Origin of the sequence: Staphylococcus succinus (genome assembly GCF_029024945.1) — a bacterium.
Taxonomy (GTDB): domain Bacteria; phylum Bacillota; class Bacilli; order Staphylococcales; family Staphylococcaceae; genus Staphylococcus; species Staphylococcus succinus.
Window position 1 is genome coordinate 1,094,318 of the sequence record NZ_CP118976.1, and the last position, 57,671, is coordinate 1,151,988.

Here is a 57,671-nt window from a genome sequence, read left to right on the forward strand (position 1 = left end):
TTTAATGTATGAAGAACGTGTAGATTTGAGAGGGATGCTTAAGCGTATGGTGGGCCATCCAAAAAAACAAAGCGAGGCTTACCAACAACGAGATGCTATATCTAAAATCACAAAATCTAGTCCGCCCATACTTATCGTTCATGGCGGAAAAGATCATCAAGTGGGTATCCACCAAGCATATTATTTAGCAGAGCAATTAGATAAAATTGGCGCGACTTATCGCACATTCTATCAAATGGAGGAAGGACATGTACCTAAGCCATTTGCATTAGATAAGGCGCTTAATACTGTAAAACAATGGATGACGGATGTTGAACAACAAAGTATTAAAAACGATTATAATTTAAATAATAAAATATAAAAAACATGTACTACCCAAAATGAGTAGTACATGTTTTTTATGATTAGACTTATTTGAAGCCGCCTTTGATAGCCAGATCTTCTACGTCTTCTCCAAATTTTTCGAAATTATAATTGAAACGGTCAATTAAGTCTTGTGCCTGTGCTCTATATGCTTCTGGTTTATTCCAAGCATTAATTGGATTGAGTAATGTTTGCGGTACATCTTCTACAGAGACTGGGATATTTAGTCCGAACATATCATCTTTAATATATTCTGCCTCTTTTAATTCACCTGTAATTGCTTGATTGACCATCTGTCTTGTGTAACTTAAGCTAATACGACGGCCGACACCATATTTACCACCGGTCCATCCAGTGTTAACTAAGTATACGTCTACGTCATGTTTATCTATAAGGTCACCTAACAAATCTGCATAAACCTTAGCATTAAGCGGTAGGAAAGGTGAACCAAAACAAGTTGAAAATGAAGGTTCAGGTTCAGTGACACCGCGTTCTGTACCCGCTAGTTTGGCAGTGAAACCACTTAAGAAATGATACATCGCTTGATCTTTAGTTAATTTAGAAATCGGAGGTAATACACCAAAAGCATCGGCGGTTAAGAAAATAATTGTGTTAGGATGTGCCGCTTTAGAGGGTGTAACAATATTATCAATATGGTTAATAGGATAAGCAGCTCTTGTGTTTTCAGTATAGTAGTTATCGTCGAAATCAACATCGCCTTCTTCGTCGACCACTACATTTTCTAAAATTGTCCCATACTTAATGGCATCATATATTTGTGGTTCTTTTTTATATGAAAGATTAATGGCTTTAGCATAGCATCCACCTTCGATATTAAAGATACCGTTATCATTCCATCCATGTTCATCATCGCCAATAAGTTTACGATTAGCATCAGCAGAAAGTGTTGTCTTTCCAGTTCCAGATAAACCAAAGAATAATGCGACATCACCTTTGTCACCAACGTTAGCTGAACAATGCATGCTCATGATGTCGTCTTTAGGAAGTAAGTAGTTCATTACTGAGAAGATGCCTTTTTTCATTTCGCCAGCATATTCCGTACCGCCGATTAAAATAACTTTATGTTTAAACGAAGTTATAATGAACGTTTCAGAATGCGTACCGTCAATGGTTGGATCAGCTTTAAAGTGCGGTGCTGAAACGATTGTGAAATTCGCTTTAATATCTAATGCTTCTTCGTATGAATTAGGTCGAATAAACATATTCTGCGCGAATAGGTTATGCCAAGCTAACTCATTAATGACAGTGAGTTTTAATTGCGAATCTACATCGCTACCTGCGTATCCATTGAATACATATAATTCATCTTTTTTATCAAGATAAGCTAAAACTTTATCGTATAATTTTAAAAATGTTTCTTCTTCAATTGGTTGATTAATGTCTCCCCAATCAATTGCATCTCTATAAGACGGTTCAGTAACGATGAATTTATCTTTAGGGGAGCGTCCTGTATATTTCCCAGTTTTGGCATTTATGGCACCTAACTCAGTGAGTTCGCCTTCATTATTATTCAAAATTTTGTTATATAACTGAGTCGTCGACAATTGAAATAATGATGAACTTTTCCCTAAAATGCTGTCAATTTTATTTGTATAAGTGTATGTATCTACCGCCATACTGAATCCCTCCATAGTTAATTTTAAATGTAAGCCTTTACAATTAAAAAGTATAACACATATGCATTATTAGTCCACACCATTTTAGAAGGAATTTTAATAAATGTTAAATTGACAATATATCAGAGATTCTGTACTATAGGGATTAACGGATTCTCTTATCCTGAGTGGCGGAGGGACATGGACCCAATGAAGCCCAGCAACCTCTTCTTAATACGAAGAAAGGTGCCAAACCGTTTGCAGACAAATAGCGTCTGAACGATAAGAGCGAATGGACGTATAAGGGCCTTCTCTCTATTTAATATAGTGATGAAGGCCTTTTTTATTTAGCTCAACAGAGAGAGAATTTTCGTAATTTAAAACTAAAGGAGCAAATTATGACTTACAATAAAAGATTATTCACTTCAGAATCTGTAACAGAGGGGCATCCAGATAAAATTGCTGACCAAGTATCAGATGCAATATTAGATGAAATACTTAAGGATGATCCTAATGCGCGTGTAGCTTGTGAAACAACAGTAACTACAGGTATGGCATTAATTTCAGGGGAAATATCAACTTCAACTTATGTAGATATTCCCAAAGTCGTAAGAGAAACGATTAAAGAAATTGGTTATACACGTGCAAAATATGGCTATGATAGTCAAACAATGGCAGTATTAACAGCAATTGATGAACAATCTGCAGATATTGCACAAGGCGTTGATACAGCTTTAGAATATCGCAATGATGTTTCAGAAGAAGAAATTGAAGCAACAGGTGCCGGAGATCAGGGCTTGATGTTTGGTTACGCTACAAATGAAACGGATACTTATATGCCGTTACCAATCTTCTTATCACATCAGTTAGCTAAACGATTATCTGATGTTCGCAAAGATGAAACATTAAATTATTTACGTCCAGATGGTAAAGTGCAAGTAACTGTAGAATATGATGAACATGATGAACCGCGTCGTATTGATACCATAGTAGTGTCTACTCAACACGCTGAAGATATTGAGTTAGAACAAATTCAAGCTGATATTAAAGCACATGTTATTTATCCAACTGTATCACAAGACTTATTAGATGAAGCAACGAAATTCTATATAAATCCTACAGGTAGATTTGTGATTGGCGGCCCTCAAGGTGACGCAGGACTTACTGGTCGTAAGATTATTGTGGATACGTATGGTGGTTATGCGCGTCATGGCGGCGGTTGTTTCAGTGGTAAGGATCCAACAAAAGTGGACCGTTCTGCTGCGTATGCTGCCCGCTATGTAGCTAAAAATATTGTTGCTGCTGACTTGGCTAAAAAATGTGAAGTTCAACTTGCTTATGCAATTGGAGTGGCTGAGCCTGTATCGATCTCTATTGACACATTTGGTACTGGGAAAGTTAGCGAAGATAGTTTAGTAGAGGCTGTCAGAAGCCATTTTGATCTCAGACCAGCAGGTATTATAAAAATGTTAGACTTGAAACATCCAATCTATAAACAAACGGCTGCTTACGGTCATTTTGGTCGTACAGATGTATTATTACCATGGGAAAAATTAGATAAAGTAAATTTACTGAAAGATTCTGTTAATGCATAATAAAAGTAATAGAATACTTTTTTATCGTATGAAGAGCGATTATCGATTATAATAAAGTTACTGAACATATAAAGGAGCGCTATTGTTATGAATTCATTTGGACCGTTAGAAATTGGTTTGATCGTGGCAATCATCGTGGCTATTATTTGTTTAATATTATTTTTTGTTGCTTTAAAAAGTAAAAAGAAAGCGCAGAAAAAAGTAGAAGACCAATATAAAGCGAGAGAGAAAAAATTAAGCGATGAACATGAAGAAGAATTAGAAAAAGAAAGAATTGAAAATAAAAAAACGGTAACTAAACAAAAAGAAGAATATACCGCAACTGTAAGCTCTAAAAATAGAGAAATTGATGCGCTAAAATTATTTTCTAAAAACCATAGTGAATATGTAACAGATATGAGATTGATTGGCATTCGTGAACGTCTTGTAAATGAAAAGAGAATTCGTCCTGAAGATATGCATATCATGGCAAATATTTTCTTACCTAAAAATGAGTTTAGTGATGTACAACGAATCAGTCATTTAGTACTTACGCGTACAGGACTATATATAATCGATTCTCAATTACTAAAAGGGCATGTTTATAATGGCATTAGTGCTGGACAATTTAAAGAACAGCCTATGATGGAACAAGTATTTGACACACTTGACCTTGATAAACAATCACCACAAACGCTTGTATTAGATCAAAACGAAGATAAAAATTCATTATCATTTGTTAATTATTCTGATCACTTAAATGAAATAGAAAAACTTGCTGGTGATATTCAAACAGAATTGAATTTAAAATTTGCGCCTACCACTATTTTGTACTTTAATCCGAAGAATGAAGGTGCAGTCACAATTTCTAATTATGCACAAAGCTCAAGCTCAAAAGTACTAGTTGGGCCTGAACAGCTTGATGAATTCTTTAATAAGTTTGTATTCCACGGTCGTATTCAATATACAGTGGAAGATTTACAACGTATTATGGATGAAATAGAATCATTTAATTAGAATAGAAAAACCCTTATGACAAAAGTCATAAGGGTTTTTTAGAAAGTAAATTTTTTTGAGTGTTATTTATAGTAAAAAGAGGGATTTTAAATAAATAAGCATTTTAATTTATATGATAGGGTATTTTAATTAATATAGTATTTAATTGATGAAAAAGGGGATTTTTTAATGGAGAATATAACGTTTTATAATGGCAATGAAATGCCGATTGTAGGATTAGGAACATTTCGTGTAGAAAATAGTGAGCAGTGTAAAGCGGCAGTAAAGCATGCAATTGAAAGTGGCTATAGACATATTGATACTGCAATGATTTATGATAATGAAGAGAAAGTCGGGGAAGGCATCGCTGAGGCTTTGGCAACGACAGGATTAGATAGAAGTGATTTATTTATTACATCTAAATTATGGTTAGCTGATTATGGAAGAACTAATGTTGCTACTGCTTATGAAACAAGTTTGAAAAAATTAGGCTTAGATTATTTAGATTTATACTTAATGCATTGGCCGGGCACAGATGAGGCTTTAATGATTGATACATGGCAAGGTATGGAAGATTTATATAAAGAAGATAAAGTGAAGAACATTGGAGTGAGTAACTTTAATGTAGAACACTTTGAAGCTTTGTTAGCACAAGTTTCAATCAAACCTGTAATTAATCAAGTTGAATTCCATCCATACTTGTTACAAGAATCATTGAGAAGGTATTTAGAAGTTCAAAATATTCATGCTGAATCTTGGTCGCCACTTATGAACGCTCAAATATTAGATGATGAAACTGTAAAAGCTGTGGCTAGTGAAACAGGTAAATCACCTGCACAAGTAATCATTCGTTGGAATATTGAACATGGTGTTGTAGTTATACCTAAATCAGTAACACCTTCAAGAATCGAAGAAAATTTAGATGTCTTTAATTTCTCGTTAACGACTGAACAGGTAGAACAATTAGATCGCTTAAATGAAGACCGAAGAATTGGACCAGACCCAATCGGTTACAATGGTCATTAAGCTTTAAGTTTGTAAAGTATGTTATTTCGAAAGATAACTACACAAGTGCCTTATTTTATGTTAAGTACATGAATACGTCATAGAAAATATAATGGTCAAGCAAATTTCTAAAAATCGGCTTGACCATTTTTCGTATTTAAAATAGTGTATATCCTACAAAACATGCCAAAAATGAAGCGCCGTATTGTATTACGGAATAAATAATAAAGCTTATGATTTTTTTATCATCAATCAATAACTTAACTAATTCAGAAGATAAAGTTGAAAAAGTGGTTAATCCACCAAGTATCCCGATAACTACAAAGGATTGAATCCAGTCTACATTTAGCATCATGCCCATTATTAATCCTATGAGAAAGCTACCCGAAATATTAACAATAGGCGTTGCAATAGGCAGATCGCTATTAAAACGTTGAGTACATAGATTAGTAATAAAGCCCCTTATTACTGCACCAATACCGCCACCTAACATGATTAATAAAAGCTGTGTCATGATAAACGTGCCCCCATTTTCACACCGATATAACAAACAATGATTCCTAAAACATAACTACTTAATGCATAAATAAATAATGTAAGATAAGCTTGTTGTTCTAACAAATGAATAAGTTCAAATTGAAAGGTTGAAAATGTTGTGAGAGCGCCAAGGCAACCTGTAGTGATACCTTTTTTAAGCAATGGGTTATTTTTGAAATACTTTATTGTTAAAGTGCCCAAAAATCCCATTAAAAATGCACCTAAAATATTAGCGATAAAAGTACCAAAAGGGAAATGAATATAGTGGTTAGAGAATGATAACCCGTATCGTATTGAGGCACCTATCATTCCTCCGATAAAGATGTATAAATATTGCATTGTTTAGATGATTCCTCTCAATGAAAAATAAAATACTACACAAGTATTTTAACTTATGTAGTATAGATTAGAAAATGATGCCAAACGTCGATAGTGCAGCCACAATATGAATTATTATAACGATTAATAAAACAAAAGGTAAGCACTTGCTAGCTTTGCTAACCCAGCCTGACTTTTCATGAAGATGTTTAATTGATTTATCTGCAAAAATAATAGAAATTATTAAAATAATAGCGTTTATAATACTACAAACAAATATTAATTTGATTATTGAATTAAAATGCATGTTAAGTAGAGGGTTTCTAGTATTAAAATAAAAACTAATAATGATTAATAAAGTAGACAAATAAAAATAAAGTTTTGAACGTGCCATATTTACCTCCTAGTGCAATTCATTAAATAATAATACCATAGTTTTACAAAAAATTAACGAATTTTACAATTTAATAGTAGTTAAAATAGTTTTAACTTATGAAAATTTAAACTAGAAAAATGCATTTTAACAAAATAATTGTTTATTTTTACTCTAAAAATTTTGACAATTCAAGCAAAAGATTAGAAATTAAATAATATTGGTGGTATAAATGGAGTGTATGGTTAATTAAACCGTTATAAAAATAATTCTTAATAGAATTATTTATTTTAGTCAGGAGGAATTAGTAATGGCAAAGTTAAATGTTGAAGTGTTTGCAGATGGTGCAGATATCGAAGAAATGAAAGCGGCTTATAAAAATAAACAAGTAGATGGTTTTACTACAAATCCTAGTTTAATGGCAAAAGCAGGCGTTACGGATTATAAAGCTTTCGCTGAAGAAGCTGTTCGTGAAATTCCAGATGCATCTATCTCATTTGAAGTATTCGCAGATGATTTAGAAACAATGGAAAAAGAAGCTGAAATTTTAAAACAATATGGTGAAAATGTATTTGTGAAAATTCCAGTTGTAAACACAAAAGGTGAATCAACTATTTCTTTAATTAAAAAATTATCAGCAGATAATGTACGTTTAAACGTAACTGCTGTTTATACAATAGAGCAAGTTAAAGAAATTACTGAAGCTGTAACTGAAGGTGTACCAACATATGTATCAGTGTTCGCTGGTCGTATTGCTGACACTGGTGTTAATCCAATTCCATTAATGAAAGAAGCAGCAGAAGTAACGCATAGCAAAGACGGTGTGAAATTACTTTGGGCAAGCTGTCGTGAAGTAATTAATGTTATCGAAGCGGATGAAGTTGGAGCTGACATTATTACTTGTCCTGCTGACGTTGTTAAAAAAGTAAATACAAATCTGGGTCGCGATATTAACGAGTTATCAGTTGATACAGTTCAAGGATTTGCAAAAGATATCCAAAGTTCAGGATTATCAATTTTATAATAGTTGAGTCATTTATAGCACATAAATAAAAACTGAGGCAATTCATTCAATTGAATTGTCTCAGTTTTTGTTTATCTTTATGTTGAACAGCTTATTTTACGTAATGATTCATCATTAAAATAAATGTGTAAATAACTATAAGAATAAAAAAGCTTTTAAAATAATTCAAATGAGTGTATATCATGGGTTATGATATTTGCTATACTATATACAACTTCGTTTTTAGCACTAAAAATAATCATAAAGTTAAATATTTATAAATACTAATCTAATAATGAGTCTTAGTTTTTTATATAGTTAGGAGCAATGGATACACTATGATATTACAACAACCTAAGCTTGCCACAACGTTAAAAAACCAAACACTTCTAGATGTTTTTGATGAAGATGAAGATTTAATTGAATCGGCCGAAATTCATGACTCCAGTCTAAGTAATCAAGTGTTAGAAAGGTTTGCGGTCTATGCTTCTCGTATTAAGGATTGTGACTTTTCTAATTCAGATTTAGGTCGTGTTGATTTTACAGATGTTATTTTTGAGAATTGTGATTTTTCTAATGCGAATATGGATCATGGATCTATTCATCGTGCGATATTTAAAAATTGTCGTTTGACAGGAACTCGGTTTAATTACATGCGTTTTGGAAACGTATTATTTGATGAAGTGAAAGCAGATTTTATAAGTGTTACTAATTCAAAAATAACTAACTTTAAAACGCAAAAAAGTAGTTTAGAAAATGCAGAACTCTTTAGTTCAAAGCTAAAGCAAGTTGTATTTGACAAAACAAATTTAGAACATTTATCCGTCTATCAAACCGCGTTAAAAGATTGTGATTTAAGCCAATCATATTTTGAGTCATTTGTAGTTAATCAAGAGGATTTATTTGGCTGTATCGTTTCTAGAGATCAAGCAGTACAATTTGCTACACTCATGGGTCTTGTCGTCAAAGATTAACTTTGACAACAAGACTTAAATTATCAAACCTAAATAACGTTGTTTAAGTATTGAAAGTATAAGCATTAAAGGAGACATTTGATGAAAGTTAATATTTTTAAGCAGAAGGTTAAGAAACAATTGTGGTTTTTAAATAAAAAAGAAAAAAATAAATTAGAAGATGTACTTACGCAAGCGATTGACGAAAAAGATGGGGAGGAATTAAATCGTCCCATTGCATTTTCTAATCAATTTTTAAAAACACATGTTTTTAAGGAAAAAGTAGTATCAACAACACAATTATTTGCGTTACTCATAGGTATTTTAATTTCCTATATTATATTACTTGGTTTGTTTCTATTTGGATTTTTAACTAGTCTTACATCTGTACAATATTTTGTGAAGCCAGAAGTACAACTATCTACGATTACAGTGATATTAACTTTAGTAGGCGCGTTATTATTGATTGTAGTAAGTTTATATTTAATCAAAATTGCGACTGCCTATTTCACTAAAAAATTGTTGGAGTACAAGCATAATAAAGCACTTTAAATATTTAACTATTGTAAAAGGCGGGAAAGGGTCAAACTTTCTTGCCATTTTTTATATATAAACATATAACTAGAATCAATTGTGATATGAAATCCATTTTCAAAGAATATGATTGTTTGTGGACCTTGAGATTTTAACCCAGTAATCATATGAGCGTTAATATAGTATTGTATAGGTGCACGTTGTGTTTTTAGTGGAAATAAAATAATATCCTTTTTGACATAGATAGGTACAAACTTACGTATTTTCAATATTTGTCTAGCTTGTTTTATTTGTAATGTATAGGATTTTTGATGAGTTTCTAAAAAATAGTGTAAAGTGTTATTTATAGTTGAGGGGTAGGTAAATTGATGCGTTGTAAACTGGCTAATAGTAAGATTCTCTGGACCAATGACTGATTTGAAATATAATAATTTTGCAATAGGGGTCATTTGAAAGATCACCTCAGTAGTTATGATAATATGCATTAAATTTTGATCTGACACGTTTCTGATAATTTTTTATAGTGGAAAGAGAGCAGTGAAGTATGTCGGCTATTTCATGTTGTTTATAACCTTCAACTTTTAAAGTTAACCATTGTTTTTCATTTGATGTTAGTGAGGAATAGAAATTTTGTTGAATTAACCGATTTTCATAATCTTGAAAATTAAAGTACACTTGGTGCTCGTGTTCTTCGAATGTCAAATGTTGGGCTTGTGGTATTTTTCTTAAAAGGTCAATCAAGTAAAAATTCAATCTACGATATAGAAAAGTAGACATTGCCATTGATTTTGTAGGGTTATAATCGTAAAATAGTTCCCACATTCGTATCAATAAGAGTTGAGCGAATTCATCCTTATTATACTTAATATTGTATTTTTTTAACAGATAAGGAATAATGTGTTTATGTTTTTTGTAGCATTTTTCAAAAAGCATTTATATCTCCAACGTCGTATATACAACATGAATTTCCGGATATAATCATTTTATTTTAGGAATTAAAAATTTTCATTTGCTAAATTTGAATTTTAGGTGTTAAATAGGAGACATAGATAGATAACATTTTAAGTTTTATAACACTAACGCGTATTCAACTTAAATATATAGCAATTTAGAGGTATATTATTATCTTCGGACAATTTTCAGGAGGTTTATATGGATTACGCACATTTGAATTTAGAACATTTTTTTGCTAAACACAATGATTTAGATATGATTAAAGACAAATCAGATTTTGTGATGATTAATAACATGACAAAAGAAATGATGTATCGAGATGGAGAAATAGAAGGCACAATTGATTTAAATCGTTATTATTATAAAAATAGATCACAAGCTGCAAGTTTTATTATGATGGATTATAATAAAAGTCAAGAGTAATGAAATTAAAATTTCATTACTTTTTTTATGAATATGTAACAACATTTGTATAAAATTGTACGTTCATCTATTTAGTGTTAGAATTTATAATCGGATAGCCTTAACGTAATATACATAGTCGCTGAGGTTGCATTCTTAACTTTTACCTACGAGGTGTGAAAATGACGAAGCATAAAAAAGGCTCAATATTATCAATTATTGGTTTATTGGTAATTTTAGGTGTAGCTGCGGTCATTGTTTTTTCAATGATTTCAGATCAAATATTCTTTAAAGATGTTGACGAACAAGAAAAAGTAGAAAATCTTAAAGTAAGTTTAGACAAAGCATCTAAAAAACAAATTGATAATTACACGAGTCAACAAGTTTCAAGTAAAGATAATAAAACCTGGAGAGATGCGTCATCTACTGAAATTAAACAAGCGATGAACAGTAAAGCATTTATCGACAGTGATACTCAAAAATATCAATTTTTAGAATTAGATAAATATCAAGGGATTGATCAAAACAGAATAAAACGTATGTTAATAGATAATCCAACATTGTTGAAACATACAGATGATTTTATACAGGCAGCTAAAGAAAAACACGTTAATGAAGTATATTTAATTTCACATGCGTTACTTGAAACGGGTTCAGCAAAAAGTGAACTGGCAAGTGGTGTAGAAATTGATGGGAAAAAATATTATAACTTCTTTGGTGTAGGTGCTTTAGATGAAGACCCAATCAATACCGGTGCAGAATACGCTAAAAAGCATGGTTGGGATACACCTGAAAAAGCAATTAGCGGTGGCGCTAACTTTATTCATGAACATTTCTTATCGCATAAAGATCAAAATACACTTTATAGTATGAGGTGGAATCCTAAGAATCCTGGGGAACATCAATATGCTACCGATATCAAATGGGCAGAAAGTAATGCTAGCTTAATGGCTGATTTCTACAAAAACATGAAAACAGAAGGTAAGTATTTTAAGTATTTTGTATATAAAGATGATGAAAAACATAAATAATAAGCAATTTGAGATTGATAGAACACGTTCTATCAATCTTTTTTATCAATTTCGTAATAATTAAAAAACGCTTAGTAGTTACTGATAGCTACTAAGCGTTTTAATTATTGTGCTTTATTTTTCTGTCCGAGAATTATGAATAGCATAAGTGCGGAGATAAAGACTTTTAAAATGAATTTCATATAATCACTTCCTCATCTATGGACATATTTTACATTAAATTATCGTTCAAATAAAAAGATAACAATTTCATCAAAATAATAAGATTTATTCATGATCAAAGTAATCGTGTTGCTTTAAGAAGTCGTTAGCCACTACTGCAGGTTCTTTTCCTTCGCCATCAGCTTCGTAATTTAACTTTTGCATTTCTTTTGTACCAATTTTATTATCTAACTTTTCTATAGATTTTCTTACTTCAGGATGTTTTTTTAACAATTTGTTTGGTGCCACTGCGCTAGCGTCATAAGGTGGGAAGAAGTTTTTATCATCTTTGAGTACTACTAAATCATAAGCCGAAATTCTACCGTCAGTAGTATAACCCAAAGCTACATCTAGTTTTTTGTTTTTTAATGCATCGTATACTAAACCAATTTGCATAGGTTTTAACGAATTAAAACCGAAACCATAATGTGATTTAAAAGGGGCATACCCATCGCCCCCTCTTTTAATCCATGTAGTATCAGTACCTACATTAACTTGATTTTTGATTTTTTCTAAATCTGATACTGTATGTAAGTCATATTTTTTAGCAGTTTCTTTAGTCACCATAAAAGCAAATGTATTCTCAAACCCATATGAATTAAAAAATGTTTGATCAAATTTTTGTGTGAAACCTTTTTGGGTTATTTGCATAGCTTTTTTAGAATTAGTAATAGGTTTTTGTTCAAGCACTCCTGATAAATCCGTCCCGGTATAACGTGTGCTCGAGATATCAGCATCACCATTTAGTAAGGCGTTATGTTGTATGGTTGCGGAACCCAAGTTATTAATGATAGAACCCGTTATCTTTCCCTTGGTGTCATGTTCAATGAGTTCTTTTAACATATAAGCCATAATTTGAGATTCGCTTGTAGCTAACGCAGATATTTTAACCGATTTCTGCGACTGACCTCCACCTAGGCCTGGCAAATCGCAGCCTGCTAATAATACCGTGCTTATAATTAGTAAAAATAAATTACGTTTTAGAAATCTCATTATTTGTCCCCTTAAATTAAATTGAAAAATAATTATTTTATTACAATAATTTAAGATTACCATATTTAGCAAAATATTATAACAGCAAGTAGATATATGTATGTTACTCATTAAAATGTTATATAGTAGTAAACATTGCTATAATAAATATAAAATAACATTAGTTAGGGTGTGTAAAATGCGAGTAGCGATTATTGGAATGGGTACGGCAGGTGTTAGTTTATTAAAAGAACTAGTGAAATATGATGAATTTTCAAGTATACAAGTAGATGTATATGATAATCCTAAAAATATGGGGCAAGGCGTACCGTTTCAAAATGACAGTGATCAACTCTTAATTAATTTACCAGCAGCTCAGATGTCATTGAATTTAGATAATAAGCGTGAGTTTTATGAATGGTATGAGCAGCAGTCGGAATTCAAGTTTTCTAATCCCGAATATTTACCGCGATTCATTTTTGGACACTACATGAAGGATTACGTGGAAAAGTATAATCAAGTTTACGATAATATTCATGTAATTAAAAAAGAAGTATCTGAAATATTTATTGAATCTGATATAGGACAAACAGATGTTAATTATTATGTTTGTACGTCAAAAGCGATGGCCGATTGTAATTTATACGACGTCGTTTTTGTAACTATTGGAACATTATCTTATCATGATCCTTATCAACTCAAAGGAACAGAAGGGTATATACCAACACCATATCCAACTTATAATACTTTAGATGAAGTGGAAGATACAGACCGTATTGCTATTATAGGAACAGGTTTAGCTAGCTTAGATGTTATACGCTATGTGACAACACATCATCCTCAATTACCTATTACAGTGGCAAGTCGTAAAGGTAATTTACCCAGTGTAAGGGGAAAAATGCCTGATGTTGAATTTAAGTATTTAACACCTGAGCATTTTAATAAACTTAAAAGCGAAAACTTTGGTAATGTGCCATTAGATGCAGCTTTAGATTTGTTTCTGAAGGACTGTAAACGTTATGACATTCCCATAAGAGCATTAATACACCGAAAAGTGAACGATCCTATAAAAGATTTGACATATGATTTAGAACATCCAGAAGAGTTGGGTAAGTTTCAAAGTATGTTAGAATTAGCGAAAGAAAATTTGAATTGGATATGGAACAGTTTTAGTCGTGAAGATCAAAAGAGGTTTTTGAAGGATTATCAAGCGATATTGAAAGAGAATTCTAATCCTATGCCTCCACGAACGGCGAAGTTAATTATAGATCATTTGCAAAATGGAATTATTGAAATACAAAGTGGTTTAGAAGATGTATATCATGAGGAAAAGCAATTTTGTTTTAAATATAGTAATCGAGCGGCTGATGTAGAAAAATTTGATATTGTCATTAACGCTACAGGTTCTAAAACTCAACTTTCAGACCTTGATAGTGATGACCAACTCGTTTTAAATATGGAAAACAGACAAGTTGTTCAAGCGCATCCACTTGGCGGTATTCAAATTGTGCCTGAGACAAATCAAATTATAAGTCCAAGGTATGGAACGCTAAAACGTATGTATGCCTTAGGACAATTGACTAATGGCATCAATCAATCACGAAATGGCGTAACTATGATAGTTAAGCAAGCTGTGACTATCATTAACCAATTGTTAAATCCTAAATAAATGGGGTAATTCGTTGTGTAGATGAGTAGTGTTATAATCTTTTCGATGTATAATAAATTCCGATTTTTAAAAATTTTAATAAAAAAATAAAGCCGACTTAGATAATAAGAATTGTTATTTTCATGAAAATGTAGTACTATAATTAGGTAACTTATTTAATGGTTACTTGACTCAATCATCAATTACAATTTCATAGATATTCTTTCGGGGCAGGGTGAAATTCCCAACCGGCAGTAAATTAAGCCTGCGACCTGCATTTGTTGATACAGATGTGGCTGATCTAGTGTGAATCTAGAGCCGACAGTAAAGTCTGGATGGGAGAAAGAATGACGTATAACAAAACAACACTTATTATGTGTTTATTTAGCGTACACTTATTTTGTTAATTTTCTGTAAGTGTATTTAGTTATAAATAGACATTGTTATATCGATAAATCCCACACCTGAAATTTTAAATTTTAGGTGTTTTTTATTATTTAGAGGTGATAATGTGAGTCAATATTTAAATTATGCTATTCAATTAGCTAAAATGGTTGATGGTCAAACAGGTGTGAATCCTCCGGTAGGCTCTGTAGTAGTTAACAATGGGCGTATTGTCGGTATGGGTGCACATTTGGAAAAAGGCGATAAACATGCAGAGGTACAAGCTTTAGACATGGCTCAGGATAAAGCAAAGGGTGGCACAATTTATATTTCATTAGAACCATGTACACATTATGGATCGACACCACCTTGTGTGAATAAAATTATTGAGCATGGCATTCAAAAAGTAATCTATGCCGTAAAAGATACAACATTACCTTCAGAAGGTGATGAAATATTGAAGCGTGCTGGGATAGAAGTTGAATTTCGTCAAAATAGCGAAGCCGAAGCATTATATAAAGACTTTTTTATAGCGAAGAGTAATGAGGTTCCTAATGTAACTGTGAAAGTATCATGTAGTTTAGATGGCAAACAAGCGACTGATCAAGGTCAAAGTAAATGGATTACTAATAAAGCTGTAAAGCAAGATGTATTTCAATTACGGCATACACATGATGCTGTGTTAACAGGTAGAGGAACACTTGATTCAGATAATCCTCAATATACGACACGTATTGAAGAGGGAAAAAATCCTATAAGAATCGTCTTATCAAAGTCTGGCCAAATTAACTTCGAATTAGATATGTTTAAAAATCCTAATGAATCTATATGGATTTATACTGAAAATGAAACTTTAAAAACTAATATTGAACAAGTTGAAGTGATTACACTAGAATCATGTTCAATCAATAAAATTTTAAAAGATTTATATAAAAAAGGAATTGGAAGATTGTTGGTAGAAGCTGGTCCAACTATAACTTCTGAATTTCTACAATCAGATTTTACGAATGAACTTGTCTTATATTATGCCCCGAAAATTATAGGTGGTTCTGGAAATTATCAATTCTTTCAAACTGAAAATGTTTTTGATTTATCAGAAGCACCTCAATTTGAAATTATAAATTCCCAAATGATTGAGCAAAATATCAAATTAGAGTTGCGAAAGAAGTGATGACACATGTTTACCGGTATTGTTGAAGAAATAGGGACTATAAAAAAAGTGACCACACAACAATCTGTGGTTAACTTAACGATTGATTGCCAAACGATATTAGCAGATATGCATATTGGTGACTCGATAAGTGTTAACGGTGCATGTTTAACGGTTGTTGATTTTGATAATCGTTCGTTTTCAGTTCAAGTAATTAAGGGAACTGAAAACAAGACATATCTCAATCAGTTGAAACAATCTGCAGAAGTAAATTTAGAGAGAGCGATGAGTGGACAAGGTCGATTTGGCGGCCATTTTGTTTTAGGACATGTTGATGAAGTTGCCAAAGTGACACGCATACAATCATCTAATAATTCTAAAATTGTAACTATTAAACCATCTACGGATTTAATTAAACAAATGGTCCAACAAGGATCTATAACAGTTGATGGTGTAAGTTTAACGATTTTTCAATTGAAAGATGCTGAATTTGATATTCATCTTATTCCGGAAACACGTAGATCCACTATTTTAAATCTAAAACGTATAGGTGATCCTGTGCATATTGAGACGGATATGTTGTTTAAATATGTAGAGAAAATAGTCAGCAATAATGATGTGGGATTAACTTCAGATAAACTTAAAGCGTTTGGATTTTAGGAGGGCAAATATATGAAATTAGATAGTATAGATACTGCACTTAAAGCACTTAAAAATGGCGATAGTATCATCGTTGTAGATGATGAAAATAGAGAAAATGAAGGCGACTTAGTTGCTGTAACTGAATGGATGAAAGATAATACAGTTAATTTTATGGCTACTTATGGTAGAGGATTAATATGTGCGCCTATAAGTCATAGCATAGCTGAAAAATTAGATCTTAATCCAATGGTAAATCATAATTCTGATGTATACGGTACACAGTTTACAGTTAGTGTGGATCATGTTAATACAACGACAGGAATTAGCGCGGTAGAAAGAACGATGACAGCAAGAGCGTTAATAGACGATCATGCCACATCTAACGATTTTAATAAACCAGGCCATCTATTTCCTTTAATTGCACAAAATAATGGTGTTTTATCAAGACTTGGGCATACTGAGGCCTCAGTTGATTTAGCAACATTGAGTGGGGCTAAACCAGCAGCATTAATATGTGAGATAATGAACGAAGATGGGTCAATGGCTAAAGGTGAAGAGTTAGAAAGATTTAAAGAAGAACATCAACTTGTGATGATTTCAATTGAAGATTTAGTCAAATATAGACAGGCTTCTTCATCCAACTTAGAAGCAAAAGCCAAAGTTAAAATGCCTACTGAGTATGGAGAATTTGATATGTATGGTTTCACAACGGCAAACAGTAACGAAGAACTTGTTGCAATTGTGAGTGGTGAGATTAAAGAAACGACAAATGTGCGTATTCATTCAGCATGTCTGACTGGCGATATCTTCCATAGCCAAAGATGTGATTGTGGTGAGCAATTAGCGGCCTCTATGAAATATATAAATGAACATGGTGGCGTTATTTTATACTTGCCACAAGAAGGTCGTGGCATAGGCTTAATTAATAAATTAAAAGCTTATGAGCTTATTGAACAAGGTTACGATACAGTAACAGCGAATATTGCTTTAGGTTTTGAAGAAGATTTAAGAGATTATAAAGAAGCTGCACAAATTCTAAAATATTTCGGTATTGAAAAAGTGAATTTGTTAAGTAATAATCCTAAGAAATTTGAAAGCTTAGAAATATATGGCATAGATATTGCGAAAAGAATTGAACTCGTGGTGCCAACAAACAAACACAATCAAGGTTATATGGATACAAAAAAAGTTAAAATGGGTCATTTAATATAGGAGGTCATTGGAATGAATTTTGAAGGTAAATTAATAGGTTCAGATTTAAAAGTTGCAGTTGTAGTAAGTAGGTTTAATGATTTTATTACAAATCGTTTATTAGATGGAGCTAAGGATACGTTAGTGCGTCACGAAGTACCTGAAGGCAATATTGATGTTGCATATGTACCAGGCGCATTTGAAATTCCTTTAGTAGCAAAAAAATTAGCTCAAAAAAATGAATATGATGCAGTTATCACATTAGGCTGTGTTATAAGAGGGGCTACAACTCATTATGACTATGTATGTAATGAAGTGGCTAAAGGTATCTCTAAAGCCAACGATGTTACGGATACACCAGTAATATTTGGTATATTAACTACTGAAAGTATTGAACAAGCTGTTGAACGCGCCGGTACTAAAGCTGGAAATAAAGGATCAGAAGCAGCAGTAAGTGCAATAGAAATGGCTAACTTATTAAGAGAGATTTAAATTATTAAACAGTAGGTTGAAATGATTTTTATTCGCTAACTAAAAGACTTGGACAAACGCTTTATTGTGGTTGTCCAAGTCTTTTTTTGTATCATTTTTTCATTTTAATGGTTATTTTTTAAATAAACGGCTTACTAATGCAATTGTCGCACCGATTGCTGTGATACCTAAAGTGACAAAACCGGCTTTTTTGAGTACTTTAGGCTTCATAATTTCTTTGAACATAAGATTTAAATTCTGAGGTCTCTCTGCTAATCTTCTCATAAAATAACTGAACCAATCGTCACCATAAGGTACATAAATGCAGAAGTTATTACCCTCTTTTGCAATCGTTTCTGCTAAATCAGAGCGGAAACCATATAACATTTGGAACTCATATCTATCTCGTTCAATTTTATTATCTTTAATAAATTGTTTGATATGCGTGATGACTCTGTCATCATGCGTAGCAATAGATGTTACGTTTTTGGCACTTAATAATCTTTTTTCAATTAGACGTATGTAGTTTTCGTCTATTTCTTCTTTAGTTTGAAATGCAATCGTATCTGCTTCTTTATAAGCACCTTTAACCATGCGTAATCTTAACTCGGGGTATTTGTCTACAAGCGCATCTGCTTTATATAAATAAGCTTGTATAACGGTACCTACATTTTTAAATTCGCCTTTTAAGCGATCTAATACCTGTGTAATGTCAAATAAACTATTGTATTTCTCGGTATCAATATTAATATGCATATTATTGAACTCATTTGCTTTCAATAATATTTCACGTAAATTACGATAAGCAAGATCGATATCAAATTCAGAACCGAGTTGACTCAGTTTAACTGATATATGTCCATCTAAGTTATGGTTATAGATAGCATACATGACTTCTAATATTTGATCTTTTGCTCTTATCGCCTCTCCTTCAGTTACAACAAATTCCCCAAGGCAATCTACGGTAACTGTAATTCCTTTGTTGTTTAAACGTTCAATTGTGTCTACTAAGGCGGGGATCGTATTTCCTGCAACGACCTTATTAGCACCTAACATAGGTCCTATTTCCTTAGCAGTATTGTTTAGTAATGAATTATTAGATAATCCTATAAAAAAGTTTTTCACAATTGGCATATTAATTCCTCCCATTCTGCTTATAGCTTATGTTTCAATATCAGTGTAGCATGAATTTAAAAGTAATGAAATCGTTTGCAATAAAATATATTACACTTTAAATCGAAATATATACTCATGGTATTACTATATAACATAGTTCTGATTTATAGTGTTTAACAAAATAAGTGTTTCACTACAAATTCTATGTTTAAAATGGAAAAAGTATAGCATATTTTGATACAATAAATGTAAGGAAATTTATGTAGAAGGGGAAGTATGGATAAATGTGGAAATGGGAAACCGAAAATGAAGCAAAAGGCGTTGTTGTGATTGCACACAACATGCTTGAACATACGGGACGATATGCATATGTTATTACGATGCTTCGCCGTAATGGGTATCATGTAATCATGGGCGATTTGCCCGGGCAAGGTCAAACATCACGTTCAAATAAAGGCCAAATAAATAATTTTGATATATATCATGAGCATATTCTTGAATGGATTAAAATCGCAAATGAATATAAGATTCCAACCTATGTGATGGGTGTTGGTTTAGGTGGTTTGATTATCCTCAATCTTCTCGAAAAAGTAGAAGTACCAATAGAAGGCCTTATACTTGTTTCTCCTTTATTAGAATTTAAAAAAAGCAATAAATCTCGAAAAGATAAAATTATATCTAATGTAGGAAGATTAGCTAAAGATAAGAGGTTTAAAGTAGGTATAACTGTTGAAGATTTAACTCGTAATGAAGAAGTGATAGAAGAAACGCGCAATGACCAATTAATGCTTCAAAAAGTGACATACCATTGGTATAAACAAATCACTGAGATAATGAAAGAAACAGTAACACATTTAAAAGATGTTAGCCCATTACCATTACTTTTGATGTATGGCCAAGAAGATAAAGTGGCTGACGTTTCTACAATGAAACTAATTAAAGATAAAGTCACTACAAATGAATTATATTTTAAAGCTTGGGATGGTTTATACCATGAAATTCACAATGAACCTGAGCGTGATGAAGTTATGAGATATATGTTAGCCTTTTTAAACAATAGTGCTAGTAACAATGGCTTTATCATTCATGATGAGAACGAGCCCTCATAAGTTAATGATTCGTGTAATATACAGACACCAAACAATGTAGATGTTGTTTGGTGCTTTTTATTAGATAAGAGAAAACATTGCACAAATAAATGTGAAATAAATCACAAAAAATATTGCGCTAACTGGAAATATTTGTTATATTTTAATTGTGAAATAAATCACAATAGTGATTCGTAGAAAAATAAGTGAGGAGAGTCAAAATATGAAAAATATTAAAAGTAATAAAGTTGTATTAATTGGTGATGGCGCAGTTGGTTCAAGTTATGCTTTTGCTCTAGTTGCACAAGGTGTTGCTGACGAACTAGTTATTATTGACTTGGCGGAAGAGAAGGTTAAAGGTGATGTTATGGATTTAAATCATGGCGCACCATACGGAGATTCACCTGTAAATATCAAAGCAGGAAATTATAAAGACTGTACAGATGCTGATTTAGTCGTCATAACTGCTGGAGCAGCACAAAAGCCTGGAGAAACAAGATTAGATCTTATTGAAAAAAACACTAAAATATTTAAATCTATTGTGACAGAAATTATGGATTCAGGATTTGATGGAATATTCTTAGTTGCTACAAACCCTGTGGATGTATTATCATATGTAACACAAAAAATTTCAGGTTTACCAAAAGAACGTGTTATTGGTTCTGGTACAATATTAGATACAGCACGTTTTAAATATGAATTAGCTAAAGAATTTGATGTTTCACCAATGAGTGTAGAGGGCCAAATTATTGGAGAACATGGTGATTCAGAATTGGCCGTTTGGTCTCAAGCTAATATTGCGGGCCAACCATTATATGAAATGTTACATGGGGATAGTCAAAAGCAACATAGAATTGAAGAAATTTTTATAAATACTCGTGATGCAGCATACGATATTATTCAAGCTAAAGGTGCAACATATTATGGTATAGCTATGGGCTTATTGCACATTACGAAAGCTATCTTAAAAAATCAAAATGTAGTTTTAACAGTGTCTAGCTATTTAGAAGGTGAGTACGATAAGAATGATGTTTATATAGGTGTACCTACTTTAATTAATCGAGCAGGAGCGGTTAAAGTGTATGAAACACCATTGAATGATGAAGAAAGCGCATTATTTGATAATTCAGTGACAGTATTAAAAGAAATGCAAAATAAAATCTCTCATATAATTGCATAATTCATAGTTTAATTTTAAACTGTTTATAAGATTAATTTTATTTAAAATTCTATTATTTATACAGAGTAGAATTTTATACTCTAGGAATGAGAGTTTTACGAATTAATTTTACATGTTTAATATTTACTATGATTGGGGGATTACTCTATGGGAAAAACACTTATTGATAATGTTGATGGAGTGTTGAGATTAGAAATGATCTTGCAAGACATCGAGGATATTTTTTCTAAAGTACAAAAGCAATACAAGATGTCTAAAGAAGAAATCTTGATTCTTTTAACACTTTGGAAAGAAGGTTCAATGACTTTAAAGGAAATGGATGACTTTGTACATGTCAAATCATATAAGCGTACAAGAACTTATAATGATTTAGTCGAAAAAGAGTGGGTTATTAAAGAAAGACCTCAAAATGACGAGCGTACAGTTATTATTCATTTTAACGAAGATTTAAAAGATCAAAGGGAAGATCTTTTGAATTTCTTCAAAGAGGAAATTGAAGCAAAAGCAACAAGTATCCAAACTAGTCTTAAATCTATCATAAACTTATAGGGAATAATTATAGGTTGGGATATGTATCCTAAATCTAAAAAGACCAATCAGATTTTTTAAATCTGATTGGTTTTTTATTTTATACAAATAGTGGTTAGTGATCTTAATATACAGAAATGAGAACAAGAACAATTTATAACCTTTTTTCTATTGCACAGATAAAAGGTGGGTTGTTTTGTTGATTTATAAATTGGTATTGAAGTACATGAGCTTTATTTTGATCGAAGCATCTTAAGTATTCAATGACAGCATCTCGTTCTATTATACCTTCTTCATGTCCATGATATATTACTAAAACAATCACACCTTCTGGTGCTAATATATCGAAGATGGAATTAATTGCAGCAATCGTACTTTCAGGATGTGTAACGATTGATTTATCGCCTTTAGGTAAATAACCCAAATTGAAAATTGCTGCATCTATTTGCCCGTGTTCTTCTGTTGGAATATATTGTTGTACGTTGTCATGACTTGCTTGAAACAATTCGACATTATGAAATTCGACTGTTTTTTGTTGCGTATTATGGATAGCTTTCGTCTGAATATCAAAGCCATAGACTTTACCATTAGGTACTTGTTGTGCAAGGAAGTATGTATCATTGCCATTGCCACATGTGGCATCAATTACAATACTCTCTTTATTAATATGTGTGGTGACTAAGGTTTTGGCAAATGGTAGTATACGTTCTAATTTCATGATTGAACAGTACTTTCAAAAAGTTTGCCTTGATAGGATGCTCTTCGTGCAAGCTCGTTATCAATTTCATTTAAAACTTCCCATTTATTTACACTCCACATGGGCCCGACCATTAAATCAATAGGACCATCACCAGTTATTCTGTGGACAATCATTTCTTTGGGGATGATTTCTAACTGATCACAAACCAAATTGGTATATTCTTCTTGTGACATAAATTCCAACATACCTTTATCATATTGCTTAACCATTGGTGTGCCTTTTAATAAATGAAGCAAATGTATTTTAATACCTTGGACATCCATTTGTGCAACTGTTTTAGCAGTTTCCATCATCATATTGTAATCTTCGCCAGGCAGTCCATTAATGATATGAGTGCAAATATTGATATTATGCTTACGTAATTTTTGGATACCTTCATAATATGTCTGCATATCATGGGCGCGATTAATTAAATCTGAAGTTTCTTGGTGTACTGTTTGTAAACCAAGTTCTACCCATAAATACGTGCGCTCATTCAACTCTGCTAAATATTCTACAACATCATCTGGTAAACAATCAGGTCTTGTACCTATAGATAGTCCGACTACACCAGGTTCTTTTAATGCCGTTTCATACTTTTCTCGTAATACTTCAACTGGTGCATGTGTGTTAGTGAATGCTTGAAAATATGCAATGTACTGACCATCATGCCATTTTTCATGCATTCTATCTTTGATTTGTCGAAATTGTACTTCAATTGGATCGACGCGATCGCCTGCAAAGTCGCCACTTCCTGCAGCTGAACAAAATGTGCAACCGCCATGTGCTACAGTTCCATCTCTATTTGGACAATCAAAACCGCCATCAATAGCTACTTTGAAAATTTTCTGGCCAAATTTATTTTTCAAGTGATAGTTCCATGTGTGATACCTTTTATTTTCGAATGCGTAAGGGAAAAATTGACCCATATAACATTTTCCTTTCTAAAATCATTATAGTTAAAGATTTTAACATATTTTAGTGATATAGTGTTTAGTGTAAAATTAGAAAATTAAATTTAGAGAGGGGCTTAGTGCATGAACATGCCTAAATCAGTGTGGTGGTTGGTTATTGGTATGGCATTAAATATTACTGGTTCAAGCTTCTTATGGCCATTAAATACAATATATATGAATGAACAATTAGATAAGAGTCTGACAATCGCTGGATTGGTATTAATGATTAATTCCTTTGGCATGGTTGTCGGTAATTTATTAGGCGGTAGCTTATTTGATAAATTGGGTGGTTATCGAACGATAATGATAGGCACAGTCATATGTTTAATGAGTACCACATTATTGAATTTCTTTCATGGTTGGCCATGGTATGCTGTATGGTTAGTTGCATTAGGCTTTGGTGGTGGCATGATTGTTCCAGCGATTTATGCTATGGCAGGAGCGGTGTGGCCCAATGGTGGTAGGCAAACTTTTAATGCCATTTATTTAGCGCAAAATTTAGGAGTTGCAATTGGGGCGGCTTCAGGTGGTTTTGTAGCAGAATTGAGTTTTAATTATATTTTTATAGCAAACTTATTAATGTATGTTGCATTTGCCGTTGTGGCTGTAACGCAATTTAATATAAAACTTGATTTAAAAGTTAAAACAAATGATGCAATGAATTTATTATCTAAAGACAATAGAGTGCAAGTTACAGCATTAACGCTCTTGTGTGTAATGTTTAGTATTTGTTGGATAGCATACATTCAATGGGAAAGTACTATTGCTTCGTTTACACAGGAAATAAATATTTCGATGGGCCAATATAGTTTGCTATGGACTGTAAATGGCATAATGATATTAGTCGCACAACCATTAATATTACCAATTATAAAATTATTAAAAGGCAATTTAAAATATCAAATGCTTGTGGGTATATGTATATTTATACTTTCATTCTTTGTGACGAGCTTTGCACAACAATTTTCAGTGTTTATGATAGGAATGATTATACTTACTCTAGGAGAGATGTTTGTATGGCCAGCTGTTCCTACCATCGCTAATCAATTAGCACCTAAAGGTAAAGAAGGATCTTTTCAAGGGTATGTGAATTCTGCGGCTACAGTTGGAAAAGCATTTGGTCCGCTTCTAGGTGGAATCGTTGTCGATACATTTAACATGCAGGCAATGTTTTTAAGTATGATTGCATTACTAGTCATTGCACTCATTTTTTTAATGATTTATGATAGAAAGCTATCGAATGATACTTAAGGTGTAAGTATACTGTTGACATATGGTTTTGACTTTAATTCTGTTTGATAAACTGATATTTCAATTTTTCCACTTGAAATAAACCCTTATTTCAAATATTATTAATAATGTATAGGAGTAGTAATTTGAGAGCTTATCTACAGAGAACTAGGAAGGGTGGAACCTAGTGTTAAGTCTTGAGTGAACTTACCAGAACTCAAAGTGAATTTATAACATCTCTAACTATTTAATTAAAATGAGCGCACATTTAATGTGAAACAGGGTGGTACCGCGGCATAGTCGTCCCTTAGTAATGAATAATAGTTTGAGGTGTTTTTTTATTGAATAGGAGGAAGTAGTAGTGAATTACAATCATAATCAAATAGAAAAAAAGTGGCAGGATTATTGGGAAGAATTTAAAACTTTTAAAACAAGTGACAATTTAGGGCAGAAGAAATTCTACGCACTAGATATGTTCCCTTATCCATCAGGCGCAGGGCTACATGTTGGACATCCAGAGGGTTATACTGCAACGGATATCGTTTCAAGATATAAACGCATGCAAGGGTATAATGTATTACATCCAATGGGATGGGACGCTTTTGGGCTTCCTGCAGAACAATATGCCTTGGATACAGGTAATGATCCACGCGAGTTCACTAAACAGAATATTCAAACCTTTAAACGCCAAATAAAAGAATTAGGTTTTAGTTATGATTGGGATAGAGAAGTGAATACAACTGATCCTGAATATTATAAATGGACGCAATGGATTTTTATACAGTTGTATAATAAAGGACTTGCTTATGTTGATGAAGTTGCAGTAAACTGGTGCCCAGCTTTAGGTACAGTGCTTTCAAATGAAGAAGTAATAGATGGAGTTTCTGAACGTGGTGGACATCCAGTGTATCGTAGACCGATGAAACAATGGGTATTAAAAATCACTGAATATGCCGATCGTTTATTAGAAGACTTAGATGATTTAGATTGGCCTGAATCATTAAAAGACATGCAACGTAACTGGATAGGTCGTTCAGAAGGTGCGGCTATTGCGTTTGATGTAGAAAATAGTGATGCACAGGTTGAAGTATTTACAACACGTCCTGATACGATTTATGGTGCAACGTTCTTAGTGTTGAGTCCTGAACATGAATTAGTAAACCAAATTACAACTGAAGATAAAAAAGAAGCAGTTGAACAATATCAACAAGAAGCGGCGAAAAAATCTGATTTAGAGCGTACAGGTCTCTCTAAAGAAAAATCAGGTGTATTTATTGGCGCGTATGCGGTAAATCCGTTATCAGGTGAACGTACACCGATATGGATTGCTGACTATGTTTTATCAACATATGGTACTGGAGCTGTAATGGCTGTGCCAAGTGGTGACCAAAGAGACTATGAATTTGCTCAAACATTTGATTTGCCAATTGTGGAAGTTATTGAAGGTGGAGATTTATCAAAAGAAGCATATGCTGGTGATGGCCCTCATATCAACTCAGGAGAATTGAATGGTCTGTATAACGCAGATGCTATTTCAAAAGCAATAGAATTATTAGAACAGAAAAACGCTGGCACGAAAAAAGTTAACTATAAACTTAGAGATTGGTTATTCAGTCGTCAAAGATACTGGGGAGAGCCTATACCAGTCATTCATTGGGAAGATGGATCGATGACTACGGTACCGGAAGATGAATTGCCATTATTGTTACCTGAAACGGATGAAATCAAGCCATCAGGTACAGGTGAATCACCATTAGCTAATATTGATAGTTTTGTAAATGTAGTAGACCAAGAAACTGGTATGAAAGGTCGTCGTGAAACTAATACGATGCCGCAATGGGCAGGTAGTTGCTGGTACTATTTAAGATATATAGACCCAAATAATGACCAAATGCTTGCTGACCCGGAAAAATTAAAACATTGGTTACCAGTTGATTTATATATAGGTGGCGTAGAACATGCTGTTTTACATTTATTATATGCAAGATTCTGGCACAAAGTACTTTATGATTTAGGTGTTGTACCAACAAAAGAGCCATTCCAAAAATTATATAATCAAGGCATGATTCTTGGTGAAGGTAATGAAAAAATGAGTAAATCTAAAGGTAACGTAATTAATCCAGATGATATCGTCACATCACATGGCGCAGATACACTACGTTTATACGAAATGTTTATGGGGCCGCTTGATGCTGCAATAGCTTGGAGTGAAAATGGCTTAGATGGTTCAAGACGATTCCTAGATAGAATATGGCGTTTGCTCGTTACTGAAGATGATTCACTTTCTATTAAAGTGGTAAATAACAATAGTAAAAATTTAGATAAGAGTTACCATCAAACCGTTAAAAAAGTCACTGAAGACTTTAACACTTTGAATTTCAATACTGCAATTAGTCAATTGATGGTCTTCATCAATGATTGTTACAAAACTGATGAAATATACAAACCGTATATTGAAGGATTTGTAAAAATGTTATCACCAATTGCACCTCACATATCAGAAGAACTATGGTCTCGTCTAGGTCATGATGAAACAATTACTTACCAACCGTGGCCTTCATATGATGAATCATTATTAGTCGATGATGAAGTGGAAATTGTTGTACAAGTAAACGGTAAAGTACGTGCCAAGATTAAAGTTTCAAGAGATGTTTCAAAAGAGGATATGCAACAAATAGCGCTTGATAATGATATTATTAAAGGTGAAATTGAAGGTAAAGAGATTAAAAAAGTAATTGCTGTACCACAAAAACTTGTTAATATCGTAGCTAAATAAATCTTTGGAGGAATTGAACATGGAATCTATTACAGTTGATGAATTAAAAGAAAAAGTTTTAGACGCAAACCCAGTTAATATTGTAGATGTGAGAACGGATGCAGAAACAGCTATGGGCATTATACCAGGCGCAGAAACAATTCCCATGAACCAAATTCCAGAAAATTTAAGCCATTTTAATGAAGATGAAACTTATTACATCATATGTAAAGTTGGCGGTCGTAGTGCACAAGTTGTTCAGTATTTAGAACAAAATGATGTACGTGCAGTAAATGTCGAAGGTGGCATGGATGCTTGGGGAGACGAAGGTCTAGATGTTAAAAGTGTATAATAAAGATTAAATATAAAGATTAAGGGTCCTATTACTGTAAACGTAATAGGACCTTTTTTAGTTGAAAAATTTAAATACAAAATTTTGCGGTTAATTGGTTTCTAATGGGAATAGTGGGACAAGTTATATGATAGTTGTGTAGCTAGACTTTATAGTCTTATGGCTGAAAGACACCTGCATTAGTCCCTGACACATGTCCTGTTACTAAGGCGCTAGTGATGTTATATCCGCCAGTATAGCCATGTATATCTAATACTTCACCACATAAGAATAAGCCTGGTACTATTTTGGACATCATTGTTTTGGGGTGGATTTCTTTTAATGAAACGCCTCCTCCAGTTACAAAAGCTTTATCAATAGGTAGTGTACCGTTCACGCTAAAAATGAAGCCTTTCAATAATTTAACTAACTCATTAATTTGTATGTTAGAAATGTGGTGGGCTGTAATTTCCTCTGTAACTCCAGCTTGTTCTAACATAAATAATAAATAACGTTCTTCTATTAAGCCATGTAAGCTGTTTTTTACATATTTATCTGGCGTTTCCTTTAATAATGACCTAATTTGTACCTCTAAGTCATTCGTTGAAAGTTCTGGAAATACATCTAATTGCATTTGTATATCTTGTTTTTTTTGATTCTTTTGCTCTTTATATACAAATTGACTACAGCGTAAAGCAGCAGGGCCACTGATTCCGAAATGAGTGAAAATCATATCCATTTGATGAGTGATACGATGTTTGCCATTTTTCTTTAATACAGATAAAGCTACATTCTTTAAACTTAACCCTTTTAGACGTTTTTGTTTAATAAATGGTTCTGCAGACGTGATGGGTACTTCTGTAGGAAATAACTCTGTTATAGTATGACCAAGAGCTTCTGCAAATTTGTAACCGTCACCGGTTGAACCTGTTTGTGGCACGCTCGTACCACCAGTTGCAATGATGAGACTCTTACTAGTAAATTGCTGTTGATCATTGAGTGTAACTTGGAATGTTTGATCTTCAGTGTAAGCAATAGAGTGAACAGTTGATTCCTCCATTACGTCTACCTTATTTTGTTGAATAGTGTGCGTCAGAGTATCCACGACATCTTGTGCTTTATTTGATACGGGGAACATTCGTCCATGATCTTCTTCTTTAAGTTTGACACCTCTCGATTCAAAAAATTGAATAATAGATTCATTATCAAATACAGAAAAGGGGCTATATAAAAACTTTCCGTTACCAGGTATGTTTTTTATAATTTCGTCATAAGGAAGACGGTTGGTAACATTACAACGGCCACCACCAGAAATTTTTAATTTACGACCAAGTCCTTTTTTCTTTTCAATCAATAAGATATCATCACTGTTAGTACTTGCCGCAGCAGCCGCCATCAGTCCACTGGGACCGCCGCCTATAATAATTGTTTGATACATTTAATTGCCTCCCTTTACAATATAATGTTATTTTATAGTAATAACATTCTTGTTGCTATGAATCGCTATATTAACGGAGTTTATAAGGTTTTATAATGACATGTAAATTATTTTAAGGGCATAAAAAGGGCAAACATAAATAATTTTTATTGCCTCTAATTTATTAACCATAGCTTTTTCCATCTTATTAGTAACATATGTATACACTTTTAATGTTGTATTTGAGTTACTGTATCCGACACGATTCATGATTACTTTTAAACTCATACCCAATTCAGCAAGTATTGAAATATATGTATGTCTTAAAGTATGACTAGTCACATGTTTATTGATTTTTAATTCAGTTGTACATTCATGCAAAGCCTTATTTATTCTATTAGATTGGATAGTGTTACCACTTAAAGCACAAAATATAAAACCACAATCAGTATATTTAACTTTCATAAGTTTTAACTTCTTACTTTTCTAACACAAGTTTATTAATGATTTCAATACATCTTGTCGTTAAATTTATTACTCTATAACTTTTATTAGTCTTCGTTGTTTCTTTCGAACCGAATCTCTCATCACTTTTCGCCCAAAACATTGTACCATTTACGCTTAATGTTTTGATCTCAAAATCAATATCATTAACTTTTATTGCTAATAACTCGCCTATACGTAAACCTGTTAAAGACTGAAACTCTATTGCTAAAGCTGTGTACAAAATTCCTCCTAAAAAAAATAAAAAAATATAGGGCAGTAGGGACTGCCCATAGAATTATTCTTCTACACCATTTTTATCATATTTAGTAACATTTCCATCCTCATCTACAATATATGAACCAGCAAGGTCACCATCTTTAGTATAAAAAGCAAACCCCCAACTTCCATTCTCTCTTTGTTCTGGTTCTTTAAATGTATAGGTGCCAGTATCTAACGTTTCACCTTCGTAAGTTTCTACGAAATCCATTACGTTCTCTCGAGTTACTGTATTTGTATCGTCTTCATAATCAGTATCTTGGTTAGATTTTTTGTTTTCTATATTATCAATAGCATATTTAGCTTCTTCTTGGGTGTATTTATCACCGGCATCAGAAGTCAATTGTTTAAATAACTCATTGTCAGACATAGGCATAATATCTTGATAGTTTTTAGCGCTTTTTAATGCATTTTCTTTATAATCAGCGTCTAAGTTATCAATAGCATATTGTGCTGCTTCTGCTGGATATTGATCACCAGCACTTGATGTTAGTTGTTCATACAATCCAGCCTTTGACATAGGCATAACACTTTGATAGTTTTTAGCGCTGTCTAACGCATTTTTAAATTCTCTATTAACATTATTATCTTTTTTGTGTTCATTCAATGAATCAGAATTTGATTCACTGTTATTATCAGTATCTTCTTTATCTAATTCCTCTTTTTTATCTTTGTTAGGTCTCTTACTTTCTTCATTTTTCTTATCGTCTTTTGATGACGATTGTTTTTCTTTTTTATCTTCTGACTTACTTTCTTCCGAATTCCCACATGCTGATAATGCTAAAAAACTTGCTAATACTAAGAATAATACTTTTTTCATTTTACATACCCCCGAAAAATTATTTATTTGCTACAATTTTTAATAACTCTATGATTTCATCATTTTGCTTGATTAATTTATCGTTTTGAGCAATTTGTATGAAATTTTGATTTTGTTGCGTTTGATAGTAGTTATACATAGCTTGCTTTTCCATATTCAATGTGAACGCACCCAATGCATGATAGAATTTATCGAAGTTTGCCATAATATTTTGCTTACAAAAGGCGTCTGTTGTTGTTTGGCTAGGTTTATAAATACCTTGTGTAGCAAAGAACTTATCTAATTTTTCATTACTTTTTATTAATGTTTCATTTTGATAAGTTGGGTTTGTTTCTTGCATTTTTGTTTGAAAATGGTCATAAAATTCTCGTTTATTATTTTTGTACTCTTTAATAAGTGATTTTTTAGTTTCCACATCTAAACTTTCCCAATAATCCTTTTCTTCTTTGTTTTTTTTGAAAGTAGCAACGATTTCAGTTTCGGTCATACTTTCTCTAAAACCTAATTTATCTGCCATAATAAACTCTCTCCCTTAATATTGTTTGTACGTTACATATTTCATTATATATAATATTGGGTGAAAAGGTTAGTTGTTTTTTAGTTTATCAAAACAAATTTGCTATAAACGTTAGATTTAAAAGGGAACATACGTTCTATTTAGACTTAAAAAATATAATTATGATTTTTCGATGTCTAATTGCATAAAATTTATTATATATTCATTGTGTTCGACAAAAAGGCCATACCTTATAATCTTCTATCACTTGTTTGAAATAAAATCTGTCTATTCCCGTTGACAGACATATATCATCCTTGTACATAACAATCTATTAATTTTTGGAAAGGTAAAGCTAAATCATAACCAAATCTCCGTGCTTTTAATTCTTGTCTTAAATCATTTATATGTTTTTTTTATTTGGAGTATGAAGAAACTGGTTTAATTAAGATAAGATTAAGTAAGTTAACTGTGACGAATAGCTAGTAAAATAATTAATTAAATCATAACAAAGAAAGCTTATACCTAAGCCCTTAGTTTACAATCACTGGCACTGGGTAAAACATGTGTGGTATTTTATAGTAATATAGTTTTGAAAAAAAGTAGTTATAACGTTATTATTGAAGTTATGAGTGTAAAAATTAATTTGAGATAGGAAGATCTGAATGAGTGAAAGTAAAGAATTAGTGAGGGGAACCTTTTTAATCACGCTTAGTATACTAATTACCAAAGTATTGGGCGTAGTTTATATTATTCCATTCTACGCGATTATAGGCGGAGAAGAAAATTTGGCGCCTTTCAACTATGCATATACCCCATATAACATTGCAATTGCAATTGCGACTGCTGGAGTTCCATTAGCTGCCTCGAAATATGTGTCTAAGTATAATGCTATAGGTGCATATAAAGTTAGTGAAAAGTTATATAAATCAAGCTTTATGGTAATGACAGTAACAGGATTTATAGGTTTTATTATTTTATATTTATTAGCTCCAAGTATCGCAACGATAACTTTAGCGCATGAATCAGGTGCTAAAGGTGGCTGGTCAGTAGAAAATATTACTTGGATTATTAGAATTATAAGTATGGTTGTTATTTTCATTCCTTTACTTGCTACATGGCGTGGTGTATTCCAAGGTTATAAATCAATGGGACCTACGGCAGTATCAGAAGTTATTGAGCAAATTGCACGTATCCTATTTATTCTAATAGGTAGTTACATAGTGCTTAACGTTTTTAATGGAAGTATTTTAGCAGCTAATGGTGTTGCAACGTTTGCAGCAGCGGTTGGTGCAATAGCTGGGATATTTACATTATGGTATTACTGGAGAAAACGAAAGCCTAATATACAGAAAATGGTAGATAGTGATACAACAGGTATTGATGTATCTTATGGGAAAATGTATAAAGAAATTATTTCTTATAGTATTCCATTTGTTATTGTGAGTTTAAATTTCCCACTATTTAACTTAGTCGACCAATTTACACATAATGGTGCTTTAGATATTGCAGGTGTACCGAGTCGTATGCATGACTATTTCTTCACAATATTAAATATGACCACTAATAAAATTGTGATGATTCCAACTTCTTTATCGGCTGGGTTTGCAGTAAGTTTGATTCCGTTTATTACAAAAACGTATGCAGCTGGTGAAATACAAGAAATGCATAGACAGATACGTACATCTTTAGGTGTATTAATGTTTATTACTGTACCGGCAAGTTTAGGTATTATGGCACTTGCTTTACCGATTTACACAGTTTTCTATAGTTATAATGTTGATGGAAGTAATGTTTTATTCTATTATGCACCTGTTGCGATATTGATTGCCTTGTTAAGTGTAACGGCATCTATGTTACAAGGTATTGATAAACAAAAATTAACAGTTTACGTTATTTTAGTAGCAGTCGTTATAAAAATTATTTTAAATACACCACTTATTGTTGTTTTCCATTCACAAGGTGCAGTGTTAAGTACAGCTTTAGCCTTATTATTCGCCATATCATGCAATTTTGTTATTCTGAAAAAATATGCTAAATTCAACTTTGGTGAGACTTGGTTACACTTTAGTAAGATATTCTTATATGGACTTATCATGATGATTGTCGTTGAAGCAGTATTCTTTGTTCTTAAAATATTCATCCCTGTTCAATCAAAATTTGGTTCGTTAACAATTATAATTATTAGTGTTGCAATTGGAATGCTTGTTTATGCAAGTATGACAATGAAGACAAGACTTGCCGATGAATTTTTAGGTGATATTCCAAATAAAATCAGACGTAAGTTAGGAATTGCTTCATGAGATTAGATAAGTTTTTAGCGAATATGGGAATGGGTACACGTACAGAAGTGAAGCAATTATTAAAAAAGGGTGAAGTTACAGTCAATGAAACCCAAGAAAAATCACCCAAAGCACATATTAATCCATCGGTAGATAAAGTTAAAGTTCATGAGGAAATCGTTCAATATATAGATAAAATTTATTTAATGCTAAATAAACCACAAGGCTATGTGTCAGCAACAGAAGATGATAAGCATAAGACAGTAATTGATTTAGTAGGTAAATATAGATACTTGGATGTTTTCCCTGTAGGACGACTAGACAAAGATACGGAAGGATTACTTTTAATCACTAATGATGGACAATTTAATCACGACTTAATGAGCCCGTCAAAGCACGTTTCTAAGACATATGAAGTAATTTCTGAAAAAACAATTACAAAAAATGATATAGAATTGTTTAAATCGGGTATAGCATTGGATGAAGGATTGGTGAAGCCAGCTGATTTGGTTCAATGTGATGAAGAAAGAAGATCACTTGTCACAATTTACGAAGGAAGGTATCATCAGGTTAAGCGTATGTTTCATGCTATAAACAATGAAGTGATAGCTTTGAAACGTATGAGTATTGGCGATTTACAACTGGATCAATCATTAGCGCCAGGCGAGTATCGTCAATTAACCCAAGAAGATTTCAAAAAATTAGGATTAAAATAAAGAAGAGGTGCTATTATGTCAAAAATTTTAAAAGCAGTGGTAGGAATTGGTGGAGCAGCTGCAGCAGTTGTTCTTTCTAAAAAAGAAAATAGAGATAAATTAAAAGGCGAGTATAATAAATATAAGGCTAACCCTGAATCATATAAACAAAATGCCAAAGACATCGCAAGTCAAATTAGCTCTAAGGCAGGAGAAACTTTTAACGAAGTAAAAGGTGATCCAAAAGGATATGCTTCTAAAGTAAAAGAAGATCCAAAAGGATTTATTAATAGTCAAAGAGAACACTTCAAAGGTTCAGCTAAAAAAGATGATGAACATATTGAAGAAGCAAGATTCACTGACGAGGGTGCAGCTGATCCTTCAAATAACCTTCGTGTAGTTACTGAAGAAGAATTAAAAAATAATAGTAATAAACACGAAGATAAATAATATTTCTGTTATATAGATAAATTGTAAAAGCCTAGTTCAATTTTTGAACTAGGCTTTTTGAGATTAATACAGCATTTGTAAAATACTGTATTATAGTGCTCACACTGTTTACATTAAAAAAGAAACAGTCGGAATTTTAAAATAATAGTGCCATCTCACTGTAGTTTCTTCATTACTTCATGTAAAATATTAATTACATTAGTCTTAAGAAAGAAGTTGATCTCAAATGTGGAAAGAAAAAGTGCAAGAATACGAAGATTTCATCATTGAAGATTTGAAAGGTTTATTATCAATTGAAAGTGTGAGAGATGACAGTAAAGCGTCATTAGATAACCCAGTCGGACCAGGTCCGCGTAGAGCACTAGATTATATGTATAAAATTGCGGAACGCGATGGTTTCGGGACACATGATGTGGATCACATTGCAGGAAGAATTGAAGCGGGCTCTGGAGAAGATGTATTCGGGATTCTATGTCACGTAGATGTTGTGCCAGCTGGAGATGGTTGGGAATCTAATCCTTTTGAACCAGTCATTACTGATGACAAAGTTATAGCACGAGGTACGCTGGATGATAAAGGGCCTACAATAGCGGCGTATTATGCAGTGAAAATTCTGAATGACATGAACGTCAATTGGAAAAAACGTATACATATTATAATCGGAACGGATGAAGAATCTGATTGGCTATGTACAGATCGATATTTTAAAACTGAGGAAATGCCTGCGCTTGGCTTTGCTCCGGATGCTGAATTCCCAGCAATTCATGGCGAAAAAGGAATTAGCACATTCGATGTGATTCAAAATGAAAAAGATGAAGCACAAGATGAACCAGAATACGAGTTACGTTCATTCACTTCAGGTCAACGTTATAATATGGTTCCAGATGAAGCGGTGGCTAATGTTGCAGTGAAAGAAAACATGACTGATGTCATTCAAAACTTTGAACAATTTCTTTATGAAAATCATTTAGAAGGAGAAAGTGCTGTTGATAGTGGTGTGTTAGTGCTTAAAGTTCAAGGTAAAGCAGTGCATGGTATGGACCCATCTAAAGGTGTGAATGCAGGATTATATTTATTGAATTTCTTAGCTACAATTGATTTAGATCAATCTGCAGCTAACTTCGTTAATTTCAGTGAGCGATACTTATTTAATTCTCATTTTGGAGAAAAAATGGGTATGAAATATCATACTGAGATTATGGGCGACGTTACTACAAATATTGGTATTATTTCATATAATAATAACAACGGCGGTAAATTTGGTATTAATCTGAGATATCCAGAAGGTTTTGAGTTTGAAGAAGCTATGACAAGATTTGAAAATGAAATTCAACAATTAGGGTTTTCAATGAAATTAGGGAAAAATCAAGTTCCACATTATGTAGAAAAGGATGATCCATTCGTACAAACGCTAGTTCAAGCTTATAGAAACCAAACTGGTGATGAAACTGAGCCGTATACGATTGGTGGAGGCACATATGCACGTAATTTAGATAAAGGCGTTGCATTTGGCGCAATGTTCAGCGATTCAGAAGATTTAATGCACCAAAAAAATGAGTACATTACAAAAAAACAATTATTTAATGCAACGAGTATTTATTTAGAATCATTGTATGCATTATGTGTGGAGGGATAACTATGACAAAAGTATTAATCAACGAACAATTATTAGAAGAGCATGACGCTAAGGTGCCTTATAACGATAGAGGGTACGTTTTTGGTGATGGTATATATGAATATGTAAGAATTTATGACAATCACTTATTTACTGCCAGACCTCACTTTGAAAGACTATTAAGAAGTGCCGCAGAAATTGGTTTAGATTTGAAACACGATGTGGATTCGATTATTGAGCTTGTTCAAGAATTGATTAATGCGAATGGCGTAGTTAATGGTGGTGTATATATTCAAGTTACACGTGGTGCAGCACCTCGTGATCATGCTTTCCCAACTCCATCAGTAGAAGCGAATATTATGGCGTTTACAAAATCATATGATCGTCCATATAAACAATTAGAAGAAGGTATCAATGCTGTAACTACAGAAGATGTACGTTGGTTAAGATGCGATATTAAGAGTTTGAATTTACTAGGCAATGTATTAGCAAAAGAGCTTGCAACAAAGTACAATGCTAAAGAGGCAATCCAACACCGTGGTGATATCGTAACTGAAGGATCATCTAGTAATGTTTATGTGATTAAAGATGGTGAAATCTATACACATCCAACTAATAATTACATTTTAAATGGGATTACGCGTAGAGTTATAAAATCTATAGCAGAGGAAAAACAAATACCATTCAATGAAGAAACATTTACATTAGATTTCTTAGAGAACGCAGATGAGATTATTGTTTCAAGTACTTCAATAGAAGTAACACCAGTTATTAAATTAAATGGTAATCCCGTTGGTGATGGTCAAGTAGGTCCAATTACTAAAGAATTACAAGAAGGATTTAATAGATATATTGACACGGTTAGTTCATAATTTCCATAAATGGATAGAAAATGTAACATAAATTGATGATAAATTATGTTATAATTCTTAATGAGCCGTTTAAAAGAATACCATAAAATGACGAAAGTAAAATGTGACTTTTTGTTTCTCATTTTTGGTTGAAATAGTAAGTCAAACAATATAAAATCTTTATGAGCGATGAAATTTTGAAGTGGAAAATTTCATGAAAAAGATAGAAAAATGTTAAATTTAATGGTCTGTTCTAAGGTGATTTGTGATATGCTATATAAGTTATTATAAATTGGATGGAACGGTATCTATATTATATAAAAAATGGAACTTGAACCATGGAGGGACAATGTGTATGTCATAAGACGTGAGGCTACACAATTCTGGTTGAAGTTTATAATTTTGAAATAAAATTATTATATATGGCTCTCGAAAATTGTTTTCTTGAGCCATTTTCTAATTGAAAGTGAGGTGAACGTGTTGGAGCAGTTTTATCAATTAGGATGGACGCTAGATTCAGCAGGTGGTGCATCGGGTGAAGCTTATATGGCAGAACAAGATGGACAAAAGTTATTCTTAAAGAGAAATTCAAACCCTTTTATTGCAGCGCTATCTGCTGAAGGTATTGTGCCCAAATTAGTTTGGACCAAGCGCATTGAAACCGGAGAAGTCGTAACGGCACAACATTGGAAAAATGGTAGAGAGCTTACTTTCAATGAAATGCACGAACAACGAGTCGCACATTTATTGAAAAAAATACACAATTCTAGAACATTATTAAATATGTTGAAACGTATGGAAATGGAGCCTATTACACCAGATATTTTATTAAATAAAATAAACGCTTCATTATCTAGAGAAGTTTTGACACATCATGTTGTTAGAAAAGCTTTGACTTATTTAGAAGATCATATGCCTAATTTAGATCCGCGTTTCTTTACAGTAGTTCATGGTGATGTTAATCATAACAATTGGTTATTGTCGGATCATGATGAACTATACCTAGTTGATTGGGAAGGTGCTATGATTGCTGACCCAGCAATTGATTTAGGCATGCTGCTATACAATTACGTTCCAGAGAAAAAATGGTCTCAATGGTTAGAAGTATATGGTGCAAAAGATTCCATGGACTTACAAAAAAGAATGAAATGGTATACAGTAATACAATCTATTGGCATGGTGCAATGGTATGAAGAACAGAAGCGTTACAAAGATATGAATTTATGGCTGAACTTTTTGAATGAAGTAATGAACAACAATGCGTTTATATAAGGAGTTATGAGAATGAGAATGCGTCACAAGCCTTGGGCAGAAGATTATTTAAAATCACATCCAAATATTGTAGATTTAGATGGTCGTCATGCAGGGAAAATCTCGGAATGGTTTGATAAAGACCAACCGATATACATTGAAATAGGTTCAGGCATGGGCCAATTTATTACTACACTAGCTGCGCGCAATCCTGATATTAATTTTATATCAATGGAGCGTGAAAGTAGTGTGATGATAAAAGTGTTAGATAAAGTTTTAGAACAAAATCTAACTAACATTAAATTGATTTGTAATGATGCTGCAGAACTTAATGACTACTTTGTAGATGGCGAAGTGGCACGTGTTTATTTGAATTTCTCTGATCCTTGGCCGAAGAAAAAACATACAAAACGTAGATTGACATATCACACATATTTAGCATTATATAAACAAATTTTACAAAAAGATGGAGAATTACATTTCAAAACGGACAATAGAGGTCTTTTCGCTTATAGCTTAGAGAGTATGTCACAATTTGGTATGTATTTTATTAAGATAAACTTAAATCTCCATCAAGAAGATGATGGTAGTAATATAACGACAGAATATGAAACGAAGTTTTCTGAGAAAGGTTCAAGAATCTATCGTATGGAAGCTAAATTTCATTAAAAATACTATAAAATTTGATTGATAGAACATTCGTTTCTATCAATTTTTTTTGCTTTAATTTAGATTGAAGGAGTTATATTTCATGAAAATTAATGCATATTTTAATTGTTTTGCGTCTTGCTTTAAAGTAGATAGGGTATTGTATTACTATGGTAATTAAGTAAAATTTATTGCGAGTAAAGGAGGAAATAAAATGAAATTGGGTGATTTTAAAATCCATTCTTTAAATGGTGGGATAACACAAATTGATGGCGGTGCTATGTTTGGTGTTGTACCTAAAGCGCTATGGACAAGGAAATATGAGGTGAATGATAAGAATCAAATTCCTTTGCCGACACATCCTATTCTTATACAAACGGAAGACAAGTCTATTCTAATTGATACTGGTATAGGCACTGGTAAGTTAACAGCTAAAGAACGTAAAAATTTTGGTGTCGAGTATGAATCTAAAATTGAAGAAGATTTAAAGGCTTTAGAATTAACAGTAGAGGATATAGATTATGTATTAATGACGCATTTACATTTTGACCATGCAGCTGGGTTAACAGACAATGAGGGACGTGCTATTTTTAAAAATGCTATTCACGTCATACAGCAAGATGAGTGGCATGAATTTCAAAGTCCAAACATCCGTAGTAAGTCTACATATTGGTCGAAGAATGATGGCGATTTTAAAGAAAAATTGCTTTTATTTGAAAAAGAAATAGAAATTTATCCAGGGATAAAACTTTTTCATACTGGGGGCCATAGTTATGGGCATGCAATTGTAACAATTGAAAGTGAAGGAGAAAAGGCTGTGCATATGGGAGATATCTTTCCAACGATAGCACATAGAAATCCATTATGGGTGACGGCATACGATGATTATCCGATGCAATCTATAAGAGAGAAAGAACGCTTAATACCTAATTTTATTATACAAGATTATTGGTTCTTGTATTATCATGATGTGACATACTTCGCAGTGAAATTTGATAAAGGTAATAATAAAGAAATAGAAAGTTATATTACCAGAAATTAATAAGGTTAAAGTTATGAGTGGAAGAGCATTTACAACATGATTCTAGTAAGAGATGCTATTGATATCTATTACTAGAATGGTGTTATACTCCAAAATTACTGTATAGGCCTTTTTCATTTAAAAGACACTACACATCATTTTCTCATAACTTTAACCTTATATTAATCGCATTCAATTATATCGATAATTTCCCCGGTTTTTGCATCAGCAAAAAAGTCATAATAAGTTAGTTTACCATTGTGCTGTGTGGTGATACCACCCTGGAAAACAATATTATTATTGTCTGTGGAATCTTTATAAGCTATCGTTTCATTTAATATGTAAGATCCTGCAACATTCATAAAATATGTTTTTACTTCTGATAATAATTTTTCTGGATCTTGATATCTTAGATGAGTTTGACGTTTATAAAAATAGTATATTCCAATAATTGTTGTTAGTGAAATAAATAGGATGAAAATCCAATTCTTTTTATTCAACATAACAGCATCTACCCCCAATAAAGTCATATTAATAGTTTACCATAACGAAGATGATATAATAAATATTAAGGAGTGAGCAACGTTGAATATAGACAAGAATAAAACAATATCAAGAATGAAAACATTAACAGAATTACACGGCGCACCAGGGTTTGAAGATGAAGTACAATCATATTTAAAAGCAGAAATGGAACCTTATGTAGATGAATTTGTTTATAATCGCATGGGGGGATTTTACGGAGTTAAACGTGCGAAAGTAGATAATCCTAAACGTGTAATGGTGGCTGCGCATATGGATGAAATTGGATTTATGATTACTCATATTACTAAGAATGGCATGCTACAATTTACAAATTTAGGTGGTGTAGCTACGGATATTTGGCAAGGTCAACGACTTAAGGTAAAATCACGTAAAAACGAGGAGATTGTTGGAATAGTAGCCAATATACCTAAGCATTTTAGAACTGGGAATGAAGGCGCCCCTAAAATAGAAGACTTATTATTGGATATTGGTTGTGAAAATCAAGAAGAAGTTTTAGCGCGTGGTATAAATATTGGAGATTCAATTGTTCCAGAAACGCCATTTATCCAATTATCTGAACACCGATTTGCAAGTAAAGCTTGGGACAATCGTTATGGTTGTCTAATCGGTATTGAATTATTAGAATTATTAAAAGATGTAGATTTAAACTTTGATTTGTATGTAGGTGCTAATGTTCAAGAAGAAGTAGGGTTAAGGGGAGCACGTGCCTCTGCAGAATTAATAGATCCTGATGTAGCTTTTGTTGTAGATTGTTCTCCTGCAAATGATATGAAAGGTAAACAACATCTATCTGGAGAATTAGGCAAAGGTACATTGATTAGGATAAAAGATGGCACAATGATACTGAAACCAACTTTTAGAGATTATTTGCTAGACTTAGCCAATCAATTTGAAATATCTCATCAATATTATATATCGCCAGGCGGCACCGATGGCGGAGAAATTCATAAAGCGAATATTGGCATACCCACTGCGGTTATTGGTGTATGTGCACGTTACATCCACAGTACAAATGCAGTGTTTGATATGAGAGATTACACAGCTGCTAGACAACTATTAACACAATCTGTCACACATTTGAATGAAGACAAAATCAAAGCATTACAATATAAATAATTTAGGAGTGATTAGAATGAAACAATTAGAAAATGCCCAACAATTTGATGAGTTAAAAAAAGAACAAACGGTATTTTTATTTACTGCAGATTGGTGTCCTGATTGTAAAGTCATCGAACCCGATTTACCACAATTAGAAAGTAAATATACAAATTATAAATTTATATCTGTAGATAGAGATAAATTTATAGATATTTGTATAGATTATGACATTATGGGTATACCTAGTTTCTTAGTATTTAAAGATGATAAACAAATTGGTAGTTATATTGGAAAAGAGCGCAAATCTATTGAACAAATTGATGAATTTTTAGCTTCATTGTAAATAAAAACAGCCAAAATCATTTAAAATGAATTATACAAATATATACCCTTAGAACTTACTTTTTTTCTGTTCCTAAGGGTATATTTATTGTAAACTGTAATAAGGCACGTAAATAGGAGTGTTAAAGATGAATGTCTTTCAAATGAGAGATAAATTAAAAGATCGATTGAGTCATTTAAATGTGAAGTTTAGCTTTAATCGTGAAGAAGAAACGCTGCGTATTTCTAGAGTGGATAATGGTGAAGGTGTTACTGTTAAACTTTCTACAATAGTAGCTAAATATAATAATCAAAAAGAAAAAATAGTAGATGAAATAGTCTATTATGTTGAAGAAGCAATTGAACAAATGAAAGGAGACACACTGTCAGGTATAGATGATATTCAGATTATGCCGGTACTTAGGTCTCCGAGTTTTGATAAAAAAGATAAAAATGGTAATAAATTTGTGATTGAGAGGCATACTGCTGAAACCAATATATATTATGCAGTTGATTTAGGTAAATCATACCGTTTAGTTGATGAACAAATGCTTGAACAAATGAAATTAACCAAGCAACAATTAAAAGAAATGGCTTTATTTAACATTAGAAAGCTAGAAAATAAATATACAACAGATGAAGTGAAAGGAAATATATTTTATTTCGTCAATTCAAATGATGGTTATGATGCAAGTAGAATTTTGAACACGACTTTTTTAAATGAAATCCAAGACCAATGTGAAGGTGAAATGCTGGTAGCTGTGCCGCACCAAGATGTATTGATTATTGCAGATATTCGCAATAAAACAGGCTACGATGTAATGGCTCACCTAACAATGGAATTCTTTACAAAAGGTTTAGTTCCTATTACTTCATTATCACTTGGCTATGACAAGGGTCATTTTGAGCCTATATTTATATTAGGTAAAAATAATAAGCAAAAAAGAGATCCTAATGTAATACAAAGATTAGAAGCAACACGAAAAAAATACGAAAATAAAGATAAAGATTAAGGAGATTAATAACCATGAATTTATTTTATAATAAAGAAGCAGTGGGAGATGTAGCATTTTTACAAATTGAAACTATTAATGGTGAGTTCAATTACGAAACAAGAGGCGATGTAGTTGAAATAAAACACGAAAACAAAGTAGTGGGCTATAATATTTTCAATGCATCTAAAAAAGCTGATATTGTTGGAAATGGTCATATCAAACTAACTGAAGTATTAGTTGAAGCATTGCAAAAAGCTATCAAAAATGATGGGTTTACTTTTGAATTAAATGCAGACTTCTCTCCTAAGTTTGTAGTAGGTTATGTTGAAACTAAGGAAAAACATCCTGACGCAGACAAATTAAGTGTATTGCGTATAGATGTGGGCAACGAACAATTACAAATTGTATGTGGCGCTCCAAATATTGAAGCAGGACAAAAAGTTGTAGTGGCAAAAGTAGGGGCAGTGATGCCAAGTGGAATGGTTATTAAAGATGCAGAGCTTAGAGGTGTGCCATCAAGTGGAATGGTTTGTTCAATGAAAGAATTAAATTTACCTGATGCACCACAAGAAAAAGGTATCATGGTCTTAACAGATGATTACACTGTAGGACAAGCATTTTTTGAAGAATAAAAGGAGGTAATGTGCGAATGAGCTGGTTCGACAAGTTATTTGGAGAAGATAATGACTCAACAGAAGATTATCTCAATAAAAGAAGCCAACGACGTCAAAAAGCTACACAACAAGAAGAGCAAGATTCATTACTTCCCCAGAACAATGATGTTTATGAAAGACCTAAAGGTAAATTCAGATTTCCTATGCGTGTTTTAGAAGAAGCAAGTCAATCAGAAGAACAATCTACTTCTAATAATCAGTCATCTCATGAAAATAGAAAACGCTATGAGGCCTCTTCAGATGCGCTTAATACACATCATAAACAAAGAAGACGCAGACATGCATATGATACAGCGAAACCTAATGATGTTAAGAAACAAGACAGAAGTGAACATCCAACTGAACATCAATCTGCATCTGCTGACACTGTAAGTGAGCATAAGCCCCATAGAGGGACTAGAATGAGAATTCAAACAGATGTGTTGAGAGCTAATGCTGAGACTAAAAGCAGTCATAAAACGCCAAGTTATCAGCATAGTGACTTTAAAGCGAGTGAAGTACCGTCAGCAATTTTTGGTACTCAAAAACCACGTCCTTTAGACAATGGCGTAATTCGTACTTCAGAGCAATCAGAAGAAGATAAGCAACCTACATCTAAACCTGATGATTCGAACATTCAAAAACAAAGTAGTGCAACAGAACAGGTACACGATAATGATGCAGATGTTAGTACATCAGAGGCGCACCAAAGTACACAAGTTGATGAAGAGCAACCAATTACCTCACAAAACAGTGCGAACACTGTAGAAAGAGAAAGTACTTGGGATAATGATTTATCTCAAAATTCAACTGAAGATGAATCCAAGGAATCTACCAAACAAACTTCATCTACCGCGCGAGATAATAAAATTAGTATTGAAAATATCTATGCCTCTCAAATTGTAGAAGAAATTCGACGTGAAAGAGAACGCAAAGTATTACAAAAGCGTCAATTTAAAAAAGCGTTACAACAAAAGAGAAATGCACAACAAGAAAATAATGAGAATGATATTCAAAAAGCAATCGATGAAATGTATGCTAAGCAAGCGCAAAATCACATTGGTGAAAGTTCGCTCGATGAAGAAAGTAATATGGTAGCTGATGCATATGACAGTATAGACACAATAGAAAGTGAACACAATCAAACTAATACAGAAGAATTCAATAATGATAATAACGAAGATGCTCAAGTAGGGGCATCGTCACCATTTAATTATGAAGAAATTGATTTAGATCAAGTAAGTGATGTACATACTATAAATGATGAATATGTGGATGTAAGCACTAAACAAATAAACAACAAAGACGATGATGAAATCGCCGAAGCTGAATATGATAGTGCTAACGATGACGTTGACAATTCAATTAATGAAAAAGCCAATGCTTTATTTGAAGAAAACAATGTACCGCAACAAGCACTATCAGAAAATGAATTAAACAGTGAACAAGCAAGCAATTTTAATCATTATCAAGCATCAGAAACATCATTTACAGATGCACAATATAGAGAATTAACACAATCACATAGTGAATTGACAAATCAAGAAGAAGATAATCATTCAGAATCAGAGGATGATTTAGAAACATCTGTGCATACATCAGAAGGTATAAATATATCTAGTTATGAACATGATGACTTCAATTCAGACAGTGAAGATAAAGATAGTGACAACATTCACGAATCATTACAGGAAACAGCAACGACGCACTTGAATGATGTTACAAGTGAACAACCTTCATCGGAAATGAGCGAAAATCAAGAAAATGAAGCGTCTGCTGTACAAGATACACAAGACTTAAATAGCAAACAGTCAGATGAAAGTAGTACTAGACAAACAAATCGTATTCAACCGCCAACTAGAAAAGGTAGTAAACCATTTAATGTGGTAATGACACCATCAGATAAAAAGCGTATGATGGATGCTAAAAAGCAAAGAAAATTTGACTCAAATAATGCTAGTAAATCGCATGATGTATCAAAAAATGAGAGACATACAACGAAGCAAGAAGATATGCACACAACATCAGAACAACAACGTCAGAAATCTAGTATAGAAAATAATCAACATGTGTCTAGTTATGTCGAAAACCACACTGAGCCTATCACTGAAACAAATAAAAAAACGCTAGTATCAGATAGCGATGTGAGTGAAACAGAGGTAACAGATGCAGATTACAAAGCACTAGAAATGGATGAAACACAACTAGCACAAGATGAAACAGACATATTGACGCCAAGTCATAATGAAAAAGAGAACGACTTGCAAACAGATGCACAAATTTCTGACTCGCCCCATATTCATGAGGAGACAACGATTCAAGATGAAAAAAATATTAATCAGCCACAGGGCCAGAACGCAGATGGTCTGCAGAATCAATCTGAAGTTGCTAAAAGAGAAGTAACACATCAACAAGATAACAAACAAAATATAGAGACATCACTATCAGATATAGATACCAAGCAAGTAGGCGAGGGTGTTACCAATAACGATAGTGATAAGCCAACTATTAGAAGAGGGCCAAACATTAAATTGCCGAGCGCAAGTTTATTAGACGAGCCTGAAGAACATGAAATTGATAATTCATGGATAGAAGAGAAAAAACAAGAACTAAATGAAGCCTTTTATTATTTTAATGTACCAGCTGAAGTACAAAATGTTACAGAAGGACCAAGTGTGACACGCTTTGAACTTTCTGTTGAAAAAGGTGTTAAAGTGTCTAGAATCACTGCACTGCAAGATGATATTAAAATGGCATTAGCAGCGAAGGACATTCGTATAGAAGCACCAATACCAGGGACGAGTTTGGTAGGGATTGAAGTGCCAAATGTCACGTCAACCAAAGTTAATCTACGTTCAATCATTGATGCCCCTAGCTTTAAAAATTCAGAATCTAAATTGAATGTTGCGATGGGCTTTGGCATTAATAATGAACCCCTGCTGATGGATATAGCTAAAACACCACATGCTTTAATTGCAGGCGCAACAGGTTCAGGAAAATCAGTATGCATCAACAGCATATTAATGTCATTATTATATAAAAACCATCCAGAAGAGTTGAGGTTACTACTAATTGATCCTAAGATGGTTGAACTCGCGCCATACAATGATTTACCACATCTTGTAGCACCAGTAATTACAGATGTTAAAGCGGCGACGCAAAGTCTTAAGTGGGCTGTTGAAGAAATGGAACGCCGTTATAAAGTTTTTGCTAAATATCATGTAAGAAATATTACAGCTTATAATAAGAAGGCAACATACGATGATAGAATGCCAAAAATTGTTATAGTAATAGATGAACTTGCAGATTTAATGATGATGGCACCGCAAGAAGTTGAGCAATCTATTGCACGTATAGCTCAAAAAGCACGTGCTTGTGGTATACACATGTTAGTCGCAACACAAAGACCATCAGTTAATGTTATTACAGGTTTAATTAAAGCAAATATTCCAACGAGAATAGCATTTATGGTATCATCTAGCGTGGATTCAAGAACCATTTTAGATAGTGGTGGAGCAGAACGTTTATTAGGTTATGGAGATATGTTGTACTTAGGTAGTGGTATGAACAAACCGATTCGTGTACAAGGTACATTTGTATCTGATGATGAAATTGATGATGTAGTTGATTTTATTAAGCAACAGCGAGATCCAAATTATCTATTTGAAGAAAAAGAGCTATTGAAAAAAACTGAAACACAGCCTCAAGATGACTTATTCGATGATGTATGTCGTTTTATGTTACAAGAGGGGCACATTTCAACTTCATTAGTTCAAAGACATTTCCAAATAGGTTATAATCGAGCGGCAAGAATTGTAGATCAATTGGAGCAACTTGGTTATGTTTCCGGTGCGAATGGTTCTAAACCTAGAGATGTGTATATTACAGAATCAGATTTAGACGGTAATTAATTTAGAGAAAAACAAAAATTAATATAGAGATTAAGGAGTGTTACGATGACACATTATCATTTTGTCGGTATTAAAGGAGCCGGTATGAGTTCATTAGCACAAATCATGCATGATCTTGGAAATGATGTACAAGGTTCAGATATAAAAAATTACGTATTTACAGAGGTAGCTTTAAAAAATAATGGTATCGAAATATTACCATTTGATGCAAATAACATTAAGGAAGATATGGTTATTGTTCAAGGTAATGCATTTCCAGATACACATGAAGAAGTAGTAAGAGCACACGAATTAAAATTAGAAGTAATTCGTTATCATGATTTCTTAGGCCATGTGATAAACCAATATACATCTGTTGCGGTTACAGGCGCACATGGCAAGACTTCTACAACAGGATTATTATCTCATGTAATGAACGGTGATAAAAAAACATCATTCTTAATTGGTGATGGCACAGGATTAGGTATTCCAGAAAGTGATTACTTTGCTTTTGAAGCGTGTGAATATCGCAGACATTTTTTAAGTTATCATCCTGACTACGCAATTATGACAAATATTGATTTCGATCACCCAGATTATTTTAAAGATGTAAATGATGTTTTTGATGCATTCCAAGAGATGGCACATAATGTAAAAAAAGCAATTATTGCTTGGGGTGGCGATACACATCTACGTAATATAAAATCAGATGTACCAGTATATTATTATGGGTTCTCGAAAGATGATAATGTGTATGCTGATAATATTCAAATTAATGAAAAAGGTACACAATTTGATGTGTATATTGAAAATAAATACTATGATACATTCCTTTCACCGCAATTCGGCGATCATAATATTTTAAATGCGCTTTCTGTTATCACAATCAGTTATCTAGAAGAGCTTAATATTGAAAATATTAAAGAAGCTCTAGAAACATTCGGTGGCGTGAAACGTCGTTTTAACGAAACAAAAATTGGTAAACAAATATTAGTTGATGATTATGCACACCATCCTAGAGAGATAAGTGCTACAATTGAAACAGCACGTAAGAAATACCCAACGAAAGATGTAGTCGCAGTATTCCAACCACATACTTTTAGTAGAACTAAAGCGTTCTTAGATGAATTCGCTGAATGTTTAAATGTAGCAGATCAAACATTCTTATGTGAAATATTTGGTTCAATAAGAGAGAATAGTGGTAATCTAACAATTCAAGACCTTGTTCAAAAAATTGATGGTGCAAAACTTATTGATGAAGCATCTGTGAATAATTTAGAACAATATAATGATGCAGTTATATTATTTATGGGCGCTGGAGATATTCAAAAAATTCAACGTGCATATATGGAAAATATTGGTGTCACTACCTCATTCTAATATGTTTATGTTAAAATGAGATGGGTATTTATATTAAATAACAACATATGTTTATTAGGAGGCGTTTTAAATGGAATGGATTTTACCTATAGCTGGAATTATAGCTGCGATTGCATTTTTAGTATTAGTCATTGGTATCGTAGTAGTTTTACTTTCAGTTAAGAAAAATTTAGATCACGTTGCTAAAACTCTTGATGGGGTTGAGGGACAAATACAAGGTATTACGCGTGAATCTACTGACTTACTTCATAAAGCTAATCGCTTAACTGAAGATATTCAAGATAAATCAGATCGTTTGAACTCTGTTATTGATGCTGTTAAAGGTATTGGTGATTCAGTACAAACTTTAAATGGATCTGTTGATAGAGTTACAAACTCAATTACGCACAATATTTCTCAAAATGAAGATAAAATCTCACAAGTTGTTCAATGGTCAAACGTAGCAATGGAAGTTGCTGATAAATGGCAAAACAGAAGAAATCGTAGAGATAGTGCAAACTACAAAGCGAGCAGCGTAGCTAGTGATGCAAATGCAAATGAGTCAAATCATTCAACACATAGCTATACTACACGCGTAGATAACAAATAAATCATATACTTAAACAAACAAATGCACTTAAATGAGGTTTTGAAACTTATTTAAGTGCATTTGTTATAGGAGGCCTTCAATTATGAAATATTACAACCGTGATGATTATGAAAGAAATCTAGAAAGTTATGAAGTTCCTGAGTATTTTACAAAAGGAGCAAGAAATGAATTTGTTTATGGATTTATTGTAGGGGCAGTAATAGGTTCAGCTATAGGGTTAGTATCTTTAAGTAAAACAAAAGCTAATGATAAAACTACTCCAAAATCAGACGAAGCTTCACAATTCAAGTCGCACATTATCGAACAATCAGAAAGTGAAAAAGCTAATGCAGATCGTCAAGTTAGCCATATTAAGTCAACAGTATCAAGCGCTCAAGATAATGAAGTTTCTACATCAGCATTGACTGCTCAAAAAAATGCTATTCAACAAGAAACTTCAGATAACAATTTAGCGGATATGTCACCAGATGCACAAGCAGCACAAGAGCAACAAGGTGTAGATAATGGAGAATCCAAAGATACAGCTCCTACACATATTGATGCACAGGCACAGCCAACAAAAGATGAAGTTGACGCACAACAAGCGGCAATTAAAGAAGAAGTAACGGATAATGATTCGGCAACGACATCTGCTACAAGTAATACAGACTCTACACATATTGATGCACAAGCACAACCAACAAAAGATGAGGTCGAGGCACAACAAACAGCAATTAAAGAAGAAGTAACGGATAAAGATAATGATTCTACAGGTAAAGGTACTAAGATTGCAGCAGCTACAGGTGGTACGATTGCAGCGACTGGTATCGCAAAAGCAGCAAGCGATAAAAAGCAAGCACTTAATGAAAATGAACAAGTTGCTAAAAATACAAAAAGCCTGCAACAAGAAGAATCAAGTAGTAATTCAAAAGAGCAAACACCTCACTTAGTTACTAAAGATTCAAAAGAAAGTGAAGAAACAACATCAAAACAATCATCAAAGAAAACGGCTATAGCAAGTAGTCTTACAGCTACTGGATTAGCTTTAGCGGCAAAAAATAAATATAAAGCAATAAATGAAAATCAAAATGTTGCTGATAATACAGCCAACTTATTGAAGCCTGAAGCAGTAAAATCTAATAATAACAAAGTAGTTCCTCACTTAGTGACGCATAAAGTTGATCATGCTGTGGAATCTACAAATAAGGTAGATAATTCTGCAGATAAATCAAAAAAACAAACGTTTAAATCTAAGCCAGAACCGGCTGAACAACGCGTAAAACAAACTCATGAGAGTGTAACGTTTAATGATGGGATTATTGCGCATGACCAGGCTGGAAATGGCTTGAAAAAGCAATCAACTCAGGACAGTAAATCTAAACAAGGTAAAAGTGCACAAACTTATACTAAAAATAGAGCGCAATCTAAAAAAACTGAAAAAGCCAAGAGTAAAATTGATAAAAGAACATTTAATGACTAATAATGGCTGAAATTAATAATTTAGCATATTTATTATAACAACTTAATAGTTTTAATATAAAAAAGAACCGTTCAACAGTTTTGTTCGGTTCTTTTTTGTTTAAAACCGCATGTGACAAGGGCTTAAATATATAGAGTGAAATGTCAGAATAGTGTAAAATATAGGTGGTAAGTTACAGAAAATTCAGTTATCATTGAAATTATTCACTTAAAAAAGTGATTTTTTTAAATCGTGACTTGAACTTATATAGAGTTCTTGTTAGAATTACGTTTAACAAATGTTTTATCGCTTTAAAGCAGAATAAAATATCGATTTTAAATTTTTCATAGAGGTGACTATAAATGACAGACAAATTACAAGAATACAGAGACGAAATTGTAGAAATTAATGATGAGATTTTAAAACTTTTATCTAGAAGAGGAAAGTTAGCACAAAAAATCGGAGAGGAAAAACGTAAAAAAGGTACACTTGTATATGATCCTCAACGAGAAAAAGAAATGATCAACGTATTATTAGATAAAAATGAAGGACCTTTCAATGACAATACAATCAAACAATTATTTAAAGAAATTTTTAAAGCCTCTACAGATTTACAAAAATCTGAAAATGAAAAACACTTATATGTTTCTAGAAAATTAAAACCAGAAGATACAATTGTTCAATTTGATAATGGCGGCATTATTGGAGATGGTAACAAATCATTTGTATTTGGTCCATGTTCAGTTGAATCTCAAGAACAAGTTGATGCTGTAGCAGCTAATTTACAAGCTAGAGGTGAAAAATTTATTAGAGGTGGTGCATTCAAACCTCGTACATCACCATATGATTTCCAAGGTTTAGGTGTTGAAGGATTAAAAATTCTTAAAAACACTAAAGATAAATACGGTTTAAATGTAGTAAGTGAAATTGTAAATCCAGCTGATTTTGAAGTGGCTGACGATTATTTAGATGTATTCCAAATTGGCGCACGTAACATGCAAAACTTTGAATTATTAAAAGAAGCAGGACGTTCAAATAAACCAGTATTATTAAAACGTGGTTTATCAGCAACAATTGAAGAATTTATTTATGCAGCTGAATACATTGCATCTCAAGGTAATAACAACATTATTTTATGTGAACGTGGTATTCGTACTTACGAAAATGCTACAAGAAACACATTAGATATCTCTGCTGTTCCTATCTTAAAACAAGGTACACATTTACCAGTCATGGTTGATGTTACACATAGTACTGGTCGTAAAGATATTATGTTACCAACAGCTAAAGCTGGATTAGCAGTTGGCGCTGATGGTATTATGGCAGAGGTTCATCCTGATCCATCAGTAGCATTAAGTGATAGTGGTCAACAAATGGACTTTAATGAATTTGAAAAATTCTACAACGAAATTAAACCACTTGCGGATATGTACAATAATAAGCAATTAAAATAATATTAAAGCTAAGATAAACATAAATGCCCTGATGCGTGTACTAGGATATAGTATTTGCATCGGGGCATTTTTATATGTAAAAGCTTATAGTGTAATCATTTATTGAGCTATATATGTATATTAACAAAGGTAAGTTGGACAATAAATCTTGTGTCATATATAAAAAAAATATTATAAATAATAACTAGATTCAATTATATTTAATGACATAATTATGACATTGTAAACAAATTGTTTTACAAATTCAAAAAATATGGTAAAATTTGAAAAGTTATGAAAACAGAGTATAATAATAAATAAACCGCTTACAAGGAGGAAATTATGACTGTTACAATATATGATGTTGCAAGAGAAGCCCGCGTTTCTATGGCAACGGTCTCACGAGTAGTTAATGGTAACCAAAATGTTAAACCTGAAACACGTGACAAAGTGAATGAAGTGATTCAAAAATTAAATTATCGTCCAAATGCAGTGGCACGAGGATTAGCGAGTAAACGTACTACAACAGTTGGAGTTGTTATTCCAGACATTTCTAATGTTTACTATTCTCAACTTGCTCGAGGATTAGAAGATATAGCTACAATGTATAAGTACCATTCAATTATTTCTAATTCTGATAACGATCCAGTTAAAGAAAAAGAAATTTTTAATAATTTATTAAGTAAACAAGTAGATGGCATTATTTTCTTAGGTGGTACAATTTCTGAAGAGATTAAGGACTTAATTAGTAAATCTTCAGTGCCTGTAGTAGTTTCTGGAACTAACGGTAAGGATGCTGATATTGCATCAGTTAATATCGATTTCAAATCAGCTGCTAAAGAAATTACAACTCACTTAATCGAAAGTGGCGCTAAAGAATTTGCCTTTGTAGGTGGAGATTATTCTAAAAAAGCGCAAGAAGACGTTTTAGCTGGTCTTAAAGAAGTATTATCACAACATCAGCTAACATTAAATGAGAATAATATATTTAATGGAAACGAAACGTATAAAGATGGTGTGCGTGCCTTTGAAACATTAAAAGCATCAAAACCAGATGCGATTCTGTCAATCAGTGATGAACAGGCTATTGGATTAGTCCATTCTGCGCAAGATGTTGGGGTAAGCATTCCTGATTCATTACAAATTGTAAGCTTTAATAATACGAGATTAGTTGAAATGGTAAGACCACAATTATCTAGTGTGATTCAGCCACTTTATGATATTGGGGCAGTAGGCATGAGATTGTTAACAAAATATATGAATGAAGAAGAAATTGAAGAACCCAATGTAATATTACCGCATAGAATTGAATATAGAGGCACAACTAAATAGTGATCAGTTGAAAATAGGCTAATAATTACTAAAATACGAATGAAAAAGCAATCTTATTTTAATGATAAGGTTGCTTTCAATATATGGATAAAGCTTCTGATGGTGTTGAGTTTTTTGCTTGTTTTCGTGGGTATTATCGTATTCCGTATTTTGGGGCATTACTGTACCTCAAGAATTTAGTCTCAACCGTAATCACGAAGAATAAAATGGAATAGACATTTTAAAAGACTCCTAAAGATCATAGATAGGAGTCGGAACATAGATATAATAAAAAAACAAACCAAGTGCTAAATCATAGCAATTGGTTTGTCTATCTTTAAACTTTATGACATTGTCATAAGGTTTCTTTTTTTATAAAAATTATGGTTCGAATGATAGATGAGCAGTTTGTCATAATCCTTTTGAAATACCTATGATTTAAACCAGCTACTTACTTGGTGCGCATGTTTCAGATTTTTTGCTGATATTTCTTCTGTTCGAGGTATAGGTTGGAAATCTTGCATATCATCGCTCCACGTGACGGGTAGTTTGAAAGGGGCATATTGTTGCCATTTGTGTAGCCATGTCTTTGGTAAATCACCTGATGGTTGTGGTGCATTGATTAGCGCCAAAAAGACATGACTCCATGCGCGAGGTACAACTTTCCAAATATTGTATCCACCACCACCAAACATAAGTACTTTACTATCTGTGTATGTATCAGCTAAGGACTTAATGATATATGGAATTTGATATAAAGCCTCTAATGTACAACTCATATGAGTGAGGGGGTCTAAATAATGAATATCTACACCGTGCACACTAACGATAATATCAGGTTTAAATGAAGCAACGACCGGCTCAACAGTTTCTTTAAACACTTCTAGAAATGAAACATCTTCTGTATATGGCTCTAAGGGAACATTCACTGTATAACCAAATCCTTTTTCAGCACCACGTTCGGTATAATGACCCGAACCAGGAAATAGGAATTTGCCTGTTTCATGTATTGAATAAATTAAAGATTGATCATTTGTATAAAAACTCCACTGTGTACCATCGCCATGATGCGCATCAGTATCTATACATAATACACGTTGATTGTAATTTTTGATGAGGTAAGCGATAGTAATGGCTACATCATTATAAATACAAAAGCCATTTGCACGGCCAGGCAAGCTATGGTGTAAACCACCACCTAAATGACAACCATTCGTAACTGTACCATCCATGATACAGTCAGCTAAATTTAATGCACCACCAACAATTCGTGCACTGTGTTTATGCATCATGCGAAATTGTAATGTGTCATCGCCATCTAAACCATATTTTTGGGCTTCATTATCGCTTAAAATGCCATGTGATGCATGCCGAATAGCTTGGATATAATCATAAGAATGTATTAAAGCTAATTCTTTGTCATTGGCAATCCTAGGTTGAATGATATGGTTTGGTTTTAAGTAACCCAAATCAGCGAGTAATTCAGTTGTTAATTTTAATCTCATTTGATTAAAAGGATGACTATTACTAAATCGATATTGTAATAGTTCATTTGAATATACATAGCCCGTTTTTTGTTGCGTATGATTCATATAAGTCTCCCCTTTAAAAGAAAAAGCGATTCATGTATCGAATGTTGTCAAATGCTTGTAATTGTTCAATTGTAATGCGCGATCCAATTCGTGCCATTAAGCAATTGGCTGGATGACTCGTAATTTCTGGATCGTCAGTTGCAAAAATTTCTAGGCCCCCATATCCCATCAATTTCTGCATTAATTTCTTATATTCATAGACATCAAGCTTTGAATTTTTCAAGTCCCAATGCCAATAATATTCAGTGGTTAAGACGATATAATCTTCATATTCATCAGCACTTAAACTTATTTTAATGAGCTCACTGCCTAATTTTAAACGACGGTAAGATAAACTAATTTCTATTGCACCTAATTCAATCAGATATGCTAAATTTCCTGTAGACCAACGTTCTAATGGGTCAGGGTAATGATAGGTGACATAGCCGACAATATGCTGTTCATGGTGTAACACAAATATTCTTCCTTCGTCTAATTCACTAATTTCTTTTACTGCTTCAAACTGATCGATTGGAGGACGAAAAGCATTTAGGCCTTCGTCAAAAGTCATAGAATCAAGTTTCGTGCGTGAAATAGGTCCTTCTATAACAAAGGTACCTTCATCCAAGTGATAAGTTTGAGATTGATACGTTTTTATATGTTCCATTTTTTCACTCCAAACTACCGCATAAGAATACAGCAAACAATATTAATTAACTATATTATAAGTGAATTAAAGCTAAAATAACATTAAATGTATTTGTTTACACGGTATTATTTTGAAAATTCCGAAAATGTTCGTTATAATAAATTTTAAGTAAACGATTTCATTAAGAGGGGGATTTAAAATGAAAGTAGAAGTATATCAAGGGGAAAACGGAAATTTTAACCTTCAAGACTATGATAAAACATATAACAACTTTGATTGGAAGGAAGTTGAAAAGGTATTTTCATGGTATGACACTGGAAAAGTGAATATGGCACATGAATGTATTGATCGTCATGTTGAAGAAGGTAAAAGTGATAAGATTGCTTTACATTATAAAGATGAAAAACGTAAAGAAAGCTATACTTTCAGTGAAATGAAATCTAATTCAAACAAAGCTGCTAATGTATTAAAAGAACAAGCAAATGTTGAAAAAGGAGACCGTGTTTTTATTTTTATGCCAAGAACGCCTGAGCTATATTTTGCTCTATTTGGCATATTGAAAATTGGCGCGATAGTAGGTCCTTTATTTGAAGCATTTATGGAAAAGGCAGTTGCAGATCGATTAGAAAATAGCGATGCTAAGGTCATAATAACGACTAATGAATTATTACCACGTATACCTAAAGATCAATTACCCAATTTAGAAACTATCGTTGTCGTGGACGACAATGTTGAAAATGAATATGTTGATTTTAATAAAGAATTTGTAAAAGCAAGTGATGATTTTGAAACGGAATGGTTAACTTTAGATGATGGACTGATATTACATTATACTTCTGGTTCAACTGGCCAACCTAAAGGTGTTTTACACGCACAAAAAGCCATGTTGTTACATTATATTTCTGGTAAGTTTGTATTAGACTTTAAGGATGATGATGTATATTGGTGTACGGCTGATCCTGGATGGGTTACAGGTACATCATATGGTATTTTTAGCCCATGGTTAAATGGTGTAACAAATTGTATTGCAGGTGGAAGATTTTCACCTGAGGGATGGTATGGCATGATTGAGGAGTTTAAAGTCACTATTTGGTATACTGCACCAACTGCATTAAGAATGCTAATGAGTGCAGGAGATGATATTGTTGGAAAGTATGATTTATCATCACTTAAATTGATTTTATCAGTAGGAGAGCCATTGAATCCTGAAGTTATAAAATGGTCTAAAGATGTGTACGGCAAACGGGT

57 protein-coding genes and 2 riboswitches (2 of these 59 running past the window's edge) are annotated in these 57,671 nt (G+C 32.8%); of the genes, 39 read left to right on the top strand and 18 right to left on the bottom strand.

Annotation, left to right across the window (positions count from 1 at the left end; genetic code table 11):
- A protein-coding gene (locus PYW31_RS05400; protein WP_182477372.1) for an alpha/beta hydrolase family protein crosses the window boundary here: on the top strand, positions 1-361 show its final stretch. The gene continues 443 nt to the left of window position 1, outside the view; 361 of the gene's 804 nt are visible here — the last part of the coding sequence; its start codon lies off the left edge, out of view; its stop codon occupies positions 359-361.
- A gap of 49 nt (positions 362-410) precedes the next feature.
- On the opposite strand, the gene pckA is transcribed toward PYW31_RS05400, so the two are convergent.
- Positions 411-2,000: a phosphoenolpyruvate carboxykinase (ATP) gene (gene pckA / locus PYW31_RS05405; RefSeq protein WP_046836772.1), complete on the bottom strand. Its 1,590-nt coding sequence runs from the start codon at positions 1,998-2,000 to the stop codon at positions 411-413.
- Positions 2,001-2,155: 155 nt separating this feature from the next.
- A riboswitch (SAM riboswitch) is annotated at positions 2,156-2,268 on the top strand.
- A 109-nt stretch (positions 2,269-2,377) separates the two neighbouring features.
- Between pckA and metK the strand changes: the two genes are divergently transcribed.
- The 3 genes from metK (at position 2,378) to PYW31_RS05420 (ending at position 5,575) form a co-directional block, all read left to right on the top strand.
- Complete coding sequence (metK, locus tag PYW31_RS05410; RefSeq protein WP_046836771.1) at positions 2,378-3,574, top strand: methionine adenosyltransferase; 1,197 nt, start codon at positions 2,378-2,380, stop codon at positions 3,572-3,574.
- Between the two features lie 87 nt (positions 3,575-3,661).
- Positions 3,662-4,570, top strand: coding sequence for a nuclease-related domain-containing protein (locus PYW31_RS05415; protein ID WP_046836770.1), 909 nt, complete (start codon positions 3,662-3,664; stop codon positions 4,568-4,570).
- Between the two features lie 168 nt (positions 4,571-4,738).
- Positions 4,739-5,575 (top strand): aldo/keto reductase, encoded by an 837-nt coding sequence (locus PYW31_RS05420; RefSeq protein WP_046836769.1) that lies wholly within the window; start codon positions 4,739-4,741, stop codon positions 5,573-5,575.
- Positions 5,576-5,711: 136 nt separating this feature from the next.
- On the opposite strand, the gene PYW31_RS05425 is transcribed toward PYW31_RS05420, so the two are convergent.
- The 3 genes from PYW31_RS05425 to PYW31_RS05435 all read right to left on the bottom strand — a co-directional run bounded on the left by PYW31_RS05425 (position 5,712) and on the right by PYW31_RS05435 (position 6,803).
- The gene (locus PYW31_RS05425; RefSeq protein ID WP_046836768.1) at positions 5,712-6,068 is read right to left on the bottom strand and encodes a fluoride efflux transporter FluC; all 357 of its coding nucleotides are present in this window, start codon (positions 6,066-6,068) and stop codon (positions 5,712-5,714) included.
- The gene (gene crcB / locus PYW31_RS05430; protein WP_046836767.1) at positions 6,065-6,430 is read right to left on the bottom strand and encodes a fluoride efflux transporter CrcB; all 366 of its coding nucleotides are present in this window, start codon (positions 6,428-6,430) and stop codon (positions 6,065-6,067) included. Before crcB ends, PYW31_RS05425 begins: the two co-directional genes overlap by 4 nt.
- 67 nt (positions 6,431-6,497) lie before the next feature.
- Positions 6,498-6,803: a hypothetical protein gene (locus tag PYW31_RS05435; protein ID WP_046836766.1), complete on the bottom strand. Its 306-nt coding sequence runs from the start codon at positions 6,801-6,803 to the stop codon at positions 6,498-6,500.
- Between the two features lie 289 nt (positions 6,804-7,092).
- On the opposite strand from PYW31_RS05435, the gene PYW31_RS05440 reads away from it, so the two are divergent.
- From PYW31_RS05440 to PYW31_RS05450, 3 genes are all read left to right on the top strand, one after another.
- Positions 7,093-7,806 (top strand): transaldolase, encoded by a 714-nt coding sequence (locus tag PYW31_RS05440; protein WP_046836765.1) that lies wholly within the window; start codon positions 7,093-7,095, stop codon positions 7,804-7,806.
- A 317-nt stretch (positions 7,807-8,123) separates the two neighbouring features.
- The gene (locus tag PYW31_RS05445; RefSeq protein WP_046836764.1) at positions 8,124-8,759 is read left to right on the top strand and encodes a pentapeptide repeat-containing protein; all 636 of its coding nucleotides are present in this window, start codon (positions 8,124-8,126) and stop codon (positions 8,757-8,759) included.
- Positions 8,760-8,840: 81 nt separating this feature from the next.
- The gene (locus tag PYW31_RS05450; RefSeq protein ID WP_046836763.1) at positions 8,841-9,290 is read left to right on the top strand and encodes a hypothetical protein; all 450 of its coding nucleotides are present in this window, start codon (positions 8,841-8,843) and stop codon (positions 9,288-9,290) included.
- A gap of 8 nt (positions 9,291-9,298) precedes the next feature.
- Here the strand turns inward: PYW31_RS05450 and PYW31_RS05455 are convergent, their stop codons facing one another.
- Positions 9,299-9,721 carry a competence protein ComK gene (locus tag PYW31_RS05455; protein WP_046836762.1) on the bottom strand — a complete coding sequence of 141 codons (423 nt, stop codon included), beginning with the start codon at positions 9,719-9,721 and terminating at the stop codon, positions 9,299-9,301.
- 13 nt (positions 9,722-9,734) lie between these two features.
- Complete coding sequence (locus PYW31_RS05460) at positions 9,735-10,205, bottom strand: sigma-70 family RNA polymerase sigma factor (RefSeq protein WP_046836761.1); 471 nt, start codon at positions 10,203-10,205, stop codon at positions 9,735-9,737.
- A 219-nt stretch (positions 10,206-10,424) separates the two neighbouring features.
- On the opposite strand from PYW31_RS05460, the gene PYW31_RS05465 reads away from it, so the two are divergent.
- Entirely contained in the window at positions 10,425-10,649 is a 225-nt protein-coding gene (locus PYW31_RS05465) for a hypothetical protein (protein ID WP_046836760.1), read from the top strand.
- A 161-nt stretch (positions 10,650-10,810) separates the two neighbouring features.
- Entirely contained in the window at positions 10,811-11,659 is an 849-nt protein-coding gene (gene sagB / locus PYW31_RS05470; RefSeq protein WP_046836759.1) for a peptidoglycan release complex glucosaminidase SagB, read from the top strand.
- Between the two features lie 267 nt (positions 11,660-11,926).
- Here the strand turns inward: sagB and PYW31_RS05475 are convergent, their stop codons facing one another.
- Positions 11,927-12,853: an osmoprotectant ABC transporter substrate-binding protein gene (locus PYW31_RS05475; RefSeq protein WP_046836758.1), complete on the bottom strand. Its 927-nt coding sequence runs from the start codon at positions 12,851-12,853 to the stop codon at positions 11,927-11,929.
- A gap of 178 nt (positions 12,854-13,031) precedes the next feature.
- Between PYW31_RS05475 and PYW31_RS05480 the strand changes: the two genes are divergently transcribed.
- From PYW31_RS05480 to ribH, 5 genes are all read left to right on the top strand, one after another.
- Positions 13,032-14,501: an FAD/NAD(P)-binding protein gene (locus tag PYW31_RS05480; protein WP_046836757.1), complete on the top strand. Its 1,470-nt coding sequence runs from the start codon at positions 13,032-13,034 to the stop codon at positions 14,499-14,501.
- A 196-nt stretch (positions 14,502-14,697) separates the two neighbouring features.
- Positions 14,698-14,831: riboswitch (FMN riboswitch) on the top strand.
- A 160-nt stretch (positions 14,832-14,991) separates the two neighbouring features.
- Positions 14,992-16,035 (top strand): bifunctional diaminohydroxyphosphoribosylaminopyrimidine deaminase/5-amino-6-(5-phosphoribosylamino)uracil reductase RibD, encoded by a 1,044-nt coding sequence (gene ribD / locus PYW31_RS05485; protein ID WP_046836756.1) that lies wholly within the window; start codon positions 14,992-14,994, stop codon positions 16,033-16,035.
- Between the two features lie 6 nt (positions 16,036-16,041).
- Positions 16,042-16,674, top strand: a complete 633-nt coding sequence (ribE, locus tag PYW31_RS05490) for a riboflavin synthase (RefSeq protein ID WP_046836755.1) — start codon at positions 16,042-16,044, stop codon at positions 16,672-16,674.
- 12 nt (positions 16,675-16,686) lie between these two features.
- Positions 16,687-17,868 carry a bifunctional 3,4-dihydroxy-2-butanone-4-phosphate synthase/GTP cyclohydrolase II gene (locus tag PYW31_RS05495; protein WP_046836754.1) on the top strand — a complete coding sequence of 394 codons (1,182 nt, stop codon included), beginning with the start codon at positions 16,687-16,689 and terminating at the stop codon, positions 17,866-17,868.
- Between the two features lie 12 nt (positions 17,869-17,880).
- Positions 17,881-18,339, top strand: coding sequence for a 6,7-dimethyl-8-ribityllumazine synthase (ribH, locus tag PYW31_RS05500; RefSeq protein WP_046836753.1), 459 nt, complete (start codon positions 17,881-17,883; stop codon positions 18,337-18,339).
- Between the two features lie 111 nt (positions 18,340-18,450).
- On the opposite strand, the gene PYW31_RS05505 is transcribed toward ribH, so the two are convergent.
- On the bottom strand, positions 18,451-19,452 hold the full coding sequence (locus PYW31_RS05505; RefSeq protein ID WP_046836752.1) for a proline dehydrogenase family protein: 1,002 nt from the start codon (positions 19,450-19,452) through the stop codon (positions 18,451-18,453).
- A 266-nt stretch (positions 19,453-19,718) separates the two neighbouring features.
- Between PYW31_RS05505 and PYW31_RS05510 the strand changes: the two genes are divergently transcribed.
- From PYW31_RS05510 to PYW31_RS05520, 3 genes are all read left to right on the top strand, one after another.
- Positions 19,719-20,543 (top strand): alpha/beta fold hydrolase, encoded by an 825-nt coding sequence (locus tag PYW31_RS05510; protein ID WP_046836751.1) that lies wholly within the window; start codon positions 19,719-19,721, stop codon positions 20,541-20,543.
- 202 nt (positions 20,544-20,745) lie between these two features.
- Positions 20,746-21,702 carry an L-lactate dehydrogenase gene (locus PYW31_RS05515; protein ID WP_046836750.1) on the top strand — a complete coding sequence of 319 codons (957 nt, stop codon included), beginning with the start codon at positions 20,746-20,748 and terminating at the stop codon, positions 21,700-21,702.
- 147 nt (positions 21,703-21,849) lie between these two features.
- Positions 21,850-22,251: a transcriptional regulator, SarA/Rot family gene (locus PYW31_RS05520; RefSeq protein ID WP_046836749.1), complete on the top strand. Its 402-nt coding sequence runs from the start codon at positions 21,850-21,852 to the stop codon at positions 22,249-22,251.
- A 133-nt stretch (positions 22,252-22,384) separates the two neighbouring features.
- Here PYW31_RS05520 and mnmM read toward each other — a convergent pair whose 3' ends face one another.
- The gene (mnmM, locus tag PYW31_RS05525; RefSeq protein WP_046836748.1) at positions 22,385-22,948 is read right to left on the bottom strand and encodes a tRNA 5-(aminomethyl)-2-thiouridylate-methyltransferase MnmM; all 564 of its coding nucleotides are present in this window, start codon (positions 22,946-22,948) and stop codon (positions 22,385-22,387) included.
- Positions 22,945-23,898 (bottom strand): tRNA modification radical SAM protein MnmL/YtqA, encoded by a 954-nt coding sequence (mnmL, locus tag PYW31_RS05530; RefSeq protein WP_046836747.1) that lies wholly within the window; start codon positions 23,896-23,898, stop codon positions 22,945-22,947. Before mnmL ends, mnmM begins: the two co-directional genes overlap by 4 nt.
- Before the next feature lie 108 nt (positions 23,899-24,006).
- Between mnmL and PYW31_RS05535 the strand changes: the two genes are divergently transcribed.
- The 3 genes from PYW31_RS05535 (at position 24,007) to PYW31_RS05545 (ending at position 28,262) form a co-directional block, all read left to right on the top strand.
- Complete coding sequence (locus PYW31_RS05535; protein WP_046836746.1) at positions 24,007-25,176, top strand: MDR family MFS transporter; 1,170 nt, start codon at positions 24,007-24,009, stop codon at positions 25,174-25,176.
- 340 nt (positions 25,177-25,516) lie between these two features.
- On the top strand, positions 25,517-27,931 hold the full coding sequence (gene leuS, locus PYW31_RS05540; protein WP_046836745.1) for a leucine--tRNA ligase: 2,415 nt from the start codon (positions 25,517-25,519) through the stop codon (positions 27,929-27,931).
- A gap of 19 nt (positions 27,932-27,950) precedes the next feature.
- The gene (locus tag PYW31_RS05545; protein WP_046836744.1) at positions 27,951-28,262 is read left to right on the top strand and encodes a rhodanese-like domain-containing protein; all 312 of its coding nucleotides are present in this window, start codon (positions 27,951-27,953) and stop codon (positions 28,260-28,262) included.
- Positions 28,263-28,419: 157 nt separating this feature from the next.
- Here PYW31_RS05545 and PYW31_RS05550 read toward each other — a convergent pair whose 3' ends face one another.
- From PYW31_RS05550 to PYW31_RS05570, 5 genes are all read right to left on the bottom strand, one after another.
- Positions 28,420-29,679, bottom strand: a complete 1,260-nt coding sequence (locus PYW31_RS05550) for a BaiN/RdsA family NAD(P)/FAD-dependent oxidoreductase (RefSeq protein WP_046836743.1) — start codon at positions 29,677-29,679, stop codon at positions 28,420-28,422.
- Positions 29,680-29,769: 90 nt separating this feature from the next.
- Positions 29,770-30,123 (bottom strand): tyrosine-type recombinase/integrase, encoded by a 354-nt coding sequence (locus PYW31_RS05555; RefSeq protein ID WP_053042469.1) that lies wholly within the window; start codon positions 30,121-30,123, stop codon positions 29,770-29,772.
- Positions 30,124-30,136: 13 nt separating this feature from the next.
- On the bottom strand, positions 30,137-30,385 hold the full coding sequence (locus PYW31_RS05560; protein ID WP_053042468.1) for a tyrosine-type recombinase/integrase: 249 nt from the start codon (positions 30,383-30,385) through the stop codon (positions 30,137-30,139).
- Between the two features lie 54 nt (positions 30,386-30,439).
- Positions 30,440-31,240: an Ltp family lipoprotein gene (locus PYW31_RS05565; RefSeq protein ID WP_063410274.1), complete on the bottom strand. Its 801-nt coding sequence runs from the start codon at positions 31,238-31,240 to the stop codon at positions 30,440-30,442.
- Positions 31,241-31,259: 19 nt separating this feature from the next.
- Positions 31,260-31,757, bottom strand: coding sequence for a hypothetical protein (locus PYW31_RS05570; RefSeq protein WP_235602282.1), 498 nt, complete (start codon positions 31,755-31,757; stop codon positions 31,260-31,262).
- Positions 31,758-32,401: 644 nt separating this feature from the next.
- Here PYW31_RS05570 and PYW31_RS05575 point away from each other — a divergent pair.
- The 8 genes from PYW31_RS05575 to PYW31_RS05610 all read left to right on the top strand — a co-directional run bounded on the left by PYW31_RS05575 (position 32,402) and on the right by PYW31_RS05610 (position 40,570).
- Positions 32,402-34,039, top strand: coding sequence for a putative polysaccharide biosynthesis protein (locus tag PYW31_RS05575; protein ID WP_046836742.1), 1,638 nt, complete (start codon positions 32,402-32,404; stop codon positions 34,037-34,039).
- Positions 34,036-34,734, top strand: a complete 699-nt coding sequence (locus PYW31_RS05580) for a pseudouridine synthase (protein ID WP_046836741.1) — start codon at positions 34,036-34,038, stop codon at positions 34,732-34,734. Before PYW31_RS05575 ends, PYW31_RS05580 begins: the two co-directional genes overlap by 4 nt.
- A 15-nt stretch (positions 34,735-34,749) precedes the next feature.
- Positions 34,750-35,163, top strand: a complete 414-nt coding sequence (locus tag PYW31_RS05585; protein WP_046836740.1) for a YtxH domain-containing protein — start codon at positions 34,750-34,752, stop codon at positions 35,161-35,163.
- A gap of 226 nt (positions 35,164-35,389) precedes the next feature.
- A complete protein-coding gene (gene pepV, locus PYW31_RS05590; RefSeq protein ID WP_046836739.1) occupies positions 35,390-36,799 on the top strand; it encodes a dipeptidase PepV in 1,410 nt (469 codons plus the stop codon).
- Positions 36,800-36,801: 2 nt separating this feature from the next.
- Entirely contained in the window at positions 36,802-37,650 is an 849-nt protein-coding gene (gene dat, locus PYW31_RS05595) for a D-amino-acid transaminase (protein WP_046836738.1), read from the top strand.
- A 459-nt stretch (positions 37,651-38,109) separates the two neighbouring features.
- A complete protein-coding gene (locus PYW31_RS05600) occupies positions 38,110-38,901 on the top strand; it encodes a phosphotransferase family protein (protein ID WP_046836737.1) in 792 nt (263 codons plus the stop codon).
- A gap of 12 nt (positions 38,902-38,913) precedes the next feature.
- The gene (gene trmB / locus PYW31_RS05605; RefSeq protein WP_046836736.1) at positions 38,914-39,549 is read left to right on the top strand and encodes a tRNA (guanosine(46)-N7)-methyltransferase TrmB; all 636 of its coding nucleotides are present in this window, start codon (positions 38,914-38,916) and stop codon (positions 39,547-39,549) included.
- Positions 39,550-39,742: 193 nt separating this feature from the next.
- Positions 39,743-40,570 (top strand): YtnP family quorum-quenching lactonase, encoded by an 828-nt coding sequence (locus PYW31_RS05610; RefSeq protein ID WP_046836735.1) that lies wholly within the window; start codon positions 39,743-39,745, stop codon positions 40,568-40,570.
- 161 nt (positions 40,571-40,731) lie between these two features.
- Here the strand turns inward: PYW31_RS05610 and PYW31_RS05615 are convergent, their stop codons facing one another.
- Positions 40,732-41,052, bottom strand: coding sequence for a hypothetical protein (locus tag PYW31_RS05615; protein WP_046836734.1), 321 nt, complete (start codon positions 41,050-41,052; stop codon positions 40,732-40,734).
- 82 nt (positions 41,053-41,134) lie between these two features.
- Here PYW31_RS05615 and PYW31_RS05620 point away from each other — a divergent pair, with 82 nt between their 5' ends.
- The 10 genes from PYW31_RS05620 (at position 41,135) to ccpA (ending at position 54,224) form a co-directional block, all read left to right on the top strand.
- Positions 41,135-42,211: a M42 family metallopeptidase gene (locus PYW31_RS05620; RefSeq protein WP_046836733.1), complete on the top strand. Its 1,077-nt coding sequence runs from the start codon at positions 41,135-41,137 to the stop codon at positions 42,209-42,211.
- A 16-nt stretch (positions 42,212-42,227) separates the two neighbouring features.
- Entirely contained in the window at positions 42,228-42,536 is a 309-nt protein-coding gene (locus PYW31_RS05625) for a thioredoxin family protein (protein WP_046836732.1), read from the top strand.
- Positions 42,537-42,663: 127 nt separating this feature from the next.
- Positions 42,664-43,527, top strand: a complete 864-nt coding sequence (locus PYW31_RS05630) for a DUF1444 domain-containing protein (RefSeq protein WP_046836731.1) — start codon at positions 42,664-42,666, stop codon at positions 43,525-43,527.
- Between the two features lie 14 nt (positions 43,528-43,541).
- A complete protein-coding gene (gene ytpR, locus PYW31_RS05635; protein ID WP_046836730.1) occupies positions 43,542-44,141 on the top strand; it encodes a YtpR family tRNA-binding protein in 600 nt (199 codons plus the stop codon).
- Positions 44,142-44,158: 17 nt separating this feature from the next.
- Positions 44,159-48,073, top strand: a complete 3,915-nt coding sequence (locus PYW31_RS05640; protein ID WP_046836729.1) for a DNA translocase FtsK — start codon at positions 44,159-44,161, stop codon at positions 48,071-48,073.
- A 45-nt stretch (positions 48,074-48,118) separates the two neighbouring features.
- Positions 48,119-49,432, top strand: a complete 1,314-nt coding sequence (gene murC, locus PYW31_RS05645) for a UDP-N-acetylmuramate--L-alanine ligase (RefSeq protein WP_046836728.1) — start codon at positions 48,119-48,121, stop codon at positions 49,430-49,432.
- 70 nt (positions 49,433-49,502) lie between these two features.
- The gene (locus PYW31_RS05650; protein ID WP_046836727.1) at positions 49,503-50,021 is read left to right on the top strand and encodes a DUF948 domain-containing protein; all 519 of its coding nucleotides are present in this window, start codon (positions 49,503-49,505) and stop codon (positions 50,019-50,021) included.
- 82 nt (positions 50,022-50,103) lie between these two features.
- Positions 50,104-51,480, top strand: a complete 1,377-nt coding sequence (locus tag PYW31_RS05655; protein ID WP_046836726.1) for a hypothetical protein — start codon at positions 50,104-50,106, stop codon at positions 51,478-51,480.
- Between the two features lie 341 nt (positions 51,481-51,821).
- Positions 51,822-52,913, top strand: a complete 1,092-nt coding sequence (locus tag PYW31_RS05660) for a bifunctional 3-deoxy-7-phosphoheptulonate synthase/chorismate mutase (RefSeq protein ID WP_046836725.1) — start codon at positions 51,822-51,824, stop codon at positions 52,911-52,913.
- A 321-nt stretch (positions 52,914-53,234) separates the two neighbouring features.
- Positions 53,235-54,224, top strand: a complete 990-nt coding sequence (gene ccpA, locus PYW31_RS05665; protein ID WP_046836724.1) for a catabolite control protein A — start codon at positions 53,235-53,237, stop codon at positions 54,222-54,224.
- A gap of 410 nt (positions 54,225-54,634) precedes the next feature.
- Here ccpA and PYW31_RS05670 read toward each other — a convergent pair whose 3' ends face one another.
- Together PYW31_RS05670 and PYW31_RS05675 are read right to left on the bottom strand one after the other, a co-directional pair.
- Positions 54,635-55,795, bottom strand: a complete 1,161-nt coding sequence (locus PYW31_RS05670) for an acetoin utilization protein AcuC (RefSeq protein WP_046836723.1) — start codon at positions 55,793-55,795, stop codon at positions 54,635-54,637.
- Between the two features lie 13 nt (positions 55,796-55,808).
- Complete coding sequence (locus tag PYW31_RS05675; RefSeq protein WP_046836722.1) at positions 55,809-56,441, bottom strand: GNAT family N-acetyltransferase; 633 nt, start codon at positions 56,439-56,441, stop codon at positions 55,809-55,811.
- Positions 56,442-56,622: 181 nt separating this feature from the next.
- On the opposite strand from PYW31_RS05675, the gene acsA reads away from it, so the two are divergent.
- Positions 56,623-57,671, top strand: partial view of an acetate--CoA ligase gene (gene acsA / locus PYW31_RS05680; RefSeq protein WP_046836721.1) — the 5' portion only. 661 nt of this gene lie beyond the right edge of the window; the window shows 1,049 of its 1,710 coding nt (coding positions 1-1,049); the start codon lies at positions 56,623-56,625; the stop codon falls past the right edge of the window.

Bases quoted from the DNA above. Each gene is read 5' to 3' on its own strand.
- mnmM (WP_046836748.1), bottom strand. From the start codon at position 22,948: ATGAAATTAGAACGTATACTACCATTTGCCAAAACCTTAGTCACCACA.
- PYW31_RS05420 (WP_046836769.1), top strand. From the start codon at position 4,739: ATGGAGAATATAACGTTTTATAATGGCAATGAAATGCCGATTGTAGGA.
- PYW31_RS05585 (WP_046836740.1), top strand. From the start codon at position 34,750: ATGTCAAAAATTTTAAAAGCAGTGGTAGGAATTGGTGGAGCAGCTGCA.
- metK (WP_046836771.1), top strand. From the start codon at position 2,378: ATGACTTACAATAAAAGATTATTCACTTCAGAATCTGTAACAGAGGGG.
- PYW31_RS05450 (WP_046836763.1), top strand. From the start codon at position 8,841: ATGAAAGTTAATATTTTTAAGCAGAAGGTTAAGAAACAATTGTGGTTT.
- PYW31_RS05550 (WP_046836743.1), bottom strand. From the start codon at position 29,679: ATGTATCAAACAATTATTATAGGCGGCGGTCCCAGTGGACTGATGGCG.
- PYW31_RS05630 (WP_046836731.1), top strand. From the start codon at position 42,664: ATGAATGTCTTTCAAATGAGAGATAAATTAAAAGATCGATTGAGTCAT.
- PYW31_RS05615 (WP_046836734.1), bottom strand. From the start codon at position 41,052: ATGTTGAATAAAAAGAATTGGATTTTCATCCTATTTATTTCACTAACA.
- PYW31_RS05520 (WP_046836749.1), top strand. From the start codon at position 21,850: ATGGGAAAAACACTTATTGATAATGTTGATGGAGTGTTGAGATTAGAA.
- PYW31_RS05495 (WP_046836754.1), top strand. From the start codon at position 16,687: ATGAAATTAGATAGTATAGATACTGCACTTAAAGCACTTAAAAATGGC.
- PYW31_RS05460 (WP_046836761.1), bottom strand. From the start codon at position 10,205: ATGCTTTTTGAAAAATGCTACAAAAAACATAAACACATTATTCCTTAT.
- PYW31_RS05480 (WP_046836757.1), top strand. From the start codon at position 13,032: ATGCGAGTAGCGATTATTGGAATGGGTACGGCAGGTGTTAGTTTATTA.
- ytpR (WP_046836730.1), top strand. From the start codon at position 43,542: ATGAATTTATTTTATAATAAAGAAGCAGTGGGAGATGTAGCATTTTTA.
- PYW31_RS05415 (WP_046836770.1), top strand. From the start codon at position 3,662: ATGAATTCATTTGGACCGTTAGAAATTGGTTTGATCGTGGCAATCATC.
- PYW31_RS05515 (WP_046836750.1), top strand. From the start codon at position 20,746: ATGAAAAATATTAAAAGTAATAAAGTTGTATTAATTGGTGATGGCGCA.
- trmB (WP_046836736.1), top strand. From the start codon at position 38,914: ATGAGAATGCGTCACAAGCCTTGGGCAGAAGATTATTTAAAATCACAT.
- PYW31_RS05475 (WP_046836758.1), bottom strand. From the start codon at position 12,853: ATGAGATTTCTAAAACGTAATTTATTTTTACTAATTATAAGCACGGTA.
- mnmL (WP_046836747.1), bottom strand. From the start codon at position 23,898: ATGGGTCAATTTTTCCCTTACGCATTCGAAAATAAAAGGTATCACACA.
- PYW31_RS05455 (WP_046836762.1), bottom strand. From the start codon at position 9,721: ATGACCCCTATTGCAAAATTATTATATTTCAAATCAGTCATTGGTCCA.
- pepV (WP_046836739.1), top strand. From the start codon at position 35,390: ATGTGGAAAGAAAAAGTGCAAGAATACGAAGATTTCATCATTGAAGAT.
- PYW31_RS05580 (WP_046836741.1), top strand. From the start codon at position 34,036: ATGAGATTAGATAAGTTTTTAGCGAATATGGGAATGGGTACACGTACA.
- ribH (WP_046836753.1), top strand. From the start codon at position 17,881: ATGAATTTTGAAGGTAAATTAATAGGTTCAGATTTAAAAGTTGCAGTT.
- PYW31_RS05575 (WP_046836742.1), top strand. From the start codon at position 32,402: ATGAGTGAAAGTAAAGAATTAGTGAGGGGAACCTTTTTAATCACGCTT.
- ccpA (WP_046836724.1), top strand. From the start codon at position 53,235: ATGACTGTTACAATATATGATGTTGCAAGAGAAGCCCGCGTTTCTATG.
- PYW31_RS05465 (WP_046836760.1), top strand. From the start codon at position 10,425: ATGGATTACGCACATTTGAATTTAGAACATTTTTTTGCTAAACACAAT.
- PYW31_RS05565 (WP_063410274.1), bottom strand. From the start codon at position 31,240: ATGAAAAAAGTATTATTCTTAGTATTAGCAAGTTTTTTAGCATTATCA.
- PYW31_RS05650 (WP_046836727.1), top strand. From the start codon at position 49,503: ATGGAATGGATTTTACCTATAGCTGGAATTATAGCTGCGATTGCATTT.
- PYW31_RS05535 (WP_046836746.1), top strand. From the start codon at position 24,007: ATGAACATGCCTAAATCAGTGTGGTGGTTGGTTATTGGTATGGCATTA.
- PYW31_RS05570 (WP_235602282.1), bottom strand. From the start codon at position 31,757: ATGGCAGATAAATTAGGTTTTAGAGAAAGTATGACCGAAACTGAAATC.
- PYW31_RS05625 (WP_046836732.1), top strand. From the start codon at position 42,228: ATGAAACAATTAGAAAATGCCCAACAATTTGATGAGTTAAAAAAAGAA.
- PYW31_RS05425 (WP_046836768.1), bottom strand. From the start codon at position 6,068: ATGACACAGCTTTTATTAATCATGTTAGGTGGCGGTATTGGTGCAGTA.
- ribE (WP_046836755.1), top strand. From the start codon at position 16,042: ATGTTTACCGGTATTGTTGAAGAAATAGGGACTATAAAAAAAGTGACC.
- crcB (WP_046836767.1), bottom strand. From the start codon at position 6,430: ATGCAATATTTATACATCTTTATCGGAGGAATGATAGGTGCCTCAATA.
- PYW31_RS05655 (WP_046836726.1), top strand. From the start codon at position 50,104: ATGAAATATTACAACCGTGATGATTATGAAAGAAATCTAGAAAGTTAT.
- sagB (WP_046836759.1), top strand. From the start codon at position 10,811: ATGACGAAGCATAAAAAAGGCTCAATATTATCAATTATTGGTTTATTG.
- PYW31_RS05640 (WP_046836729.1), top strand. From the start codon at position 44,159: ATGAGCTGGTTCGACAAGTTATTTGGAGAAGATAATGACTCAACAGAA.
- murC (WP_046836728.1), top strand. From the start codon at position 48,119: ATGACACATTATCATTTTGTCGGTATTAAAGGAGCCGGTATGAGTTCA.
- PYW31_RS05610 (WP_046836735.1), top strand. From the start codon at position 39,743: ATGAAATTGGGTGATTTTAAAATCCATTCTTTAAATGGTGGGATAACA.
- PYW31_RS05545 (WP_046836744.1), top strand. From the start codon at position 27,951: ATGGAATCTATTACAGTTGATGAATTAAAAGAAAAAGTTTTAGACGCA.
- PYW31_RS05555 (WP_053042469.1), bottom strand. From the start codon at position 30,123: ATGAAAGTTAAATATACTGATTGTGGTTTTATATTTTGTGCTTTAAGT.
- PYW31_RS05440 (WP_046836765.1), top strand. From the start codon at position 7,093: ATGGCAAAGTTAAATGTTGAAGTGTTTGCAGATGGTGCAGATATCGAA.
- PYW31_RS05660 (WP_046836725.1), top strand. From the start codon at position 51,822: ATGACAGACAAATTACAAGAATACAGAGACGAAATTGTAGAAATTAAT.
- dat (WP_046836738.1), top strand. From the start codon at position 36,802: ATGACAAAAGTATTAATCAACGAACAATTATTAGAAGAGCATGACGCT.
- pckA (WP_046836772.1), bottom strand. From the start codon at position 2,000: ATGGCGGTAGATACATACACTTATACAAATAAAATTGACAGCATTTTA.
- PYW31_RS05445 (WP_046836764.1), top strand. From the start codon at position 8,124: ATGATATTACAACAACCTAAGCTTGCCACAACGTTAAAAAACCAAACA.
- PYW31_RS05435 (WP_046836766.1), bottom strand. From the start codon at position 6,803: ATGGCACGTTCAAAACTTTATTTTTATTTGTCTACTTTATTAATCATT.
- PYW31_RS05510 (WP_046836751.1), top strand. From the start codon at position 19,719: ATGTGGAAATGGGAAACCGAAAATGAAGCAAAAGGCGTTGTTGTGATT.
- PYW31_RS05505 (WP_046836752.1), bottom strand. From the start codon at position 19,452: ATGCCAATTGTGAAAAACTTTTTTATAGGATTATCTAATAATTCATTA.
- PYW31_RS05675 (WP_046836722.1), bottom strand. From the start codon at position 56,441: ATGGAACATATAAAAACGTATCAATCTCAAACTTATCACTTGGATGAA.
- PYW31_RS05670 (WP_046836723.1), bottom strand. From the start codon at position 55,795: ATGAATCATACGCAACAAAAAACGGGCTATGTATATTCAAATGAACTA.